The sequence below is a fragment of the Micromonospora sp. DT201 genome (genome assembly GCF_049841575.1).
Lineage (GTDB): Bacteria > Actinomycetota > Actinomycetes > Mycobacteriales > Micromonosporaceae > Micromonospora.
Genome location: NZ_JBNCKP010000001.1, coordinates 22,818 through 77,756 on the forward strand (window position 1 = coordinate 22,818; position 54,939 = coordinate 77,756).

57 protein-coding genes and 1 tRNA gene (1 of these 58 cut by a window edge) are annotated in these 54,939 nt (G+C 70.7%); 31 read left to right on the top strand and 27 right to left on the bottom strand.

All coding sequences use genetic code 11. The features are described 5' to 3' along the window. Positions 1-86 precede the first annotated feature (86 nt). The 6 genes from ACLQ28_RS00105 (at position 87) to ACLQ28_RS00130 (ending at position 7,130) form a co-directional block, all read left to right on the top strand. Positions 87-857, top strand: a complete 771-nt coding sequence (locus ACLQ28_RS00105) for an ABC transporter ATP-binding protein (RefSeq protein ID WP_425684171.1) — start codon at positions 87-89, stop codon at positions 855-857. Next, positions 857-1,747 carry a branched-chain amino acid ABC transporter permease gene (locus ACLQ28_RS00110; RefSeq protein WP_425684172.1) on the top strand — a complete coding sequence of 297 codons (891 nt, stop codon included), beginning with the start codon at positions 857-859 and terminating at the stop codon, positions 1,745-1,747. Before ACLQ28_RS00105 ends, ACLQ28_RS00110 begins: the two co-directional genes overlap by 1 nt. Then, a complete protein-coding gene (locus tag ACLQ28_RS00115) occupies positions 1,744-2,859 on the top strand; it encodes a branched-chain amino acid ABC transporter permease (protein WP_425684173.1) in 1,116 nt (371 codons plus the stop codon). The genes ACLQ28_RS00110 and ACLQ28_RS00115 overlap by 4 nt, the downstream gene beginning before the upstream one ends. Positions 2,860-2,967: 108 nt before the next feature. Beyond that, entirely contained in the window at positions 2,968-3,714 is a 747-nt protein-coding gene (locus ACLQ28_RS00120; RefSeq protein WP_425684174.1) for an SDR family NAD(P)-dependent oxidoreductase, read from the top strand. A gap of 106 nt (positions 3,715-3,820) precedes the next feature. After that, entirely contained in the window at positions 3,821-5,941 is a 2,121-nt protein-coding gene (locus ACLQ28_RS00125; RefSeq protein ID WP_425684175.1) for a RecQ family ATP-dependent DNA helicase, read from the top strand. 169 nt (positions 5,942-6,110) lie between these two features. Next, positions 6,111-7,130, top strand: a complete 1,020-nt coding sequence (locus tag ACLQ28_RS00130; RefSeq protein WP_425684176.1) for a hypothetical protein — start codon at positions 6,111-6,113, stop codon at positions 7,128-7,130. 10 nt (positions 7,131-7,140) lie between these two features. Here the strand turns inward: ACLQ28_RS00130 and ACLQ28_RS00135 are convergent, their stop codons facing one another. Further along, positions 7,141-7,557 carry a helix-turn-helix domain-containing protein gene (locus ACLQ28_RS00135; RefSeq protein ID WP_425684177.1) on the bottom strand — a complete coding sequence of 139 codons (417 nt, stop codon included), beginning with the start codon at positions 7,555-7,557 and terminating at the stop codon, positions 7,141-7,143. 248 nt (positions 7,558-7,805) lie between these two features. On the opposite strand from ACLQ28_RS00135, the gene ACLQ28_RS00140 reads away from it, so the two are divergent. Then, complete coding sequence (locus ACLQ28_RS00140) at positions 7,806-8,255, top strand: hypothetical protein (RefSeq protein WP_425684178.1); 450 nt, start codon at positions 7,806-7,808, stop codon at positions 8,253-8,255. Positions 8,256-8,272: 17 nt separating this feature from the next. Here ACLQ28_RS00140 and ACLQ28_RS00145 read toward each other — a convergent pair whose 3' ends face one another. From ACLQ28_RS00145 to ACLQ28_RS00165, 5 genes are all read right to left on the bottom strand, one after another. Beyond that, positions 8,273-9,451, bottom strand: a complete 1,179-nt coding sequence (locus tag ACLQ28_RS00145) for a class I SAM-dependent methyltransferase (RefSeq protein ID WP_425684179.1) — start codon at positions 9,449-9,451, stop codon at positions 8,273-8,275. An 86-nt stretch (positions 9,452-9,537) separates the two neighbouring features. Further along, positions 9,538-11,220, bottom strand: a complete 1,683-nt coding sequence (locus ACLQ28_RS00150) for a DEAD/DEAH box helicase (protein ID WP_425684180.1) — start codon at positions 11,218-11,220, stop codon at positions 9,538-9,540. 532 nt (positions 11,221-11,752) lie between these two features. Further along, positions 11,753-11,980: a DUF3107 domain-containing protein gene (locus ACLQ28_RS00155; RefSeq protein ID WP_110563159.1), complete on the bottom strand. Its 228-nt coding sequence runs from the start codon at positions 11,978-11,980 to the stop codon at positions 11,753-11,755. Positions 11,981-12,044: 64 nt separating this feature from the next. Next, complete coding sequence (locus ACLQ28_RS00160; RefSeq protein WP_110563158.1) at positions 12,045-12,683, bottom strand: TetR/AcrR family transcriptional regulator; 639 nt, start codon at positions 12,681-12,683, stop codon at positions 12,045-12,047. A 122-nt stretch (positions 12,684-12,805) separates the two neighbouring features. Further along, a complete protein-coding gene (locus ACLQ28_RS00165) occupies positions 12,806-13,159 on the bottom strand; it encodes a hypothetical protein (RefSeq protein WP_425684784.1) in 354 nt (117 codons plus the stop codon). A 768-nt stretch (positions 13,160-13,927) separates the two neighbouring features. Between ACLQ28_RS00165 and ACLQ28_RS00170 the strand changes: the two genes are divergently transcribed. From ACLQ28_RS00170 to ACLQ28_RS00195, 6 genes are all read left to right on the top strand, one after another. Then, the gene (locus ACLQ28_RS00170) at positions 13,928-16,117 is read left to right on the top strand and encodes a hypothetical protein (RefSeq protein ID WP_425684737.1); all 2,190 of its coding nucleotides are present in this window, start codon (positions 13,928-13,930) and stop codon (positions 16,115-16,117) included. A gap of 23 nt (positions 16,118-16,140) precedes the next feature. After that, positions 16,141-17,115, top strand: coding sequence for an alpha/beta fold hydrolase (locus ACLQ28_RS00175; RefSeq protein WP_425684181.1), 975 nt, complete (start codon positions 16,141-16,143; stop codon positions 17,113-17,115). A 5-nt stretch (positions 17,116-17,120) separates the two neighbouring features. Then, complete coding sequence (locus ACLQ28_RS00180; protein WP_425684182.1) at positions 17,121-17,975, top strand: DUF3152 domain-containing protein; 855 nt, start codon at positions 17,121-17,123, stop codon at positions 17,973-17,975. Between the two features lie 192 nt (positions 17,976-18,167). Beyond that, entirely contained in the window at positions 18,168-18,905 is a 738-nt protein-coding gene (locus ACLQ28_RS00185) for a DUF3152 domain-containing protein (RefSeq protein WP_425684183.1), read from the top strand. 122 nt (positions 18,906-19,027) lie between these two features. Continuing rightward, positions 19,028-20,209, top strand: a complete 1,182-nt coding sequence (moeZ, locus tag ACLQ28_RS00190; RefSeq protein ID WP_425684184.1) for an adenylyltransferase/sulfurtransferase MoeZ — start codon at positions 19,028-19,030, stop codon at positions 20,207-20,209. Positions 20,210-20,312: 103 nt separating this feature from the next. Further along, positions 20,313-21,143, top strand: a complete 831-nt coding sequence (locus ACLQ28_RS00195; protein WP_425684738.1) for a squalene--hopene cyclase — start codon at positions 20,313-20,315, stop codon at positions 21,141-21,143. Here the strand turns inward: ACLQ28_RS00195 and ACLQ28_RS00200 are convergent. The 8 genes from ACLQ28_RS00200 to proB all read right to left on the bottom strand — a co-directional run bounded on the left by ACLQ28_RS00200 (position 21,127) and on the right by proB (position 26,662). Then, positions 21,127-21,642 carry an SUKH-4 family immunity protein gene (locus ACLQ28_RS00200; RefSeq protein ID WP_425684185.1) on the bottom strand — a complete coding sequence of 172 codons (516 nt, stop codon included), beginning with the start codon at positions 21,640-21,642 and terminating at the stop codon, positions 21,127-21,129. The genes ACLQ28_RS00195 and ACLQ28_RS00200 overlap by 17 nt on opposite strands. A 33-nt stretch (positions 21,643-21,675) precedes the next feature. Next, the gene (locus ACLQ28_RS00205; protein ID WP_425684186.1) at positions 21,676-22,296 is read right to left on the bottom strand and encodes a hypothetical protein; all 621 of its coding nucleotides are present in this window, start codon (positions 22,294-22,296) and stop codon (positions 21,676-21,678) included. Beyond that, entirely contained in the window at positions 22,293-22,919 is a 627-nt protein-coding gene (locus tag ACLQ28_RS00210) for a hypothetical protein (protein WP_425684187.1), read from the bottom strand. Before ACLQ28_RS00210 ends, ACLQ28_RS00205 begins: the two co-directional genes overlap by 4 nt. After that, positions 22,909-23,406 carry a hypothetical protein gene (locus ACLQ28_RS00215; RefSeq protein ID WP_425684188.1) on the bottom strand — a complete coding sequence of 166 codons (498 nt, stop codon included), beginning with the start codon at positions 23,404-23,406 and terminating at the stop codon, positions 22,909-22,911. The genes ACLQ28_RS00210 and ACLQ28_RS00215 overlap by 11 nt, the downstream gene beginning before the upstream one ends. Positions 23,407-23,433: 27 nt before the next feature. Continuing rightward, positions 23,434-23,760, bottom strand: coding sequence for a hypothetical protein (locus ACLQ28_RS00220; protein WP_425684189.1), 327 nt, complete (start codon positions 23,758-23,760; stop codon positions 23,434-23,436). Positions 23,761-23,762: 2 nt separating this feature from the next. Continuing rightward, the gene (locus tag ACLQ28_RS00225; RefSeq protein ID WP_425684190.1) at positions 23,763-24,164 is read right to left on the bottom strand and encodes a YbaB/EbfC family nucleoid-associated protein; all 402 of its coding nucleotides are present in this window, start codon (positions 24,162-24,164) and stop codon (positions 23,763-23,765) included. A gap of 85 nt (positions 24,165-24,249) precedes the next feature. Beyond that, a complete protein-coding gene (locus tag ACLQ28_RS00230; protein ID WP_425684191.1) occupies positions 24,250-25,494 on the bottom strand; it encodes a glutamate-5-semialdehyde dehydrogenase in 1,245 nt (414 codons plus the stop codon). Positions 25,495-25,504: 10 nt separating this feature from the next. After that, a complete protein-coding gene (proB, locus tag ACLQ28_RS00235) occupies positions 25,505-26,662 on the bottom strand; it encodes a glutamate 5-kinase (protein ID WP_425684192.1) in 1,158 nt (385 codons plus the stop codon). Between the two features lie 13 nt (positions 26,663-26,675). On the opposite strand from proB, the gene ACLQ28_RS00240 reads away from it, so the two are divergent. Beyond that, on the top strand, positions 26,676-26,990 hold the full coding sequence (locus ACLQ28_RS00240; RefSeq protein WP_425684193.1) for an MGMT family protein: 315 nt from the start codon (positions 26,676-26,678) through the stop codon (positions 26,988-26,990). A 43-nt stretch (positions 26,991-27,033) separates the two neighbouring features. Here ACLQ28_RS00240 and ACLQ28_RS00245 read toward each other — a convergent pair whose 3' ends face one another. From ACLQ28_RS00245 to ACLQ28_RS00260, 4 genes are all read right to left on the bottom strand, one after another. Next, complete coding sequence (locus tag ACLQ28_RS00245; RefSeq protein ID WP_425684194.1) at positions 27,034-28,254, bottom strand: hypothetical protein; 1,221 nt, start codon at positions 28,252-28,254, stop codon at positions 27,034-27,036. Then, the gene (locus ACLQ28_RS00250; RefSeq protein WP_425684195.1) at positions 28,247-28,810 is read right to left on the bottom strand and encodes a SigE family RNA polymerase sigma factor; all 564 of its coding nucleotides are present in this window, start codon (positions 28,808-28,810) and stop codon (positions 28,247-28,249) included. The genes ACLQ28_RS00245 and ACLQ28_RS00250 overlap by 8 nt, the downstream gene beginning before the upstream one ends. 237 nt (positions 28,811-29,047) lie before the next feature. After that, on the bottom strand, positions 29,048-30,235 hold the full coding sequence (locus tag ACLQ28_RS00255) for a hypothetical protein (protein WP_425684196.1): 1,188 nt from the start codon (positions 30,233-30,235) through the stop codon (positions 29,048-29,050). Then, on the bottom strand, positions 30,228-30,794 hold the full coding sequence (locus tag ACLQ28_RS00260) for a SigE family RNA polymerase sigma factor (protein WP_425684197.1): 567 nt from the start codon (positions 30,792-30,794) through the stop codon (positions 30,228-30,230). Before ACLQ28_RS00260 ends, ACLQ28_RS00255 begins: the two co-directional genes overlap by 8 nt. A 187-nt stretch (positions 30,795-30,981) precedes the next feature. Here ACLQ28_RS00260 and ACLQ28_RS00265 point away from each other — a divergent pair, with 187 nt between their 5' ends. Next, on the top strand, positions 30,982-31,563 hold the full coding sequence (locus tag ACLQ28_RS00265; RefSeq protein ID WP_204942158.1) for an NADH-quinone oxidoreductase subunit B: 582 nt from the start codon (positions 30,982-30,984) through the stop codon (positions 31,561-31,563). Between the two features lie 52 nt (positions 31,564-31,615). On the opposite strand, the gene ACLQ28_RS00270 is transcribed toward ACLQ28_RS00265, so the two are convergent. Beyond that, a complete protein-coding gene (locus ACLQ28_RS00270; protein WP_425684198.1) occupies positions 31,616-32,557 on the bottom strand; it encodes a hypothetical protein in 942 nt (313 codons plus the stop codon). Between the two features lie 222 nt (positions 32,558-32,779). On the opposite strand from ACLQ28_RS00270, the gene ACLQ28_RS00275 reads away from it, so the two are divergent. Then, positions 32,780-34,096: a DUF2252 domain-containing protein gene (locus ACLQ28_RS00275; RefSeq protein ID WP_425684199.1), complete on the top strand. Its 1,317-nt coding sequence runs from the start codon at positions 32,780-32,782 to the stop codon at positions 34,094-34,096. 16 nt (positions 34,097-34,112) lie between these two features. Here ACLQ28_RS00275 and ACLQ28_RS00280 read toward each other — a convergent pair whose 3' ends face one another. Beyond that, positions 34,113-35,159 carry a glucose 1-dehydrogenase gene (locus ACLQ28_RS00280; protein ID WP_425684200.1) on the bottom strand — a complete coding sequence of 349 codons (1,047 nt, stop codon included), beginning with the start codon at positions 35,157-35,159 and terminating at the stop codon, positions 34,113-34,115. A gap of 118 nt (positions 35,160-35,277) precedes the next feature. Here ACLQ28_RS00280 and ACLQ28_RS00285 point away from each other — a divergent pair, with 118 nt between their 5' ends. Then, entirely contained in the window at positions 35,278-36,000 is a 723-nt protein-coding gene (locus ACLQ28_RS00285) for an NADH-quinone oxidoreductase subunit C (protein WP_425684201.1), read from the top strand. After that, the gene (locus ACLQ28_RS00290; RefSeq protein WP_425684202.1) at positions 36,000-36,962 is read left to right on the top strand and encodes a complex I subunit 1/NuoH family protein; all 963 of its coding nucleotides are present in this window, start codon (positions 36,000-36,002) and stop codon (positions 36,960-36,962) included. The genes ACLQ28_RS00285 and ACLQ28_RS00290 overlap by 1 nt, the downstream gene beginning before the upstream one ends. Before the next feature lie 250 nt (positions 36,963-37,212). Here ACLQ28_RS00290 and ACLQ28_RS00295 read toward each other — a convergent pair whose 3' ends face one another. Next, positions 37,213-38,232 (bottom strand): glutathione S-transferase family protein, encoded by a 1,020-nt coding sequence (locus ACLQ28_RS00295; protein ID WP_425684203.1) that lies wholly within the window; start codon positions 38,230-38,232, stop codon positions 37,213-37,215. Positions 38,233-38,349: 117 nt separating this feature from the next. Between ACLQ28_RS00295 and ACLQ28_RS00300 the strand changes: the two genes are divergently transcribed. After that, positions 38,350-38,778, top strand: coding sequence for an ester cyclase (locus ACLQ28_RS00300; RefSeq protein WP_425684204.1), 429 nt, complete (start codon positions 38,350-38,352; stop codon positions 38,776-38,778). Here ACLQ28_RS00300 and ACLQ28_RS00305 read toward each other — a convergent pair. Continuing rightward, a complete protein-coding gene (locus ACLQ28_RS00305; protein ID WP_425684205.1) occupies positions 38,759-39,334 on the bottom strand; it encodes a Uma2 family endonuclease in 576 nt (191 codons plus the stop codon). The genes ACLQ28_RS00300 and ACLQ28_RS00305 overlap by 20 nt on opposite strands. A 95-nt stretch (positions 39,335-39,429) precedes the next feature. Here ACLQ28_RS00305 and ACLQ28_RS00310 point away from each other — a divergent pair, with 95 nt between their 5' ends. The 8 genes from ACLQ28_RS00310 (at position 39,430) to ACLQ28_RS00345 (ending at position 48,393) form a co-directional block, all read left to right on the top strand. Continuing rightward, the gene (locus ACLQ28_RS00310; protein WP_425684206.1) at positions 39,430-40,053 is read left to right on the top strand and encodes a NuoI/complex I 23 kDa subunit family protein; all 624 of its coding nucleotides are present in this window, start codon (positions 39,430-39,432) and stop codon (positions 40,051-40,053) included. Between the two features lie 43 nt (positions 40,054-40,096). Continuing rightward, positions 40,097-40,660 (top strand): NADH-quinone oxidoreductase subunit J family protein, encoded by a 564-nt coding sequence (locus ACLQ28_RS00315; RefSeq protein ID WP_425684207.1) that lies wholly within the window; start codon positions 40,097-40,099, stop codon positions 40,658-40,660. Then, the gene (nuoK, locus tag ACLQ28_RS00320) at positions 40,657-41,019 is read left to right on the top strand and encodes an NADH-quinone oxidoreductase subunit NuoK (protein ID WP_425684208.1); all 363 of its coding nucleotides are present in this window, start codon (positions 40,657-40,659) and stop codon (positions 41,017-41,019) included. The genes ACLQ28_RS00315 and nuoK overlap by 4 nt, the downstream gene beginning before the upstream one ends. After that, complete coding sequence (locus ACLQ28_RS00325; RefSeq protein WP_425684209.1) at positions 41,016-42,953, top strand: NADH-quinone oxidoreductase subunit L; 1,938 nt, start codon at positions 41,016-41,018, stop codon at positions 42,951-42,953. The genes nuoK and ACLQ28_RS00325 overlap by 4 nt, the downstream gene beginning before the upstream one ends. A 55-nt stretch (positions 42,954-43,008) precedes the next feature. Continuing rightward, entirely contained in the window at positions 43,009-44,517 is a 1,509-nt protein-coding gene (locus tag ACLQ28_RS00330; protein ID WP_425684210.1) for a complex I subunit 4 family protein, read from the top strand. Further along, on the top strand, positions 44,514-46,004 hold the full coding sequence (locus tag ACLQ28_RS00335; protein WP_425684211.1) for an NADH-quinone oxidoreductase subunit N: 1,491 nt from the start codon (positions 44,514-44,516) through the stop codon (positions 46,002-46,004). Before ACLQ28_RS00330 ends, ACLQ28_RS00335 begins: the two co-directional genes overlap by 4 nt. Positions 46,005-46,120: 116 nt before the next feature. After that, positions 46,121-46,996, top strand: coding sequence for a zinc metalloprotease HtpX (gene htpX, locus ACLQ28_RS00340; protein ID WP_425684212.1), 876 nt, complete (start codon positions 46,121-46,123; stop codon positions 46,994-46,996). 137 nt (positions 46,997-47,133) lie between these two features. Then, complete coding sequence (locus ACLQ28_RS00345) at positions 47,134-48,393, top strand: MFS transporter (protein WP_425684213.1); 1,260 nt, start codon at positions 47,134-47,136, stop codon at positions 48,391-48,393. A gap of 485 nt (positions 48,394-48,878) precedes the next feature. On the opposite strand, the gene ACLQ28_RS00350 is transcribed toward ACLQ28_RS00345, so the two are convergent. Next, positions 48,879-49,373: a YajQ family cyclic di-GMP-binding protein gene (locus ACLQ28_RS00350; RefSeq protein ID WP_425684214.1), complete on the bottom strand. Its 495-nt coding sequence runs from the start codon at positions 49,371-49,373 to the stop codon at positions 48,879-48,881. A 147-nt stretch (positions 49,374-49,520) separates the two neighbouring features. On the opposite strand from ACLQ28_RS00350, the gene ACLQ28_RS00355 reads away from it, so the two are divergent. Next, positions 49,521-49,604, top strand: a tRNA-Tyr gene (locus tag ACLQ28_RS00355). A 181-nt stretch (positions 49,605-49,785) separates the two neighbouring features. Here the strand turns inward: ACLQ28_RS00355 and ACLQ28_RS00360 are convergent. Next, complete coding sequence (locus ACLQ28_RS00360; protein ID WP_425684215.1) at positions 49,786-50,352, bottom strand: histidine phosphatase family protein; 567 nt, start codon at positions 50,350-50,352, stop codon at positions 49,786-49,788. Between the two features lie 668 nt (positions 50,353-51,020). On the opposite strand from ACLQ28_RS00360, the gene ACLQ28_RS00365 reads away from it, so the two are divergent. From ACLQ28_RS00365 to ACLQ28_RS00375, 3 genes are all read left to right on the top strand, one after another. Then, positions 51,021-51,170: a hypothetical protein gene (locus tag ACLQ28_RS00365; RefSeq protein WP_425684216.1), complete on the top strand. Its 150-nt coding sequence runs from the start codon at positions 51,021-51,023 to the stop codon at positions 51,168-51,170. A gap of 148 nt (positions 51,171-51,318) precedes the next feature. Continuing rightward, the gene (locus ACLQ28_RS00370; RefSeq protein ID WP_425684217.1) at positions 51,319-52,140 is read left to right on the top strand and encodes a GntR family transcriptional regulator; all 822 of its coding nucleotides are present in this window, start codon (positions 51,319-51,321) and stop codon (positions 52,138-52,140) included. Further along, positions 52,128-52,904 (top strand): glycosyltransferase family 2 protein, encoded by a 777-nt coding sequence (locus ACLQ28_RS00375; RefSeq protein WP_425684218.1) that lies wholly within the window; start codon positions 52,128-52,130, stop codon positions 52,902-52,904. The genes ACLQ28_RS00370 and ACLQ28_RS00375 overlap by 13 nt, the downstream gene beginning before the upstream one ends. Here ACLQ28_RS00375 and ACLQ28_RS00380 read toward each other — a convergent pair. The 3 genes from ACLQ28_RS00380 to ACLQ28_RS00390 form a co-directional block, all read right to left on the bottom strand. Then, positions 52,894-53,337 (bottom strand): hypothetical protein, encoded by a 444-nt coding sequence (locus ACLQ28_RS00380; RefSeq protein ID WP_425684219.1) that lies wholly within the window; start codon positions 53,335-53,337, stop codon positions 52,894-52,896. The two genes, ACLQ28_RS00375 and ACLQ28_RS00380, sit on opposite strands and share 11 nt — an antisense overlap. Positions 53,338-53,430: 93 nt before the next feature. After that, positions 53,431-54,042, bottom strand: coding sequence for an RloB family protein (locus tag ACLQ28_RS00385; protein WP_425684220.1), 612 nt, complete (start codon positions 54,040-54,042; stop codon positions 53,431-53,433). A gap of 6 nt (positions 54,043-54,048) precedes the next feature. Beyond that, positions 54,049-54,939: the 3' portion of an AAA family ATPase gene (locus ACLQ28_RS00390; RefSeq protein ID WP_425684221.1), read on the bottom strand. It continues 417 nt past the right edge of the window; the window shows 891 of its 1,308 coding nt (coding positions 418-1,308); the start codon falls outside the window, past its right edge; the stop codon is at positions 54,049-54,051.

Sequence of the window (54,939 nt, forward strand, 5' to 3'; positions counted from 1 at the left end):
CCGCAGTCGCGAACGGAGGTGGCTCTGTGAGCGCGAGGAGTGAGCTGGGTTTGCGAGCCCCGCAGTCGCGAACGGAGGCGGTTCTGATGGAACCGATCCTCAGCGTGGAGGACTTGTCGGTCCGGATCTCCGGGCTGCACATCCTCCAAGGGGTGTCCTTCACGGTCGCCCCGACCGGTGTGACAGTCCTGCTCGGCCGCAACGGCGTCGGCAAGACCACTACGTTGCGCGCGATCGTCGGCCTCACCCCGGCTGCCGGGGAGGTCCGCGGCACGATCCGGATGGGCGCGCAGAGCCTGCTGGCTCGGCCCACGCACCGGCTGGTCCGCGGTGGGCTCGGCTACGTGCCCGAGGACCGGTGCGTGTTCGCCGGCCTCACCGTCGCGGAGAACTTGCGGCTCGCCGAGCGGCGCGGCACTAGCCCGGCGTACGACAAGGTTTTCGCGCTCTTTCCGGAGCTGGACCGGCGCGGACGGCAACGGGCCGGTTCGCTCTCCGGCGGGCAGCAGCAGATGCTCGCGATCGGGCGGGTGCTGCTCAACGACAACCGGCTGTTGCTTGTCGACGAGCCGACCAAGGGGTTGGCGCCGAAGGTGGTGACCGAGGTGGCCGAGGTGCTGGAACGGGTCGCGGAGTCGGTGCCGGTGCTGCTCGTGGAGCAGAACCTGGCAGTGGTGCGCAGGCTGGCCCGCGATGCGGTCGTGCTCGCGGCGGGCAAGGTGGCCTGGACCGGCGATGCCCGTGAGCTGCTACTGGAGACCGCGCTGACCAGGTCGCTGCTCGGCGTCGGCACCGGTGAGGCACACCACCAGGCCGGGTCGGACCGCGCTCCGGTGGCCGGAAAGGACGCGCACTGATGGGCACCGTGATCCTGTTGGCGTTGACCGGGCTGGGCCTGGCGGCGCTGTACTTCCTGGTCGCCTCCGGTCTGTCCCTGGTCTTCGGCCTGGCCGACGTGCTGAATTTCGCGCACGGGTTGTTCCTCGGCGTCGGCGCGTACGGCACCTGGTGGGCGGCGGGCAACCTGCCGGGTGCCGGCTCCGACGGGTTCGGCTTCGTGTTCGCGGTCGCCTTCGGGGTGGCTGCCGGCACGTTGGTGGCGATCCTGGTCGAGTTGGTGCTGATCCGCCCGCTCTACTCCCGCACGATCGAGCAGGTGCTGGTCACCGTCGGTCTGTCCCTGGCCGGGGTGGCGCTTCTGCAGGCCACCTGGGGTGCGGACGCCCGGCCGTTCCCGCGCCCCGACTGGACCCGGCAGGTGACCGGGATCCTCGGGGCGCAGGTGCCCAACGGGGGCCTGTTGCTGATCATCGCGGCGGTGCTGGTGCTCGGTGCGATCCTGTCGTTCCTGCGCTGGACCCGGTACGGCCTGGTGATCCGGGCCGGGGTGGAGAACCGGGAGATGGTTACCGCGCTCGGCATCGACGTCCGCAAGGCGTTCACTCTGGTCTTCGCGATCGGTGGGGCGGCCGCCGCGCTAGCCGGTGCGCTCGGAGGGGTCTACTTCGGCACTGTCTCACCGGGGCAGGGCAGCTCACTGCTGATCTTCGCGTTCATCGTGGTGGTGATCGGTGGGATGGGCTCGGTGGTCGGCTCCGCGTACGCGGCGGTCGTGGTCGGGCTGGTGCAGCAGTTCGTCAACTACTACGGCACGTCCGGGCTGGGCGACATCTGCGTGGTCGGCCTGCTGGCCGTGGTGCTGCTGCTGCGCCCGCAGGGCATCGCCGGAAAGGTGGCAACGGCATGACGGTGATCGACGCGCCTCGCGCGCAGGTGCCCGACGAACTCAGTCCGCAGCGGGGGAGGTGGCATCGGGTACGCCCGTTCCTGCCGCTGGTCGCGCTGGTCGTCCTCGTGATCCTGCCGTACTCGACGATCTCCCTGCCGGGGATCTTCGAGGGGCCGGTCAACTCGCCCGGCACCCTGCAACTGCTCGCCATCTGCCTGATCTTCGGCGGGTTGGCCGCCGGGTACGACCTGCTCTTCGGCCGGACCGGCATGCTCTCCTTCGGGCACGCGCTCTACTTCGCGGCCGGCGTGTACGGCACCGACATCCTCATCACCAGGGCCGGCCTCCCGCTGTGGCAGGCAGCGCTGCTGACGATCACCGGCGGCACGATCCTCGCCGCGCTGCTCGGCGCGGTGGCGCTGCGTACCGTGGGCATCGCCTTCGCCATGGTCACGCTGGCCTTCGCGCAGGTCGGGGCGATCCTCGTCGCACGCGACTTCGGTGGGCTCACCGGTGGCGAGGAGGGCCTGCCGCTGGACGTGTCCGGCCTGCCCGCCGGGCTGGTGGGGGTGACGAACACCGTCAACCTGTACTGGCTGGCGCTGGCGTACCTGACGCTTGTGGTTTTCGTGGTGCACCGGGTGAGCGGTTCCCCGACCGGTCGGGTGCTCGCCGGGCTGCGCGACGACGAGCGGCGGATCGGTGTCCTCGGGTTGGACCCGTACCGCTACAAGCTTGTGGCGTTCACCCTGGCCGGCGGGCTGGCGTCGGCGGGCGGGGTGGTCTACGTGCTGATCGTCGGCGGCGCGTCGCCGCACATCACCTCCTCGGAGTTGACCCTGTCGCTGCTGGTCATGGTGGTGCTCGGCGGGCCAGGCACCCGGTGGGGCCCGGTGCTCGGCGGTGTCCTCTACATGTACCTGGACCACCGGCTCACCGCATTCGGCACGAGCGACGCGGTGGACTCACTGCCGGCCGTCCTGAGTAAGCCGCTGAGCCAGCCGCTGTTCGTCCTGGGCACGGTCTTCATCCTGGCGGTCTACTTCTTCCCAGGAGGCCTGACCAGCCTCGCCCCCCGCCTGTCCCACCTGACCCGCGCCCTAAAACCCCGCAAAACCCCGGCCGGCTGATTCCATTGAATTGAGCCGCGTCGATCATGAGGTTATTGCCGCGACACGCCGTGTCGGCTGCCGATAACTTCATGATCGACGGGGTTTCTCTGCAGGAAGGTCGAGGAGATGGACTCGCGGGTTGCGGTTGTCAGTGGGGGCGGGACCGGGATAGGCGCGGCCGTGGCGGGGGTGCTCGCTTCGGACGGGTACGACGTTCTGATCGTCGGGCGGCGGGCGGACGTGTTGACGGATACCGCCGCACGCATCTCCTTCGACCGTGGTCGGGCCGACGCCGTCACCGCCGTTACCGCCGACCTGACCGACCCGAAGCAGCTTGACTCCGTCCTCATGGCGGTCGGTGATCGGACGGTCGACGTGGTGGTCAACAACGCCGGCGGTTACCTGGGCGGAGACACCGGCACACTGGCCGGGACGGCCGCACACTGGCGGGCCAACCTCGACGCCAACGTGCTCACCGCCGTGCTGCTCACCGAGGCGCTGCGGCCCACCCTGCGCAGCCCGGGCGGCCGGGTGATCCTGGTCAGCTCGATCGCCGCCCAGCGTGGCGGCGGTGGGGCGTACTCGGCGGCGAAGGCCGCCCTGCACGGCTGGGCGTACGACCTGGCCGCTCAGCTTGGACCGGCACAGATCACGGTCAACGTGGTGAGCCCCGGCTATGTCGCCGAAACCGAGTTCTTCGGCGACCGGATGACCACCGAGGGGCACGCGAAGCGGGTGGCGGCGACCCTGGTCGGGCGTGCCGGGCTGCCGGACGACATTGCCGAGGCCGTCCGCTATCTCGCCAGCCCGGCTGCCGGTTACGTCACCGGCCAGGTCCTCGGCGTCAACGGGGGCTCGGTCCTCGGCCGCTGAGCACCCAGCCCTTGTTGATCAAGAGATTTGCGTCATCCTCGGCCGAATCCTGACGCAAACCTCTTGATCAACAAGGGAAGTCCGTCGTTGCTGGTAGAAATGCCGGATGGGCGACGAGCGGGCGGCGGTACGGGAGCGGGCCGAGGCGGTGCTGCGCCGGCTGGCCGGCGACCACGCCCGGCTGCGGGAAGATCAGTGGCGGGCCATCGAGGCACTGGTCGTCGACCGACGGCGGGTGCTCTGCGTGCAGCGCACCGGTTGGGGCAAGTCGGCCGTGTATTTCGTCGCGACCGCGCTGCTGCGCGAGGGCGGCGAGCACGGCCCGACCGTGATCGTGTCGCCGCTGCTGGCGCTGATGCGCAACCAGGTCGAGGCAGCTGCCCGGGCCGGCATCCGGGCTCGCACGATCAACTCGGCGAACCTCGACGAGTGGGACGAGATCACCGCCGAGATCCAGACCGGTGCGGTGGACGTGCTGCTGATCAGCCCGGAGCGGCTCAACAACCCGGACTTCCGCGACGGTGTGCTGCCGAAGCTGGCCGCGACAACCGGCCTGCTGGTGGTCGACGAGGCACACTGCGTCTCCGACTGGGGGCACGACTTCCGGCCGGACTACCGGCGACTGCGGACGTTCCTCAGCGACCTTCCCGAGCGCACCCCAGTGCTGGCGACCACCGCCACGGCCAACGCCCGCGTCACCCAGGACGTGGCGGAGCAGTTGGGCGACGCTCTCATCCTGCGTGGCACCCTGGACCGCGAGTCGCTGCGCCTCGGCGTCCTCGACCTGCCCAGCCCTGCACACCGGCTGGCCTGGCTCGCCGACCACCTGGACCAGCTGCCCGGCTCGGGCATCGTCTACACGCTGACCGTGGCCGCAGCGGGGGAGACGGCCGAGTTCCTGCGCTCCCGGGGCTACCCGGTGGCGTCGTACACCGGCCAGGTCGAGGACGCCGACCGGCGCGCCGCCGAGCAGGACCTGCTCGACAACAAGATCAAGGCATTGGTCGCCACCAGCGCACTCGGCATGGGCTTCGACAAGCCTGACCTGGGCTTCGTCGTCCACCTCGGCGCGCCGCCGTCGCCGATCGCCTATTACCAGCAGGTCGGCCGCGCCGGCCGCGCCGTCGAGCACGCCGAGGTGCTGTTGCTGCCCGGCGCCGAGGACGCCGCGATCTGGCGTTACTTCGCGTCGTTGGCGTTCCCACCGGAGCAGCAGGTGCGTGCCGTGCTGGCCGCGCTGCACACCGACCGCCCGCTCAGCACCCAGGCCCTCGAACCACTTGTCGACCTGCGCCGGGCCCGGTTGGAGCTGATGCTCAAGGTGCTCGACGTGGACGGCGCGGTCCGCCGCGTGCGCGGTGGTTGGCTCGCCACAGGCGAGACCTGGACCTACGACGAGGCCCGGTTGCGGCGCGTCGCCGAGGCACGCACCGTCGAGCAACAGGCCATGCGGGAGTACGCGACCACGACCGACTGCCGGATGAGGTATCTGCGGGAATGCCTGGACGACACCGGGGCGGCCGACTGCGGCCGGTGCGACAGATGCGCCGACCCGCTCTTCTCCGCCGACGTGTCGACGGCCGCGCTCGCCGCCGCGCAGACCTTCCTGGGCCGACCCGGCGTCGAGATCGCCCCGAAGAAGCTCTGGCCGACCGGTCTGGACGCGGTGGGCGTACCCCTCAAGGGCCGGATCGCCCCCGCGGAGCAGGCGCTGCCGGGTCGGGCCGTCGGGCGCCTCTCCGATCTGGGTTGGGGTGGTCGGCTGCGTGATCTCGTCGGCCCGGAGGCGCCTGACGCACCGGTGCCCGACGATGTCGCCGGCGCGGCGGTGGAGGTGCTGAAGGCGTGGGCCCACGGCGATGACCCGTGGCCGCGCCGGCCGCTGGCGGTGGTTGCGGTCGGTTCCCGGCGACGGCCCCGGCTGGTCGGGTCGCTCGCCGAGCGGATCGCCACCGTGGGCCGGCTGCCGTTGCTCGGTGAGGTCACCCCGGCCGGTCCGGGCGGCCCAGCCGGGCCGCGCGGCAACAGCGCCCAACGGGTACGCGCGCTGCACGACACCTTCGTCGTGCCCGCTGACCTGGCCGACGCCGTGGCGGGACTGGACGGCCCGGTTCTGCTCGTCGACGACCTGATCGACTCGGGCTGGACGATGACGCTGGTGGCCCGGGCGCTGCGCCGGGCCGGCGCACCCGGCGTGCTCCCACTCGCCCTCGCCGTGGCCGGCTGACCCGCTGCCGCTCGCGGCGGTCGGCGCCGGATTGCCGTGCTGCTCGCACCTGTGGCCCCGGCCTCGCCCGGTCGGGCCGAATAGTTCCCGGGCACCGCCGAATGCGACAGGCGCCACGCCGTCCGGGCGTCGGCCTGGAGAGGCCCGCCACGACGGTACCGTGGGCGGCATGACCGACCAGCACCCCGCCGCCACGACGGTGGTGCCTGACCAGGTTCCTACCGAGCTGGTGGTGCCTGACCAGGTTTCCGCCGAGCCGGTGGTGCCTGACCAGGTCTCCGCCGCGCCGGACCAGAGCACACTCCGGCTGGCGCTGGTGGTCGGCGGGCTGGTGCTGGCGGTGCTGCTCGGCTTCGGCCTCGGCCGGTTGAACGTCGACGGTGCCACCATGGGCAGCCCGTCGTTGACGGCCGGGCACACGGACCCGCCGGGCATCGGGCCACACAGCCACGGCGCCGCCACCAGCACCGATCAGGGCGCGCCCACCGACTCGGGCGGTCTGGCGGTCAGCTCCGCCGGGTTCACCCTGGCACCCCTGGGCACCGAGTTCGCGGCCGGTCGCCCCGGTCAACTCCGCTTCCAGGTGCGCGACGTGCAACGTCGCCCCGTCACTCGCTTCGCGGTCGTGCACGACAAGCCGATGCACCTCATCGTCGTCCGCCGGGACCTGACCGGCTACCAGCATCTGCACCCGACCATGGCGACGGACGGCACCTGGTCGGTGCCGCTGACCCTCGCGCAGCCCGGCGTCTGGCGCGCGTACGCCGACTTCACCGTCGTCGCCGACGATGGCGCCCAGACCGCGGTGACCCTCGGCACTGACCTGGTCGCGCCCGGCGTCTACCAGCCCCGGCCGCTGCCAGGTCCGGCCACCTCGACGACCGTGGACGGGTTCACCGTCGGCTATCAGGGCACCCCGCAGGCCGGAGCGACCGTGCCGCTGACCTTCCGGGTCGACAGCGCTGGCAGTGCCGCCCCGCTGGAGCGTTACCTCGGGGCGTACGGGCATCTGGTGGCGTTACGCGAGGGCGACCTCGGCTACCTGCACGTGCACCCGGAGCCGGAGCTGGTGGACGGCCAGGTCAAGTTCTGGCTGACCACCCCCGGCCCAGGCCGCTACCGCCTCTACCTCGACTTCCAGGTGGGGGCCGACGTCCACACCGCCGAATTCACCCTCACCGTCCCCTGAGCTGGTCGGTTCAGCCGGCGCGGCTGATGGGGCGGCGGGCCAGGTAGCGGAGCAGGTCGCGGATGTGGTGCTTCTCCTCGGCGGGGACTGTCGGGTCGGCCAGCCGATCCAGGATGGCGCGGACGTCCGCCTCGACCGGGCCGTCGTCGTGGCGACGGCGGGGCGCCGGGCCGACGTCGGGCAGCCCGAGCGCGCGGAACGCGGCAGCGACCGGCAGGTCGAGTGCGCCGCAGAAGCCGCGCACCTTGGCCAACTCGGGATAGTCGTGCCAGTCACCGGCCAGCCAACGAAACACGGTGGAGCGGCCCACGCCGGTGTGTGCGGCGAGGTCGGTCACGGTCCAGCCACGTTCGTCGCGGGCGTCGTCGATGGCGCGCCGAACGAAGCGGGCGAAGGCCATCTGCGGTGTTGCGTCGGCGGATCCCATCCCTGTGTGTCTTCCCCTCCTGCCGGAGCACTGGGACGATGTGACTTCCGAGGGTAGTACCCCCAGGGGCGGAAACAACTGACTGATCGCACAAACTGTCCCATGGACGGGACTTCGCATCAGTCAGGATGCATACACCAAGGTGGGACTGAGCGATCACCATCGTTTTTCCAATAAGCTCGGTGCCCGCCCCGGCATCGCGTTTGTTCGCCTGCCGTGTTCGACCGGACCACCGCCCGAGGAGCACCATGGCCGAAACGAGCCGTCCCCAGCCGTACCAGCCCGGTGCGGTGAGCCTCTTCTTCGTCGCCAAGGCCGGCGTCTTCGCTGCCACGTTCTGGATCTGGTTGCTGATCCTGGTGCTCCGCACCGACTCGGCGACCGGTCTCCAGGTGCTGGCAGCCACCGGCGCCATCACCACCACGCTGGTAGGCGTGATGCTGGGCGCCCGGATGGCGTTGCAGCACAACGCCGCGATCCGGCACGCGGAGGTGAAGAAGCTGCTGGTCGACATCTCCTGGAACGCCTTCACCGCCGCCGGCAACGCCGAGAGCGCGGGCAAGGTGGTGCCGTTCCCCATCGCCCCGGGCGACACCGAGCGGGCGGGTCAGCGTAGCGGTGGCGACCGGGTGACGGTCCTCGACCGTGGTGCCAGCGAGCGCAACGGTGGCCGGGATCGCGGCGACAAGCGTCGCTAGGTGTTCTGCCCAGGAGCCTAGGCCGCCGGCTGCTGGCCGGTCGACTGCTCGCCGGCGGCCAGCAGCGTCTCCAACCGGGGCGTGACCCGCCACTGGTCCACCAACTCGCGGTATTCCGCGCGTTGCGGTTCAGTTGCCGCAGCGCCGGTACGGCGGGCCCGGATCAGCAGGTTGCGCGGCGTGTGCTGGGAGTCCACGAACTCCACCACCTCGGCGCGGTACCCGTGCACCCGCAGCAACCCGGCCCGCAACGCGTCGGTGAGCACGTCGGCGAAGCGCTCGCGCAGGATGCCCTGCCGGGTCAGCAGGTCGTACGGGCCCGGTGCGGGGTGGGCGCGGAGCTGCTTCGCCAGATCGTGGTGGCAGCACGGCGCGGCCAGCACCCAGCGGGCCTCCCAGCGCACCGCCCGGGCCAACGCCTCGTCGGTGGCGGTGTCGCAGGCGTGCAGCGCCAGCACCAGGTCGGGGGCGGGGTCGACGACAGCGTCGGCGATCGTGCCGGCCACGAAGCTGACCTGCTCGGCCCAGCCCAGCCGCTGCGCCAGCTCGGTGTTGCGCCGCCGCTGGTCCTCCCGGACGTCCACGCCGATCAGCTGGACGTCGAGCCCTCGGCTCGATAGGTAGCGGTACGCGGCGAACGTCAGGTAGGCGTTGCCGCAGCCAAGGTCGACCACCCGCAGCGGACCGGTCAGGTCGTCGGGCAGGGTCGCGGCCAGGGCACGGAGGAACGCGTCCACCTGGCGGCGTTTGGCTGCCGAGCCGCCAATCTCGGCGAAGATCGGGTCACCCGGGTCGAGCAGGTATTCCTTCGTCCGGTCATTCCCACCCGGCGTGGTCGCCGCGGGGCGGGACGTCGCGGCTCGGTGCACCTGCGCCTCGCCGGACTTGGTCACCCGCAGTTGCAGCGTCGCGTTGGTCGTCTCGACGTGCCAGTTGCCGAACGGTTCGGCCAGCAGTTCGTCGATGGCCTGGACTGTCTCCGGACCGAGGGCGACGTTGCGGGTGTACGGGCGCGTGCCGTCGGAGGTGGCGATCTGCAGCCGCGGGCCGGCCTTGAGCGTCACCGGCCGCAGTTCGGCCCGAATCACCACGGGATGGCGCCCACGGCGTCGTCCGGCGGCGACCGCCCGGGTCAGCGCAGGGTCGAGCAGCAACGCCCGAACTTCGGTCAGGGCGGCGTCCAGTGATTCCGGCATCGTTCCATCTTCGGCAGGCGGGGTGGGAAGGCGACATCCCCCGTACCGCGCGAGGCGGTGCGGGGGATGTCAGGTGTTGCTGCTGGTCAGTCTGCGGTCGCTTCGGCTGGCGTACCCGCGTCGGAACCGCCACTACGGCGGCGACGACGGCGGCGCGGCTTCGACGGCTCGCCGTCAGCGGCGGCGGCCGGCTCGGCGGGACCGGCGTCGGCGGCGATCACCGCGGTCGGCTCGCCCACGACCGCATCGCCGGCCCGGCGGCGACGCCGGCGGCGCGGGGTACGGGTGCCTTCTTCGGCGGCGTCGACGGGCGCTTCGGCGACGGCGGGCGTGCCGGCGTCGGAGCGGTCGCGACGGCTGTCGCCCCGACCACGGCGCTCTCCACGACCCTCGCTGCGGCTCTCACCACGTCGGGGGGCCCGACCACCGCTGTCGCCCCGGCGGCGCGTCGTCCCACCCAGATCCTCTTCGATCTCGGCGGACAGCCCGGCCCGGGTGCGCTCGGCCGTGGGCAGCGTGCCGCTGACCTCGGTGGAGATGTCTAGGTCGGTGTAGAGGTGCGGCGACGTGTGGTACGTCTCCGGCGGCTCGGGCATGTCCAGACCGAGGGTCTTGTCGATGATCCGCCAGCGCGGCATGTCGTCCCAGTCGACGAAGGTCACCGCGACGCCCGTCGCGCCCGCCCGGCCGGTACGACCGATCCGGTGGGTGTAGGTGTCCTGGTCTTCCGGGCAGTCGTAGTTGATGACGTGGGTGACGCCGGTGACGTCCAGCCCTCGGGCCGCCACGTCGGTGGCGACCAGGATGTCGATCTTGCCGGCCCGGAAGGCCCGCAGCGCCCGCTCGCGGGCACCCTGGCCGAGGTCACCGTGCACCGCGGCAACCGCGAACCCGCGGAAGTCGAGGTCCTCGGCGACCCGGTCGGCGGCCCGCTTGGTACGGGTGAAGATCATGGTCAATCCGCGCCCCTCCGCCTGGAGGATGCGCGCCACCACCTCGACCTTGTTCATCGAGTGGGTGCGGTAGACCAACTGCTGGGTCTGGGGCGACGGGCCGGTTTCGGCGGTGTGCCCGGCGTGGATCGTCATCGGCTGGCGCAGGAAGCGCCGAGACAGGGTGACGATCGGGTCCGGCATGGTGGCCGAGAAGAGCATCGTCTGCCGGTCTTCCGGAAGCATCGCCAGGATCTTCTCGACGTCGTCGAGGAAGCCCAGGTCGAGCATCCGGTCGGCCTCGTCGAGGACGAGTGCGTGCACCCGGTCCAGCCGGAGGTGCTTCTGCTTCTGCAGGTCCATCAGACGGCCCGGGGTGCCGACCAGGATCTCCACGCCCTTACGCAGCGCGTCGATCTGCGGCTCGTACGCCACGCCACCGTAGATCGGCAGCACCCGGACGCCTCGCGTCCGGCCGGCAGCGGCCAGATCCTTGGCGACCTGGATGCCCAGCTCCCGGGTGGGGACGACGACCAGTGCCTGGGGGACGCCGTCGCTGCCCTCGCCCGGCGCGAAGACCCGGTCGAGGAGGGGGACGCCGAAGCCGAGGGTCTTGCCGGTGCCGGTGGGCGCCTGACCGATCAGGTCGACGCCGCGCAGCGCGATCGGGATCGCGTACTCCTGGATGGCGAAGGCGCGGGTGATGCCGGCCGCGGCCAGTGCCTCGACGGTCTCGGCACGGGCGCCGAGTGCGGCGAACGTGGGGGCCTCCGGTCGAACCGGGGCGGTGGGGGCCAGTTCCTGGCCGTCCATCAAATCTTGAGTCAGCTCGCTCATGTGGATGTGGGGGTGCCCTCTCGTGGGTGCGCCCGTCCTGTCCTCAGGGCGCGATCGGTATGACGCGGGCCACACGGTCGGCGGCAGACTGCCGAGCCGGACCGGGCCGCACGCGCGCCGCGGGCAGAGCTTCGATCAGATCGGCGCCCACGGCAACTGCTCCATGCTACCTGAACAGGCCTGGCCTCGTCCCGATTCCCAGCCGGCCAGACGCCACGCGGGGGCAATGATTGTGATCTGCGTCACAGGAGCGGCGAGGGCGATGAGGTGCGTCGGCGACGCGATCGCCGGCTTTCGTCCGCGAGGTCGCCGATGCGCGGAGAGGGCAGAGGCCGGCCGAGCGGGCCGCAGCACCGCGCTGATCGCGCGGGCGACCGGGTCGACAGGCCGGGGTTGCACGGGAGGCTCGCCGCCGCACGCATCGCGCAGGCGGCCTCCGCTGGGACTGCAGAACTGACCACCCGGGCGAGTCGAGCCCGGTGCCGGCCTGCGGCAGGTGGCCAACGCCGACCTGCCGCGATGGCCGGACCAGTCAGCGGACGGTGAAACCGACCGACCGGGGCGACGCCTCGGCGATCTCGACGTAGGCGACCTTCTCGACCGGAACGATGACCCGCCGGCCCTTCTCGTCGGTCAGGGAGAGCGTGCCGCCGTTACCGGCGAAGGCGTCGGTCACGATCTGCTCGATCTCGGCCGGCGACTGAGCGCTGTCCAGTACCAGCTCACGCGGCGCGTACTGCACGCCGATCTTGACCTCCACTGTGCCTCCTCAACTGGGGCGAAAGAACCGCCCTGCGAAGGCTATCCGATCACGGGGTCAGCGGTCAGGCTGACTCACCTTGCAGCGGGAAGCTCGCGATGCCTCGCCAGGAGAGCGCGGCCACCAACGCCTCGGCCTCGGCCTTCGGCACCTGCCGGCCACCGGCCAGCCAGAACTGCGCGGCCGTCTCCGCAGCGCCGACCAGCCCGGAGGCGAGCAACTCGGCGTGCGCCCGGCTCACCCCGGTGTCCGAGATGATGGTGTCGGTGATCGCCGCGATGCAGCCCTGCTCGACCCGCTCCACCCGCTGCCGCACCGCCGGGTCGTTGCGCAGATCCGACTCGAAGACGAGGCGGAACGCCTCGCTCTCGTGGTCGACGAAGTCGAAGTACGCCCGAACCGACGCGCCGACCCGCTCCTTGTTGTCGCTGGTGCCGCGCATCGCATCTTGCACCTGAGCGACGATGGCGTCACAGTGCGTGTCGAGCAGCGCCAGGTAGAGATCCATCTTTCCGGGAAAGTGTTGGTAGAGCACCGGCTTCGAGACCCCGGCCCGCTCGGCGATGTCGTCCATCGCGGCGGCGTGGTAGCCCTGCGCGACGAACACCTCCTGCGCCGCAGCGAGAAGCTGCTTTCGGCGTGCGGAGCGGGGCAGGCGTGTGGGCCGGCCAGCGGTCTGTGCACCGTTCCCCGCAGCGGTCATGGGATCCTCCGAGTTCTCCGTACGAGCCGGCATTTTCCCCCCAGACCGGGCGAAGCCCGTGACCCCCGTCGTGGAAATGGCCCGCCGCTGTAACTTATCGCCACTCTCGGCACACGGTAGCCTCAGCGGGGGCGACCAAGGAGCGCGCGGTGAGTGAAACAGGGCAACCCGGAGCCGCCACCCCGGGAGAGCACGGTGACGGAGCGGGTCAGCACGACGACCCGGGTCGTCCCGTCAGCGGGTGGGCGCCCCCGGCGGGCGGGTGGCCCCGAGCCGCCGATCGTGAGGATGCCCGGGACGAGGCGCCACGCTGGCAGCCCGACCCCGCGTCCGGCTGGCGCACCTCTTCCACCCGACATGGCGACCTGCCATCGCCCCTGGTCGGGCTGCCGAGTGACCTCGATCCGCCGGCGCGCGCCAACGGCCACCAGGCCAACGGTGTGCACCACCCAGACGACACCAACGGCGTCCGCCATCCCAGTCTCGAACCACCTGCGGGGCGCCCCATTCCGGTGAGCGCACCACCCGGGTTGCCCGCGGAGGGTCGACCTGAGGCGATCAGCGACCGACTGGTGGTGCCCGCCCAGCGTCCCGTGCCTCCAATGGAGCAGGGGGTCGGCGAGCCCGACACCGGCCCCGCCCAACGCTCCACCGCCGATCCGGCCGCCGCGCATCGCGCTCGCTGGGCCGAGCCCGGGTTGCCCACGTCGGCTCCGCCGGCCGTCCAGGTGCCGCCCGTCGGCACCGCCGCGTCGGGTTTCGAGGTGCCGCCCGATTTCCACGCGCCAACCGGCGAGCGACTGGCCGCCGACGAACCGCCGGCCGCGCCACGCGACTGGCGGGACCCGCTCCCATCGGAGCATCCGGCAGCGCCGGGACGCAGCACGGGACCGACCGGGCACGCCGACGCGACCGAGCCGCATCGGGCCGCTGACAGCTCCCGGCCAGGAGATTCGCACCGTGCCGGGGACGCGGGCCGTGCCGGGGAATCGGGCCGTGCCGGGGAATCGGGCCGTGCCGGGGACGCGGGCCGTGCTGGGGAATCGCCGGCCATCGAGCCGGACTGGTCGGGGCCGAGCTGGAACCGCCCTAGTTGGGGTGGCGGATGGGCGCCGCCCTGGTCCCGTGAGGACGACGAGCCGGCTGACGGTGCAGCCCGCGACGACTCCGCGCTGGGCTGGGCCGCCGAGCCCAACCAGCCGCACGAGCCGGTGCGGGCCGAGTCGTCCCGCCCGTACGAACCGGTGCGCGCCGATCCGCCCCACCCATACGACCTCGTCCGGGGTGAGTCCGGGTCCGAGGCCGCTCCGGGGCGCCCCGCCGACCCGACCAGCGCGCCGCCGTCCGACCGACCCTCCTGGGCCGGGTCCGAGGCGACCAGTGCACCCCGCCCGTCCTGGGCTGGCGGAGCCGACTCCGAGCCCACCAGCGCCCCGCCGGTGCGGCCGTCCTGGGCTGGGGGTTCTGAGGCGTCGACGAGTGTTCCGCCGGTGCGGCCGTCCTGGGCTGGGGGTTCTGAGGCGTCGACGAGTGTTCCGCCGGTGCGGCCGTCCTGGGCCGGGGGTTCCGATCCGGCGCCGACCAGTTCCCCGCCGACGCGCCCCTCCTGGGCCGCCAGGCAGGGGTCGGTCGACGGGCCACCCGCCAAGCCAGCCGCGTCACCTGCGTCACCTGCCACGTCGGTCGGGCCACCTGCCACCTCAGCCGGACCACCCCCGGCGCCAGCGGGGCCACCTCCCACGTTGGCCGACGCGCCACCGGCTCCGGAGGGCCCGTCCCTGGTCGCGGAGCGCTCCTCCTGGGTGGTGGGTGCGCCCACCACACCGGCGAGCACCCCCCTTGCCGATCGGCCGGATTGGTCCGAGGGTCGCATCCCCGCGGCCCCTGCCGAGCGCCCGTCCTGGGCGGCAAGCCAGTCCGCCAACATGCCCCGCGGGGGCGACGCGAGCGAGACGCCCGCCATCCCACGGCCCGAGATCCGACCGGCCGCGCCGTTCCGGCTCCGGCCGGCGTCGCCCGAATCGCCAGGGCCGACTCCTGTCGAGTCACCGCGCGCATCCGTGCCGACGAACGCCCCGTCATCCGCCGACGACACGTCGCCCTCCCTCGGAGCGGTCCCGCCACCCCCTACGGACGGGTCCGGTCGCCGCGACCGGCCCGCACCCGCGTCCACCTCGCCCTACGCGGCTCGCCGATCAGCCCCCGACCCGACGTCGCCGACCGACCCGGTCGACGACGGCCGGCAACCGGACCCGAGGGCGGTGCTGTTGCCGCAGCGCGTCCCCGCGGAGCCGGACGTGCCCGTTGTGCCGGAGCTGCCAGCCGTGGAGCCACCCGCCGAAACCCCGGAACTCGCCCGCATCGCCACCCACCTCCGGCGTGACGACGAGCCAGCCCCACTGCGGGAACGCCCCGAGGGGTTCGACGTCAACGCCATCCTCGACGCCGTTCGGGAGGTCGCCGGTGTCCGCGACGCGGCGCTGCGTCGTACCCCGGCAGGGGCACACAGCCTGCGACTGGACCTGGCCGACGGCGCCGACCCGGCTGAGGTGAGCCGACAGGTGGCCCGGCTGCTTCAGGAGCGGATGGGGTTGGCCGCCGCCCCGCAGAACGTGCCCGGCCTGCCCACCACGCCACCCCCGCCGGTTCGCCGTCGCCTGGCCGCGCCCCGACCTGCCGAGCGGCGTACTGCGGAGCCCCAAGGGGCAGCCTCGCGCGATGCCGGTGTGGACCCGCGTACCGGTGAGGTCCGGGCGGCCGAGTCGACGGCGGTCGGTCGTCCGTCAGGTGGTCGGGTGGATGCCGCACCGGCAGACCCGGAGCAGTTGACCAGCACAGACACCTCGCGCCGCCGCCGGTCGAACGCGCCGCACCGGGGTCGCGCAACAGTCGAGGAGCCGGGATCGGTCTCGGCCGCGCCGGCCGGTGCCGCAACCGGCAGCCCGGCAACGCTCGGCACGTCGTACTCCGGTGGTCAGGTGACCACGACGGAGTCGGCGCCGTCCCGACCTCTGGACACCGGCGGCATGCCGGGGCCGCGGGTGGTCATCGACCATGTGCAGGTCAGCACGTTCGGCCTGGACGCGAACGTGGAGGTCCGGCTGCTGGCCGACGGCGACAGCGCCTCCGGGTACGCCACCGGACCGGCCGTGGACGGCTACGTGCTGCGGCTCTGCGCGGTGGCGGCGGCCGCCGCCGTCGACGAGCTGCTGCGTGGCGGCGAAAACGCCGAGCGGGGGCGCTGCTTCGTCGAGCACGCGGCGGTGGTGCCGTTCGGCAACTGCGAGGTGGCCACCGTGGTGGTGCTGCTCGTCTGTGAGGGTTGGGTCGAGCAGCTCGCCGGCTCGGCTCTGGTCGCTGGCGATCCGCGGCAGGCGGTGGTCCGGGCGACGCTCGCGGCGGTGAATCGTCGGCTGGAGGCGCTGCTGTCCTGAGCGGTCCGGGGCAGACTGTATCGATGAAACCTGCCACCCTCTGGCCGGACCATCTGCTCCCCGATGACCAGGTCCCGCCGCCGTGGCCAGGCAGGGAGGTCCGCCTCGACGGCCTGGTCACGTACGTGCGGGACACCCCGGCCACCGCCACCGGTGCGGAGCCGGCGCTGTATGTGCACGGGCTGGGTGGGTCGTCGCAGAACTGGACCGACCTGGCCGGGCTGCTCGCCGACCGGCTGGACGGTCAGGCCATCGACCTGCCCGGCTTCGGCCGCAGCGAGCCGGGCCCCCGCTACACCATTGGGGCCTTCGCGGATCTGGTCGTCCGTTGGATCGAGCACTCCGGTCGGGGCCCCGTGCACCTGTTCGGCAACTCGCTGGGCGGTGCGGTCGCGGTCCAGGTCGCCGGGCTCCGGCCTGACCTGGTCCGCACTCTCACCCTGATCTCCCCGGCACTGCCGTTCCTGGATTTCCGTCGCTCTCTGCAGGGGCGGATGCTGCCGGTGCTCGTCGTTCCCCGGGCTGAACGGCTGGTCGCGCGGCGGCTCACCCAGCTTGCCCCGGAGGCGATGGCCCAGCAGGTGTTGGAGGCCTGCGTCGCCGACCTCAGCCGGATCTGCGAGCAGCGCCGGGCTGAGGCACTGGAGGAGATCCGGGTGCGCTACGAGGCGGAGCACTATGCCGCCGCGTACGTCCGGACGTTTCGCGGGTTGGTCTCCAGCTTTCTGCGGGCGTATCTGCCGGGGCCGGGCTCGCTGTGGCGCCTTGCCGCGGCGGTGCGCGCGCCGACCCTGGTGGTGGGTGGCCGACAGGATCGTCTGGTCGACGTACGGGTCGCGCCGCAGACCGCCCGCGTCATCCGGGACAGCCGGTTGATGATGCTCGACGGCGTCGGTCATGTGGCACAGCTGGAAGTTCCCCGCCTGGTTGCCCGGGCGGTGGTCGGTCTGCTCGCCGAAACGGCGGACGCCGTCAGGCGGTCTGATCTGGCAGGCTGAGCCGGATGCCCAGCTCCGCCCGCCGCCGCGTTCACCGTCAGCGACGCTTCGCACTGCTCGCCCAACTGGCGGCGGTGGTGTTGGCCGTCGGCGCGGCGGTCACCGTGATCGCCGAAGGTCCGGGTGGCCCCCTCGGTGCCGACCAGTTGGCTGCGGAGGAAATCGCCACGCTGTCGCCGTTGGTGGCCGTGCCGCTGCCGCCGTCGGCCAGCCCGTCGCCCACCGGCTCGGTCCCGTCCAGCCCGCCCCCGGTGCTGCGGGAGCCCGGTGCCGTCCCGAGCGCCGGCACGGGGGCGTTCGGTTACGACGCCCGCTCCGGCCCGGTGCTGGGTCGCGCGGGTGAGCTGCGGCGTTACCGGGTTGCGGTGGAGTCGGGCAGCGGCGAGGACGCCGCGGATTTCGCGCAGGCGGTCCAGACGGCGCTCGCCGGGCCGGGCAGTTGGGTCGACAGCGGCAGACTGCGGCTGCAACAGGTGCCGGGGGACGCGCCTCGCGACTTCACCGTCTACCTGGCCACCGCTCGCACGGCGGGTCGGATGTGCGCCGACGGTGGGGTGGACATCCGAATCGGGGGTCGGCCGTACACGTCCTGCCGCGCGCCCGGCAAGGTGATCATCAATTTGGATCGGTGGCGGCTGTCCGTGCCGCATCTCGTCTCGGCCCGTGTGCCGCTGGCGGTCTATCGGACGTACGTGGTCAATCACGAGGTGGGTCACCAGCTCGGGCACCGGCACGAGCGCTGCCCGGGTGCGGGCCGGCCGGCGCCGGTGATGATGCAGCAGACACTCTTTCTCAACGGGTGTCGGGTCAACCCGTGGCCGTACCTTGAGGGGCGCCGCTACTCCGGTCCTGCCCTCTGAAACGGTGGGCCGACCCGCCGGCCATCCACCTCCATCAGGCGTCTTGCGGCAATAGCGGCAAAAAACCGAGAAATGCCCGAATAATCTGGCAGGCTCGACGGCATGACGCCGTCGTCCCCTTACGGCCCGCCCTCGCGGCCCGACCCGTCAGGTCGGTCGGCGTACGGGAGTGCGCGTCCCGCGTTCGTCCGGATGCATCGGCGACGTCGCCGCAGTCTGTTGCTCGGCCTGCTCGTGCTCGCCGCAGCCATCGTGGTGACACTGAACCGGGGCGGCGAGCCGTCAGCCGAGACTCCAGCCACCACACAGGGCGAAATGGGCCATGGAGGTGGGGCGCTGGCGCACCCGGCACCCACCAGTTACCCGTCGGTCGGAGCGGGACGGTTCACCGCAGCCGGCGGCGAGACACCCGTGCACGGTACGGACGGGCCGCTACGCCGTTACCGGGTCACCGTCGAACGTGGCACCGGCCAGGACTCCGCCGCGTTCGCCGCCAAGGTGGACGAGGTGCTGGCCGACCCGCGCAGTTGGATCGCCTCCGACGAGTTGCGGGTGCAACGGGTGGCCGACGCCGGGGCCGCCGACTTCACCATCTACCTCGCCACCCCGGTCACGTCCGAGCGGATGTGCGCCGAGGGTGGGCTGACCACCGAGCGCTACACCTCCTGCCGTCTGCCCGGCCAGGTCATCATCAACCTGGCCCGTTGGATGGAAGCGGTCCCCGACTACGGCGCTCCGCTGGACACGTATCGCACCTATGTGATCAACCACGAGGTGGGCCACGAGTTCGGCGAGGAGCACGAGGCCTGCCCCGGCTCAGGGGAGCCCGCCCCGGTGATGCAGCAGCAGACGTACGGCCTGAACGGCTGCCTCGCCAACGCCTGGCCCTACCTCGACGGCCGTCGCTACGCGGGTGACATCGTCCCCTGATCGACCAGGTCGTCGGTTATTCCCGCTCCCGCATCGCGGACCAGTGTCGTCCCTCATGGCCGAGCAGGGCTCCCGCGAGCAACAATGGCGCGGTTCACACCGCCGATCCCGGGGAGTCCACCGTGTCGTTGCCCCCGCTCGTCGAGCCCGCCGCCGAGCTGACCGTTGACGAGATCCGCCGCTACTCACGCCACCTGATCATCCCGGATGTCGGAGTGACCGGGCAGAAGCGGCTGAAGAACGCCCGAGTGCTCTGTGTCGGCGCTGGCGGCCTCGGGTCACCCGCCCTGATGTACCTCGCCGCAGCCGGGGTCGGCACGCTCGGCATCATCGATTTCGACACCGTCGACGAGTCCAACCTTCAGCGCCAGATCATCCACGGCGTGTCCGACATCGGCCGGTCCAAGGCCGAGTCCGCCGCCGCGTCGATCCGCGAGATCAACCCCCTGGTCAACGTGGAGATCCACAACACCGCGCTGGACCGGGAGAACGTCCGGGAGATCTTCGCCCAGTACGACCTGATCGTCGACGGCACCGACAACTTCGCCACCCGATACATGGTCAACGACGCGGCGGTGCTGCTCGGTAAGCCGTACGTCTGGGGCTCGATCTACCGCTTCGACGGCCAGGCATCGGTGTTCTGGGCCGAGCACGGTCCCTGCTACCGCTGCCTCTACCCGGAGCCGCCGCCGCCCGGCATGGTCCCCTCCTGCGCCGAGGGTGGCGTGCTCGGTGTGCTCTGTGCGTCGATCGGCTCCATCCAGGTGAACGAGGCGATCAAGCTGCTGACCGGCATCGGCGAGCCGCTGGTCGGCCGCCTGATGGTCTACGACGCCCTCGAAATGGAATACCGCAAGATCAAGGTCCGCAAGGACCCGAACTGCGCGCTCTGCGGCGAGAACCCGACGGTCACCGACCTGCTGGAAGACTACGAGGACTTCTGCGGTGCGGTCTCCGAGGAGGCCCAGGAGGCGACTGTCGACTCGACCATCACCGCGTCCGAACTGAAGGACTGGCAGGACTCCGGCAAGGACATCTTCCTGATCGACGTACGGGAGCCCGCCGAGTACGAGATCGTCCGGATTCCCGGCGCCACCCTGATCCCCAAGGGCGACATCATCTCCGGGGACGCCTTTGCGCAGTTGCCGCAGGACCGGCAGATCGTGCTGCACTGCAAGTCCGGCGTCCGCTCGGCGGAGGCGCTCGCCGCCCTCAAGGCTGCCGGTTTCCGGGACGCTGTGCACGTGCAGGGCGGCGTGCTCTCCTGGATCAAGCAGATCGACCCCTCGCTGCCCACGTACTGAGCGACGACCGGGGCCGGCGGCGGGCCACTCACCCGCCCCGGCCTCGGCCGATTCTCCGAGGCGCGACGACCTTTTCGCAGGTAGCGTGACCGCCGTGGTGGACATGGACGCCGCTATCGGCTTCGTCGTAGCGCACGGGGACGCGGTCGACCGCGCTCGTCTCTCCCGGCTGCGCACCGACGCACCGGTGCCAGACGAGGTGCTCGACGCAGCCGAGGCCGGGCAGACGCCCGACGGCGGCTGGCCGGCCGTCCTGGACGGTGCCGTCGGCTCCGTCGATGCGACCTGCTTCCGCCTTGCCGAGCTGGACGACCTCGGTGCTCTCGGCCGCCCGGCGGCCCGGCACGCGCTGGACTGGCTCGCCGCCCGCCAGTTGCCCGACGGCGGCTGGGACGAGGACCCGTCGCTGGCCGACCTCGCCCCGGAGTGGGCGCGCCCGGGTGACCCGGAGGCCCGTCTCTACCTCACCGCCAACGCCGGCTTCTGGCTCACCGTGGGCGGGCTGGACGCCCGGGCCGCCGGGCCGCTGGACCACCGGGTCGGCGGGTCGTACGCCGGGGTGGTGCAGGCCGCCGCGCAGGCGCTCGCCGTGCAACTCGCCCCGGATGGCAGGTGGCCATCCTTCCTGCCCGCCGGTTGGCTGAGTGCGGCCGTGCTGCACCGGCAGGAGATGTACTACGAGTCGGCGCTGATCCAGGCGGTGCTCGCCGAGCGGATCCCGCAGATGTCCCCGGCGGACGTGGCCTGGCTGGCCGGGACGCTGCGCCGGGTCGACGTGGGCGAGGAGCACTGGTTGCTGGTCGCGGCCCGCGAGCGGCTCACCAAGACCCAGCGCAGCGACGGCGGCTGGGACAGCGACGACGGTCACCAGTTTGATGTGCACACCACGCTGCGGGCCATCCGGGCCTGCCGGGTGGTCACTTCAACTGGCTGATCACCAGCGGCCACCAGCCGTCCGGGGCGAACGCGGCCGGATCGATGCTCTCCAGCACCGTCCGCAGCGTCTCGGCCCGCTCCGCCCGACCCGCCTTGCCCTCGTCCGCTTCGACGAAGAGCGCGAACTGGTAGAGGAACTCGACGAACGTGCGGAAGCTGCTGTTGACGCCCTGGATGTCCTTCTGGTTCAGATCGAACTGGAGGATTTCGCCGTTGCCCGGGTCCAGCACGTAGAGCAGGTCGGGGTTGTCGGCGACCGCGCCCACCACGATCAGCCGGATGTCCAGCGAACCGTCCTCGGTGCTCAGCTGCATGGTGTCGTACAGCTCGATGTCGTCTTCGAGGAACGCGGTGTAGACGACCGCCACGTCGAGCGGAATCTCGTCGCCGGCGGGGAGCAGGTCGGGGCTGAAGCCCCCCTCCAGCCACGCCTCACGCGGGTACGGGATGAGCTCGTCCTCGTGCCACAGGGCACGGAACCGGGGGTCAGCGGCCATGACGATCCTTCGCGGTCACAGGAGTCGGGTCGGTCAGGACGACAGGCCGGCGGTGATCAGCAGACGCCGCCAGTTGTCGGCGTACTCTCCGGCATGCCGGCCCTTGCGGAGCCGCTCATCGCGGACTCCGGGGCCGAGGACGGTCGCGACCAGGTCGGGGTAGCCCGGACCGAGCACCCGCTCGTTGAAGAACGTGGCGATGTCGGGGGCGAGGACCGTGTATTCGACGTCGTCGTCCGGGTGCTCGTACTGGAACATGTAGGCGTCCGGCTCCATCCAGTAGACCTCGAGGTCCTCGATGTCCAGGAAGATCGCGGCGCCGCCCGGGATCTCGCTGCGCAGGCCTCGCGGAACGCTCCACATCTCGTGGCCGATGCCCAACGGGCTGCCCATCGGGTCGTCCGGGTCGACGGTGTAGGCGCTCCAGGCCGCCGGGCTGGTGATCTCCGCAGGGGGTCTGAACCGGAAGTTGTCGCCCTCCACCCGGCCGAAGAGACTGTAGAGCTCCGCGACGCCGGGCAGGTCGGGGAGGGACTCCAGCGGAGTCGGCCCCTCGATGACGACGCCGAAGCCGTGCTCGGCCTCCAGGCGCGTGAGCAGCGCCAGCTTGTCCCGGATCTCAGCCAGTGCAGGGGTGGCGTCGGGGCTGCTCACTCGGCAATCCACTTCACGATGATCTTGGTGCCCTCGGGGACGTCCCGCAGCGCGACGGAGATGTCGCTGCCGATCTGGCGGTTGGTCCAGGAGTCCATCAGCCTGAGATTATCGTACGCATCCTCCCCGTCCATCTGCAGCTCCTGGATGTGATCCGGGTCGACGCCCTGGCCGCGGGCGGTGATCCCCCCTCGCTGGCCCGCGTAGAGGCGATCCACCAGGGACTTGTTGGCCAGGTACTTGTTGGTCTCCCGGGTGCCGTGCTGCTGGGTCAGCTTCTTGTTCTTTGTCAGCTGCCGGAGCACCCGCTCGCGGAACACGTTCGTCCGGGTGCGGGTTTTGCCGGTCCTGCGGTCGTAGACCGTGTTGCTCGTCCGGTCCGACTTCGCCTTGGACAGCTTGCCCTCCTGACCGAGCCGGACCAGATCCTTCGCCTTGCGGTCGAAGTCCCTCTTGTCGAAGTCCGGCCGGTATTTCAGAACCAGCACCGCGGGCCCGTCGACCTTGGCGTTGGTGGTCTTCGCGGTCCGGAAGACCTCCGCGTTTTCCAGGAACGCCGAGACGATTCTCGCGCCCTTCGGTGTGGTCTGCCGCGTTGGGGCGTCGCGCTTCTTACCCCCCATTGAGCACCGTGTCCACCGCCATGCCGATCAGCTGGTCGATGATCATCCCGGTAATCATCTTGAAGATCGGGATCTCCAGCAGCGACGCCCCGAAGGTGACCACCGCGGTCGCGATCGCCTGCGCGATCTGGATCGCCAGCAGGATGAGCTGCACGATCACCTGGATTTTCAACGCCAGCACGATGCCCGCCCCGGCCATCAGCCCGATGGCGATGATGTTCGTCGGGTCGGTGGCGTCGGCGATGTTGCGGGCGGCCGACTCCCCGTCGTTCCATTCTTCGGCGAAGGCGGTGAAGCTCTCGCCCCGGTTGGTGTCCAGCACCGTTCGGGCGGCCGACTCCAGCTGGGCGACCGAACCGTTGATCCGGTCGGCCATGCCGGTCCACTCGCCGGCAAGCTGGAACAGGGCGGTCTCGTCCGACTCCGGCCAGTCATAACCGATCATCGAGAGCAATGACACGAGTTCACCCGGAAGCGTCAAGCCCACGGCGACTCCTTTCCCCGTGCGGCGGGCTCAGCTGCCGAGCTTGCCGAGAATTGACTGGAAGATGTCGGTGACGCCCTCTTCGACGGCCCGGTACCCGTCCGCCATCGAATGCAGGCCGGCGGCGTAGTTTTCCAGCTCGATGAGGTTGGTGCTGAGGCACTCGGTCAGCCCGTCCACGCAGGCCTGGTGGGCAACGCCGAGCAGCATCCCGATATCGTCGCCGCCGAAGGCCTGCGCGTAGCTGCCCACCGCCGCCTGGAACGCCTCGAATGCCTGCCCGACCTGCTCCTTGGCCTGGACCAGCTCCTCAGCTCCGCGGCGCACCGAGTCGACGTCGACGTCCAGCGGGTCCATCGTCAACTCTTCCCGTGCAGTTTCCGCATGGTCTCGCTGACCGCGAGGCTGATCTCCCGCATCTGCCGCAGGCCCTGGTCCTGGAGCCGCTCCACGGTGGCGGTCATCGCGGCCAGGTCGGGCATCGGCTCCGTCGGAGCCTCCGCCGCGGCCTGGCCGTCGAGGGCGGCGTTCACCGCCCGACGGAACTCCTCGGCGAGCTGTTCCGAGCCCTCGCGGAGCAGTCGGGGATCAAGGTCGACGGCGCTGACCCGCCCGTCGCTGCCGACGGTGACCCGGAGCCGCCCGTCGGCTGCCTCGCCCACCGACTCGATGAGTTCCGGGGGCGCGACGGTGCGGCTGACATCCCGCAATGCGGCCCGTGCCTGCGCTAGTTGGTCTTCCAGCGCCTTCTCGCCCAGCATGTCGCCTCCCCGGACTAACCGTGCCGAACCAACCTCAGACTAGTGACCCGGCACCTCCCGGCGAGACCCCGTCCACCGAGGACGATCAACCGCGCAGGTGCCCGTCCCCGGTGACCACGTACTTCGTCGAGGTCAGCTCGGGCAGGCCCATCGGGCCGCGGGCGTGCAGCTTCTGCGTGGAGATGCCGATCTCCGCGCCAAACCCGAACTCGCCGCCGTCGGTGAAGCGGGTCGAGGCGTTCACCATCACCGCAGCCGCGTCCACCCGCGCGACGAATTCGCGGGCCGCGCCCGCGGAGTCGGTGAGGATCGCCTCGGTGTGCCCGGTGCCAAAGCGGCGGATGTGTGCGACCGCCGCGTCCAACGAGTCGACCACCGCGACCGAGATGTCGGCCGACAGGTATTCGGTGGCGAAGTCCTCCTCGGTGGCCGGGACCACGGCGGTGGAGTATGCGGCCACCTCGGGCGAGCCGTGCACGGTCACCCCGGCCTCGGCGAAAGCGGCAAGCATCGGCGGCAGGAACGTGTCGGCGACGCCCGCGTGCACCAGCAACGACTCCGCGGTGTTGCAGGTGGACAGGCGTTGCGTCTTGGCGTTCAGCGTCACCGCGACGGCCTTCGCCACGTCCGCGGCGGCATCCACGTAGACGTGGCAGTTGCCCACCCCGGTCTCGATCACCGGCACGGTCGACTCCTCGACCACGGTGCGGATCAGCGACGCGCCACCGCGCGGGATGAGAACGTCGACCAGCCCTCGGGCACGCATCAGCTCCTTGACCGAGTCGCGGGAGCTGGCGTCGAGCAACTGCACCGCGTCGGCCGGCAGCCCGGCCTCGGCGACCGCGTCACGCAGCACGGCGACCAGCGCGGCGTTGGAGTGCGCGGCCGAGGACGACCCGCGCAGCAGCGCCGCGTTGCCGGACTTCAGGCAGATCCCAGCGGCGTCCACTGTCACGTTCGGCCGCGCCTCGTAGATGATGCCGACCACCCCGAACGGCACCCGGATCTGGCGCAGCTCCAACCCGTTGGGCAGAGTCGAGCCGCGAACCACCTCGCCGACCGGGTCGGGCAGCGCGGCCATCTCACGCAGCGCGTCGGCGATGCCGGCCACCCGGCCCGCGTCGAGGGCGAGCCGGTCCAGCACGGCCGCGCTCAGCCCGGCCTCCCGGCCGGCCGCCAGGTCCGTCTCGTTCGCGGTCAGGATCTCCGGGGTACGCGCCACCAGCGCATCGGCCATCGCTACCAGCGCGGCGTCCTTGACCGTACGCGTGGCCACGGCCAACTCCGCAGCCGCGTCCCGCGCCCGTCGCGCCTGCTCGGTCACGCTCATCATCGGCTCCTTAGAGCAGTACGAGGTCGTCGCGGTGGACGACCTCTCGTTCGTACGCCGGGCCCAGCGCTGCGGCGAGTTCGGACGTGGAACGGCCGAGTAGCCCCGGCAGCTCCACCGCGTCGTAGTTGACCAGCCCTCGGGCGACCGATGCGCCGGCGGTGTCCACCAGGTCCACCGGGTCACCAGCGGTGAACGTGCCGTCCACGGCGGTGATGCCGGCGGGCAGCAGCGACTTGCGCCGCCCGACGACGGCGGCCACCGCGCCCGGGTCGAGGTGCAGCCGCCCCCGGGGCGAGGTGGCGTGGGCCAGCCAGAACAGCCGGGCCGTCGGGCGTTGCCGCTGCGGGTGGAACAGCGTGCCGACCGGTTCGCCGGCCAGGGCCGGCGCGGCCAGGTCGGCGGCGGTGAGCACCACCGGGATGCCGAAGCCGGTGGCGATCCGGGCGGCCTCGACCTTGGTCACCATGCCGCCGGTGCCGACGCCGGACCGGCCGGCTCCGCCGATGGTGATCCCGGCGAGGTCCGCGTCGTCGCGAACCTCCGAGATCCGGGTCGAGTGCGGTTTGGTGGGGTCGCCGGTCCAGAGGGCGTCCACGTCGGAGAGGAGGACCAGCAGGTCGGCGTGCACCAGCGCGGCCACCAGGGCGGCCAGCCGATCGTTGTCACCGAACCGGATCTCCTGGGTGGCAACTGTGTCGTTCTCGTTGACGATCGGCACCGCCCGCAGGTCGAGCAGCTTGCGCAGCGTCCGGTACGCGTTGCGGTAGTGCGCCCGCCGGGTCACGTCGTCGACGGTGAGCAGCACCTGCCCGACGGTGCGGCCGTGCCGGGCGAAGCTGGCCGCGTACCGGCCGATCAGTAGCCCCTGCCCGACGCTGGCGGCGGCCTGCTGGGTGGCCAGGTCGCGCGGGCGTCGGAGCAGCCCGAGCGGGGTGAGACCGGCGGCGATCGCGCCGGAGGACACCAGCACCACCTCGCGCCCTTCGGCGGTGAGCCGGCCGAGGGTGTCGACCAACGCGTCGACGCGCTCGTCGGCCAGCCCGCCACTGGCGGTGGTCAACGAGGAGGATCCGATCTTGACGACGACCCGCCGGGCCGTCGTGACTGCGTCGCGCACCCGACCATTCTGCGTGGTCGCGGCCGCACCGCCCGGCGGCGTTCCCATATGGTGGCGGATTGTGACTCCTGACGAGTACGTCGAGGCGGTGCTCGACCTGGTCGAGCGGATCCCGGAAGGCCGGGTGATGTCGTACGGGGCGGTCGCCGACGCCCTCGCCGAGCGCTCGGGTCGCGCCTCGGCTCGGCTGGTGGGCACCATCATGGCCCGGCACGGCGGCTCGGTGCCCTGGCACCGGGTGGTGACCTCCGCCGGCCGGCTGCCGCCGGGGCACGAGCGGGAGGCGCGGGCCCGTCTGCGCGCCGAGGGGGCGCCGCTGCGTGGCGAGGGCGTGAACATCGCGGCGGCGGGTTGGTCTCCGGACGAGGGAATGTAGGGCGATGCCCCGCCCCAGCAGGGGCGGAGCACCGCAACGTTGTTCAGAGTGCGATGGGCAACCGCACCGCTGTGTCGTCCCCCTTCAGATCGGGCCAGGAGCGGTCCTGGGCGTCGCAGTGGAAGACGCGGAAACTTGGCTGCGTGGCGTAGGGTCCTGGCTTGGCAGGCACCAGCTGGACGAACGTGTAGCGGCGCGATTCACCAGCTGGCACCCCAGGTAGCAGGCACGACGGTTCATCGGCCTGCGGCGGCGGATCCGGATCGCACCGGGACCAGTCCCCACCCGCCCGCTCACCGCCGGCGATGACGATGGAGTGGAATGCGACCTGGGCGGCGTCGAGTGGTCCGGCGTTGGTGACCGTGAAGACGGTGGTGAGCTTGCGTCGAGTGTCCGCACCGGGGACGTCGACCAGCTCGTAGGTCATCTTCAGCTTCAAGTCGGTGAGCCGGGGGTCCGTGCCGAATTTCGTAGGGCCGTCGGTCTGGCTGAACCGCTCCCCGTTCCACTCATACGTCCGCACCTGCTCCCGGCGCCAGTGCACCGGTGTGCCGCAGCAGGGCACGATGTCGGCCACCCGCACCTCGACCGACCCGGTCGAGGTGATCTTCACGGCGCGGATGTCCTGGAAACCGTCACCGGTCTGGACCACTCTGCCCAGCGTCACGATCCGGCCGTCCCGGTCTCGGTCGAAGGCCACCAGCTGCTTCGCCGACGCCTCGCCGTACCGGCAGGAGACGATGGCGACGGTCTCGACGGCGCCGTCGCCATCGAGGTCGCCGTACCTGAACGGGTCCTCCGCCAACTCCGACACGTAGACCGTCGTCGTGTTGGTCCGGAGCCGAACCTTGGCGGTGGCGCAGCCGCCCTCCATCTCGCCCGGCTGCCAATTCGGCAGGTCGACCCGTGCGGAGAGCAGTTGCGCCCGACTGATCCGCCCGTCCGGGGCGGTGGGGGTGGTGCTCGGCGACGGTGACCCGGTCGACGGCGACGGCGTCGGCGGTGCCCACGTGGACGAGGGCGTCGGTGTGACGGACTCCGCCGGCACTGGCGGAGTCCGGTCGTCGTCGTTCAGCGCGGCGTTGGCGACGACGGGGGCCACCACCAGGACAACCGCCGCGACGGCCACGGCCACTGCGGTCATTCGCCGGCGCCGACGAAGGAGTTGCCGGGCCTGGTCGGGGCCAGGGCCGGTGACCCGGGTGACCACATCATTGCGGTACGCGGCGAGTCGCTCGCGCAGCAGCGGGTCGAGGTCAGACATCGCGCACCCCCTCGGTGTTCTCGTCGAGCAGCCCGGCCAGGGCCGTCCGGCCGCGGTGCAACCAGGACTTCACGGTGCCCTCGGCCACCCCTTCCTGGGCGGCGATCTGACTGACCGACAGGTCGGCCAGGTAGTGCAGGATGACCGCCCGGCGATGGTTGGCGGGCAGTTGCGCCAGCGCCGCGTCGATCGCCACCCGGTCGGGGGTCGGGCCGGCCACCTCCGCGTCGGTGGGCCGCTGCCGCAGCAGGTGGTTGCGAGCCGTACGCAGGCGTCGCCAGCGGCTGCGGGCCAGGTTCCAGGCGACCCGGCGGACCCAGGCCACCGGGTCGTCGTAGCGGACCAGGCGGTCCCAGCGGGCCAGCGCTCGGTAGAACGCCTCCTGGGCCAGATCCTGCGCATGGCCCAGATCCCCGGTGTACGCGCACAGTTGGGCGGTCACGCTGCCGAAGTGCGCGTGGTAGAAGTCGTCGAAGGTGATCGTCGCCTCGACCACCGCACCGGCTGTTCGTGCCGCCGGTGGCTCATTGGCGCGGGCCCCCATCGTTGCTGTCACTGCCCCTCCCCGTCGCCGCCAGGCTCGTCTGCCCTTGGCGCTGGTAACACTCCGAGACTGGGTTGACGGTTGCGGGCTCCGCTGCCGCCTACCTGACTGTTCGGGATGTCCGCAACAGACGGGCGGGTTGATCGCCGGATGAAGGGATGTGACCTCCGACATGACGTGAGTAACGTTCGGCCCCATGGAAACGCCGCCGGTCCGGTCCGCCGCCCTGCGACAGCGGACCGGACCGGCTCAGCGGTAGTAGTGGGTGAAGGTGGCCTGGTTGTCGTCCCGATCACGCTCCAGCAGGCCGCTCCCATCCGCACCGGTGCCGAAAATTTCAACGGTCGCCTTTCCGGATGACAACGGCACTCCCTGCGCCCGCTGCAGCCGGAGGGTGAGCCGAATATCCGCGTGCGGAGCCAGCCGGCCCAACGTGCACTGGTACGGCGCCCGCGCCTCACGCATGTTCTCGCGACACCGATCCCAGCCATCCCCGACAGGTCGCAGCTGCCACGGCAGTCCGAACGACAGCACCGCCTCGGGCACCTCGCCCGCGCTGGCGTTGCGTACCCTGACCTCGATCGTGCCGGAGAAGCTGTCGCCGGGTTCTCTGACGAGGGCCAGGTTCGAGGAACTGACTGACAGGTCGGCGGCGTACGGATTGGGGCCGAAGGCCCTCGGTCCTTCGACCTGGCGGAACCGCTGCCCGTCCCAGGTGTACCCGCGCCACTGGCGCTGCGACTGCTCCAGCGGCCAACCCACCCCCGGCGCCCGGTCGGCCATCGCCACCCGGGTCACCCCGTCGGCACGTACCTCCGCCCCGATCAGCCACTCAGGGGCCGGGTCGGCGGTGGCGGCCACCCGACCGAGTGTGATGATCCGCCCAGCGGCGTCCCGATCGAAGGCGACAACCTGCGCAGGCCCCCGCGTGCCGAACAGACAGCGCACCAGGATGACGGTCTCCGTCGCACCGTCGCGGTCCACATCCCCGTAGTCGAGCTCGACGAGCAGATTGGTGTCGGTACCTACCGGGTCACCGCTGAGCCGGACCCCACGGGAAGCGCACACCTTGTTGTTCGGACGGTCAGGTAGATCGTCCCAGGCGGGCAGGTCGACGGTGGCGGCGAGTAATTCGGCCCGGTCGATTCGGCCGTCCGGCACGGCAGGTGGGGACGAGACAACGGGCGACGGCGAGTCGGACGGTGTCGGTGGAGCCGTCGCCGGCGCCGGTCCTGAGTCTCGGCGCAACCCGACCTGCCCGGCCACCGGCACGGTCACCGCCACCACCAGCGCCACGGCCACCGCCACCGCCGCGCGCCGCCGTCGGCGACGGACGATGTGCCGGACCGCGGCCGGGCCGTCCGGCGCGATGGCCGGGAGCATGGTCTCCCGGTATTTGGAGAACTCCGCGTCGAGCTGAGCGTCGAAGTCAGGCATGGTCGGTCACCTCGTTCTGGGGAGCCAACTGCGCCGCCAACCCAGCACGACCCCGGTGCAACCAGGTCTTGACCGTGCCCTCCGGCACGTTCTCCAACTGGGCGATCTCGGTTACAGGGAGGTCCGCGAGGTGGTGCAACACCACGACGCGGCGATGGTTCGGCGGCAGTGCGGCGAGCGCGCGCGTCAACGCCACCCGGTCCGGGCCGGGGCCGGGCACGTGCTCCTCGCGCTGACGCCGCAGGTACGACTGCGCGGTCCGCAACCGACGCCAGCGGCTGGTAGCCAGGTTCCAGGCGACCCGCCGCACCCAGGCGACCGGGTCGTCGTAGCGGGAGACTTTCGCCCACCGCGCGAAGGCCCGGCAGAATGCCTCCTGGACCAGGTCCTGCGCCTGATTCACGTCCCCGAAGTAGGCAGCGAGCTGAATGGTCAGCGACCTGAAGTGGGCGTGGTACAGCTGGTCGAACTCGATGTCGTCGACCGAGGTCCGCCCGGCCGGCCGGGTCATGTTCGCTGGCGGAGGCTTGCCGAGCCTCGATTCGGCGCTCACCGTCACCTGAGTCCTCCCCGCTCGCGTCACCCTTTCGTCGGGGACGACGCTGCTCACACGTGGTGGAGCCGGATCAGGTTTCACCGATCGGGAGACTTCTCGGTGAAGTTTCGATGACGCGCTTCTCCACCGCTCACCCGGGCCGCGCAGGTGTTGACTGTGATTCACTGTCGGTCGAGGAGAGGGGACGTCTGTGCAGCTGCCGGGAGTGCTCGGTGAGCCGATCCGGTTCGTGCTGAACTGGGGCCGCCGCTACTCGCTCTGGGTCTTCAACTTCGGCCTGGCCTGCTGCGCGATCGAGTTCATCGCCACCAGCATGGGTCGGCACGACTTCATCCGGCTCGGCGTGATCCCGTTCGCCCACGGTCCGCGGCAGGCCGACCTGATGGTGGTGTCCGGCACGGTGACCGACAAGATGGCTCCGGCGATCAAGCGGCTCTACGACCAGATGCCCGAGCCGAAGTACGTCATCTCGTTCGGTGCCTGCTCCAACTGCGGCGGCCCCTACTGGGATTCGTACTCGGTGACCAAGGGAGTCGACCAGCTCATCCCGGTCGACGTCTACGTGCCCGGCTGCCCACCTCGGCCGGAGGCGCTGCTGCACGGCATCCTGCGCCTACAGGAAAAGATCGCCGCCGAGCAGTCCGGCATCGGCGGCGTGCCGCAGCGGGATGTGTTGGCCGCGCCGCTGGACGCACCGCCCCGCGAAGCCGCCGCCCCCCGCTCCGTCGACTCGCTCACCGCCCCACCGGTGCGCCCACCCGCCGCCAACTGACGACGGCCAAGCCGCCGCCCGGACGAATCCGAGCGGCGGCCCGAGTGGCCGGTCAGCCGTTCGCCGCGACCGCCAGGGTGGTCCGCACGACGTTGTCGCTCGGGTCGGCGTCGGGAGTGGCCGGGTACCAGTTGGTCGCCACCTCGATGTCGATCAGTTCGCTGGCGTCGGCCGGATCGGTCGGCGGGCTGACGACCAGCGCGAAGCTGTACTCCTCGCCGGGCATCAACCGCAGCTCCGGCACCGGCACCAGCGCACCGCCGCCGTTTACCGGACCGCTCGTCGGGTCGGTGTGCCAGAACACGGATCCGGCGGGCAGGGAGCTGACCCGCACGGAGAAGCTGTCGTGCGGAGCGTCGCCGTCGTAGCGGATCGTCACCGGCACCCGCAGGTTGCCCTCTCCGTCCGGGAGCACCGTGACCGGGCCGTCCAGCCTGATCGAGGCGTTCGGCTGCGCGTCCTGAACGTACGGCCGAGGACGGATCAACGAACCCTTCGTGGACCGGAACAGCGCGCTGAGCGGGGTACGCGCCACCAGACCGTCAATGCTGGAGTAGACCTCGACCCAGCCGCCGTTCATGACCATTGGGTACGTCCGGGGGTTCGTCAGCACGTGGAAGTCGAGCACGTTCCGGACGCTCTCGCCCGGGGCCAGGTCGGCCCAGTTGTCCGTCAGGGAGCAGTTGGCCACCCGGCGGTTGTTCTCCACCCGCATGTCGAACATGTCGCATTCGGTGCCGTCGAACCGGAAGGCGCCCGGCACCGGCTCACGCAGCTTGTAGTAGAAGTAGTCGGTCTCGCTGCCGGTGTTGGTGACGGTCAGCGGGACGCTGCCCCGGTAGCCCCGTTCGGTCGGGTTCAGGATCAGCTTGCCCACCGACAGCGTGCGACCGTCGCGGTCCGGCGGCGCGGCCACCGCCGCGCCGGCGGTGGCGACAGTCGCGGTCAGGCCGAGCAGTACGGCGGTGAGCAGGGTTCCCGTTTTTCTGAACATGGATTTCTGGTCCTCCCGTGTTGGTGGCCGGTGCGGATCGCATCGACTGCCTAGCTAGACGTCAGCCAACCCATGGAATGGTTGCCGTCGCACGACAATCAATTCGTGCCGTCCAATATCGGTGTCGGGATTCCCCGCCGCCACTCGAGCCGACGCGTCGGCCGCGGGGAAGAAGACGGTTGTCCGACGTGCGGGTGGCTGGGCAGGGCTAGCCTGCGCATCATGACCAGCTCCACGGACCAGCGGTCCGCTCACATCATCGACGTGCTCACCGAGGAGTTCGGCACGTCGATGGCGACCGACCCGGCCGCCTTCCGCCGCAAGTTCCGCAAGATGGCGGCGTCCCCGTTCGCCTTCTACCGGGGCAGCGCCGCGCTGTTCTACGCCGACCAGCTCGGCGACTTCGCCGACGACCGGTTCAGCAACGAGCAGACCAGCCGGGTGTGGATGCACGGTGACCTGCACGCGGAGAACTTCGGCACCTACATGAACGCCTCCGGGCAACTGGTGTTCAACGTCAACGACTTCGACGAGGCGTACGTCGGGCCGTTCACCTGGGACCTGCGCCGGCTCGCGGCCAGCGTGGCGCTGCTCGGCTACAGCAAGGCGCTCTCCGACACCTCGATCGGGGACCTGGTGGCTGGCTTCGCCCGGTCGTACCTGACCGAGCTGCGGGCGATCGCCGCCGGCGGTGACGACGCGATCGGCTCGATCACCCTGGAGAACGCCGACGGGGTGCTGCGCCGGGTCCTTCAGCAGGCCCGACTCAACACCCGCGTCGACCTGCTCGCCGCGCAGACCACAATTGACAACTACGAGCGACGCTTCTCCGTCGGTGACGGGGTCTTCGAGATCGACGACGCCACGCGGGACAAGGTTCGTGCCGCCTTCCAGGACTACCTGGGCACTCTGCCAGCCGCCTCGACGCAGCTCCGGCCGGTCGAGGCGCGGATCAAGGACGTGGTGTTGCGCAAGGGGGTGGGCATCGGCTCGGCCGGGCTGCCGTCGTACAACCTGCTGCTGGAGGGGCACACCCAGGCCCTGGAGAACGACGTCGTCATCTACATGAAGCAGGCGCAGGTGCCGGCTGTGGCGCGGTACGTCACCGACGAGTCGGTCCGCGGCTACTTCCAGCACCAGGGTCACCGGACCGCCGAGTCGCAGCGGGCGTTGCAGGCGTACGCCGACCCGTGGCTGGGCTTCACCGAGTTGGACGGGGTCGGTCAGCTCGTCGCAGAGGTCTCCCCGTACGCCGCCGACCTGGACTGGTCGGACGTGAACGAGCCGGAGGAGTTGAGCGGGGTCCTCGTCGACCTCGGTCGGGCGGTGGCCCGGATGCACTCGGTCGCCGACGACGAATCCAGCCACGACCTGGTGGACTACTCCACCGAGGAGGCGATCGTCGCCGCGGTGGACACCGACGAATCGGGCTTCGTCACTCACCTGGTGGACTTCGCGCACGCGTACGGGGTGCGCGCCCGGCAGGATCACCAGCTCTTCGTCGACCTGTTCCGCAACGGTCGGCTGCCGGGCATCTGATCGGGCGGGGCGTCGCTCAGGACGCGAACTCCAGCACCACCTTGATGTCGTCCGGCCCGGAGGTGTACGCCTCGGCGTACGCCTCCACCGGCACCCGGCGGGTGATCAGCGAGTTGAGCCAGCCCTGGTCGGCGCGGGTGAGCGCATCGACGGCGAGATCCCAGTGTCGGCGGTTGGCGTTGACCGAGCCGAACACCACGTTGTTTTCCAGGACCAGGGCCCGGTTGAGCGCCCCGGCGTCGAAGTCGATGAGCCGGCCGCCGCTGGACACGCCGGCCAGGCAGACGATCCCGGTTGGCCCCGCCTTGCACATGACATCGAGGACCACTGTGGGTGCTCCGGTGCACTCGACCACCACGTCCGGTTCGAAGGGCAGGTCGTTGACCGGCACCGCGTGGTAGGTGGCACCGAGCGCGGCGACCAGCTCCGGCTTCGGGCCCTCGGTCGCCCGGTCCAACACGTGCACGGCGAGCCCGCGCTGGGTGGCGAGCAGTGCGGCCAGCAGCCCGATCGGCCCGGCCCCGGTCACGAGGACCGTCTGGGGTTGCCACTCGGCTCGGTGCCCGATCCGCTCGATGTGGTCCCATGCTTTGGCGACGACGCTTGTCGGCTCGAGCAGCACGCCGACCTGTGCGAGCGACGGGTCGAGCCCGACCGCGAAGCGCGGTTGGAGTCGCCAGCGGTCGCGGGCGAAGCCCGGCAGGGCCTTGATGCCGTGCTCGGTGAACTGCCCGTTGCGGCACATGTCCCATTCGCCGACCGCGCAGTTGGAGCAGGGCACCGGGTCCGGATGCCGGACCACCCCGGCCACCAGGTCACCGGGTTGCAGGGTGCCGCTCGGGTCCTCCAGGACGCGGCCCAACGACTCGTGCCCGATGACCAGGCGGTCCGCTCCCGGTGGCGCCTCGCCGTACGCCCCGGCGATGATTTCGTGGTCGGTGCCGCAGATCCCCACCGCCAGAGCCTCGACCAGGATCGAGCCCTCCTCGGCAGCCGGCTCCGGCTGATCCTCGACGAGGCGCAGCGTATTGGCGACCCCGGGTGTCACAGTCACAGCGCGCACTCCCTCATCTTTCCCCGCCGAGGGCTACGCCGCGCCCAAAGCCGGCAGATCGCCGGCTAGCGGCGGCGGACGGGCGCGGGCCGGGCTCGCACCGGCGGGACGTCCTAGGATCAGCGGCATGACTCCCGAAGAGGTCGGCGCTCGGCTGGTCGCGCTGCTTGCGCCGGTTGAGGCGACCCCGTCGGTCTCCGGCGGGCAACGGTTCGCCCGCGCCACCGTCGATGTGCCGCTGGAAAGCTGGCTGACCGCTGTTCGTGTCGCCCGCGACGATGCCGTGCTGGCCTGCGACTTCTTCGACTGGCTCTCCGCGGTCGACGAGTTGGCCGAGGGCTTCGACGTGGTGGCGCACCTCTGGTCGACGCGGCTACGGCACGGGGTGCTGCTGCGTACCCGGTTGCCGCGTGGCACGCCCACGGTCGCCTCGGTGGTCGACGTCTATCCGGGTGCCGCCTGGCACGAGCGGGAGACACACGAGATGTTCGGTATCGACTTCGCCGGCCACGGGGAGTTGCTGCCGCTGTTGCTGCCGCCCGAGTTCGAGGGTCACCCGCTACGGAAGGAGTTCGTGCTCGCTTCCCGGGTGGCCAAGCCCTGGCCGGGTGCGAAGGAGCCAGGCGAGTCCGAGGCCGGTGGTGGGCGCCGACCGATCCGCCCGCCGGGCGTTCCCGCTCCGGGTGAGTGGGGGACCACGCCCACTCCGGCCGGCGCTGGTGGCGTGGGGGAGGGTCCGCGTGGCGGCACCCCGGCCAGGCCGGCCGGTGAGCGTCCGGCGCGGCCCGGTCCGGTCGCGGACCCGCCGGCCCGCGACGGCCGCACCGATGACGACGGGGGTACGACCTGATGCCGCTCTGGGTGGAGCTGGTGTTGCGGGTGGGCGGCGTGTTGGTCGCGTTCCTCACCCTGCCGTTGCTGGTCGGCCAGGCCGAGCACAAGGTGATGGCGCACATGCAGGGCCGGCTCGGTCCGATGTACGCGGGTGGCTTCCACGGTTGGGCCCAGTTGGTCGCGGACGGGGTCAAGTTCGTGCAGAAGGAGGACGTGACCCCGCGCGAGGCGGACCGGGCGGTGTTCCGGCTGGCCCCGGCGGTGGCGCTGGTGCCCTATCTGCTGGTGCTGTTGGTCATCCCGCTCGGCCCGAACGACCTGGTCGGGCAACCGTTGGACATCGGCTTGTTCTTCGTGCTGGCCGTGGTCGGTGTCGGGGTCGTGGCGGTGCTGATGTCGGCGTGGGCGTCGGCCAACAAGTACAGCCTGCTCGGTGGCCTGCGTGGGGCCGCCCAGTTGCTCGGTTACGAGTTGCCGCTGGTGCTGGCTGCCGCGTCGGTGGCGATGGCGGCGGGCACGCTCAGCCTCTCTGGCATCGTCGAGGCGTGGCAGCCGTGGTGGCTGCTCTGGCAGGCACCCGCGATGATCGTCTTCTTTGTCGCCGGGTTGGCCGAGATTCGCCGGCCGCCGTTCGACATGCCGGTGGCCGACTCGGAGCTGGTCTTCGGCTACATGACCGAATACACGGGTCTGCGCTTCGCGTTCTTCCTGCTCGCGGAGTACGTCGGCATCGTGGTGATCGCCGCGCTGACCACTGTGCTGTTCCTCGGTGGGTGGCAGGGCCCGTTCGCTGATGATCAGTTGGGCTGGCTCTGGACGCTGCTCAAGATCTTCGCCGTGGCCTTCGTGATCATCTGGCTCCGGGTGTCCTACCCCCGGCTGCGCGAGGACCAGTTGCAACGGCTCTGCTGGCTGGTGCTGGTGCCAGCGTCCCTAGGGCAACTGGTCCTCACCGCCGCGGTCCGCATCGCTCTCTGAGGCCGCAGCATCACCCTCACGGACCCCGACGCGGCGTCGATTGCGGCGCGAGGTCCGGCCTGACGCCCGACGGGGTGACCACCCTGTCTCGACGTCCTTTGCTCTGCTTCAACCCAGGCAACACTTGCGCGGCAGAAGTGTTGCCTGGGTTGAAGCAGAGCAAAGGCGACGCGAGCACCCCCACCACCCGGCCACCCCCGTCTGAGCGGCGAGGGTCGCGTGGGTCGCGTGGGTCGCGTGGGTCGCTGGCTCAGCGCAGCGGAGTGTGCGCGGGGTCGACGGGCTCAGTCGGCGGAGGAGGCGGCGTGCCGTCGCCGAAGGGGCGGCCGCCGAGGGTTTCCCGACCGTGCGGGGTGACCCAGTTGGACAGGTCCGGGCCGAGCGGCACGACCCCGGTCGGGTTGATGTCGCGGTGCACCTCGTAGTAGTGCCGCTTGATGTGGTCGAAGTCGACGGTGTCGCCGAAACCAGGGGTCTGGAACAGGTCCCGGGCGTACGCCCACAGCACCGGCATCTCGCTCAACTTCTGCCGGTTGCACTTGAAGTGGCCGTGGTAGACCGGGTCGAAGCGGACAAGCGTGGTGAACAGCCGCACGTCGGCCTCGGTGATGGTGTCGCCGACCAGGTACCGCTGGTCGGTCAGCCGCTCGGTCAACCAGTCCAGCCGGTCGAAGAGCCGGTGGTACGCCTTCTCGTACGCCTCCTGGCTGCCGGCGAACCCGCAGCGGTAGACGCCGTTGTTGACGTCCCGGAAGACGACGTCGTTGACCTCGTCGATCTGCGCCCGCAGGTGCTCGGGGTAGAGCTGTGGGGCACCGTCGCGGTGGTACGCGCCCCACTGTGTGGACAGGTCGAGGCTCATCTGCGCGTAGTCGTTGGTCACCACCTGCCCGGTCGGCACGTCGACGATCGCCGGCACCGTGATGCCGCGCTCGTAGCCGGGGAAGCGCTTGAAGAACGCCTCCTGGATGCGCTCGATGCCGAGCACCGGGTCCCGCCCACCCGGGTCGAGATCGAAGGTCCAGCTCCGGGCGTCGTGGGTCGGGCCGGCCACCGCCATCGACATGGCGTCCTCCAGGCCGAGCAGCCGCCGCACGATGATCAGGCGGTTGGCCCACGGGCAGGCCCGACTCACCGCCAGCCGGTACCGGCCCGGCTCCACCGGGTACCCGTCGCGCCCGTCCTCGGTGATCCGAGTGGCGATGTACCGCTGGTCGCGGGTGAACTCGCCGCCTGGCTCGACGTACTTCCCGCCTGTTTCCTCGCCCACGTCATCCTCCGGTCTGTTGCCGTCTTCGTCACATTCTCGCGGATCTTCGGCCCGCCGGTGTGGCCTGAGTCAACCTGACCGCGTCGCCGGGACCGCCGGCCCGGATACCCTGCCGGCATGACGGATGTGGAGGCCGCGGCCCGGCGTTTCATCGCGGACGTGTGGAACGCCCGCCGGGAGGAGTCGGCGTACGAGTTGATCGCCGAGGAGTGCCCAGGGCTGGGCGGCACCGGGCCGGAGGCGACGCTGGCCTGGCACCGGGAGCGGCGGGCGGCCTTCCCGGACCTGCGCTACAAGATCGTGGACGTGGTCGCGGCCGGCGAGCGGGTGGCCGTGCACTGGCGGGCGGCCGGCACGCACGTCGGGCAGTTCGGGCCGGTGCTCCCGACCGGGCAGGTGGTGAGCTATTCCGGTGCGACGTTCCTGCGCTTCGACACGGCGGGCCGGATCGTCGAGGTGTGGAGCTGCAACGAGCTGTTCCAATTATTGCAACAGCTCGGCGTCGAGATGCTCCCCCCGACAGTCGTCAGCGGACCCGGGGCGTGATCCGGCTGATCGGCAGGTTGATCGGAAAGGGCTCGCCGGTGTCGACGAACTTCGTCCACCGCCCGGTCTCGTTGTAGACCTCGTTCACCGCGTCGATCCGGTAGGTCACGACCTCCAACGCGCCACCCTGCGTCTCGATCCGCCAGTAGAAGGGGATGCCGGCCTGGGCGTACAGCGCCGGCTTCAACACCCGATCGATCGAGCGGGTGCTCGGTGAGACGATCTCGATGGCGACGACCACCTCGTGCGGCTCGTACTTCGACGGCTCGCGAGCCGCCGCTGCCGCCGTGGTGATCAGCACGTCGGGGATGAAGGACCGGGTGCGGTTGATCCGCACCTCGACCCCTTGGGTCACGTCGTAGCCGTCGGGGCAGTCTTCGTCGAGCGCGGCCATCAGGTGGCCAGCGATTGTCTGGTGGGTACGGGTGGGGGAGGGGGACATCAGCAGCACTCCATCGAGCAGTTCCCGGCGGCGACCATCCTCGGGCAGCGCATCCAGGTCGTCAGTCGTCCACACGCTCTCGGGCGGGTAGTCGCTCTGCAGCGCGGCGGTCATGGCAGGTCCTTCCAGGTGCGTTCGTTCTCCCCGCGACCACGGTACCGCCTTGGACCCACGGGTGGTGGTCGCGCGCGCCGAGGCCACAGGGCAGGATGGTCGACATGAGCGACCCCAGCGAGCACGGCGACCCGGCCGGCGCCACCAGTGCACGCGGCCTGCCCGGCGCGGGTCTGGTGAAGGGGCTGGCGGTCACCCTCAAGACGATGACCAGCCGGTCGACCACCCAGCAGTACCCGGACGTGGCCCCCGACCTGCCGCCCCGCTCGCGTGGTGTGATCGCGTTGTCGGAGGAGAACTGCACGGTCTGCATGCTCTGCGCCCGTGAATGTCCGGACTGGTGCATCTACATCGACTCGCACAAGGAGGAGGTGGCGGTGCCCGGCGCCGCCCGCCCCCGCCAGCGCAACGTGCTCGACAAGTTCGACATCGACTTCTCGCTCTGCATGTACTGCGGCATCTGCATCGAGGTCTGCCCATTCGACGCGCTCTATTGGTCACCGGAATTCGAGTACGCCGAGTACGACATCAAGGACCTGCTGCACGACAAGGACCACCTCGGTCAGTGGATGGCCACCGTCCCGCCGCCGCAGGCACACGACCCGAACGGGGAGCCCGCCAAGGAGGAGACCGCCGCCGCGCGCAAGGCTGCCGCCGCGCGTCCGGCCCCTTCGTCGGTACGCCCCGAGCCCGGCACCGACCCGGGTCCGGCGTCGTGACGCCCGCCCGACGGATGCCGACCCCAACCGTGGGGGCGGCTCGGTGACCGGCGCGGACGTGCTGCTGCTCGCCCTCGGCGCGGTGGCGGTCGGTGCCGGCGTGCTGGTGGTGACGACGAAACACCTGGTCCGGGCAGGGCTCTACCTGGTGGTGTGCCTGGGCGCGCTGGCCGGTGACTTCCTCGTGCTCAGCGCCGAGCTGGTGGCCTGGGTGCAGGTGCTGATCTATGTGGGCGCGGTGGTGGTCCTGCTGCTGTTCGCGGTGATGCTGACCCGGGCTCCGATCGGCGCCTCCGACGACCTGGACCGGCCTGGCTGGCCGGCCGCCCTGATCGGTGGTGGCGCCGGGCTGGGGCTGACCGTCCTGCTCGTCGACGCGTACCGCTGGAGCACCGTCGCGCTGCCGGACGCGGGCACCGCCGAGCGGCTGGGAGAGCAGATCTTCCAGTCCTGGGTGCTGCCGTTCGAGGTGCTCTCCGTGCTGCTGCTGTCCGCCCTGGTGGGCGCGATCGTGCTGTCCCGGCCGGACATCGGCCGACCCGGCCCGGGCGCGGATGCCGCCGCCGAGCGGCGCGGGGTCGACGTCAAGACCGGGGGGCGTCGGTGAGGCCGGTCATCCCGTACGTCACCGCTGCGCTGCTGTTCGGCCTCGGCGTGTACGGCGTGCTGCGCCGACGCAACGCGGTGCTGGTGCTGATGTCAGTCGAGTTGATGCTCAACGCGGTCAACCTGATCCTGGTCACCGCGGACACCACCGCCCGCGCCGTGTTACCGCACTCCGGGCAGGTCTTCGCGCTGTTCGTCATCGTCCTCGCCGCCGCCGAGATCGGGGTGGGGCTGGCGATCGTCCTGCAGCTCTACCGGCTGCGGGCCACCGTGGCGGTGGATGACGTGCCGCTGACCGAGCCGGCTCATCCCGTCGGCGGGCGCGAGCCGGCCGTCCTGGACGCGGAGGCGGGCCGGTGACCGGGCTGCTCGGGGTGCTGCTGCCCGCCGTACCGCTGGTCGCCGGCCTGGTCGGTCTGCTGTTGCCGCCGGCCCCGCGACACCCGGGCGCGGGTGCGGCCGGCGGTGACCGGGCCCGACGGTTGGCCGTCGCGCTCGGCGTCACCGGCGCGGCCGGTGCGCTGGCGCTGGCCATCGCGCTGTTGCTGACTGTCGACGGGCCGACCGAGACGTCGACCACCTGGGTCGACGTGGGCGGGCTGATGGTGACGCTCGGCGTCCGGCTGGACGGCGCCGCCGCGCTGGTCGCGGTGGCGGTCACCGCGGTCGCCCTGGCCGTGCAGGTCTACTCGGTCGGTTATCTGCGGCGCGGTCCACACGACGACGTCGACGTCGACCACCGCTACCCGCCGTACGCCGCGCAGATCAGCATCTTCACCGGTGCCATGCTGCTGGTGGTGGTCGCCGGCGACCTGATCATGCTGCTGGTCGGCTGGGAGGTGATGGGCCTCTGCTCGTACCTGCTCATCGCCCACGACCGTCGACTGCCCGCCGCGCCGGCCGCCGCGGTGAAGGCGTTCCTGGTGACCCGGGTCGGTGACGTCGGGTTCCTGCTCGGCATCGCGTTGCTGGGCGTGTCGACGGGCAGCTTCCGGATCGCGGACGTGCTCGCCCACGACCACTCCGGTGCGACGTTGACCGCCGCTGGCCTGCTGTTGCTGGCCGGGGTGGCCGGCAAGAGCGCCCAGTTCCCGCTGCACACCTGGCTGCCGGACGCGATGGCCGGCCCGACGCCGATCTCGGCGCTGATCCATGCCGCGACGATGGTCGCCGCCGGGGTGTACGCCGTGGCCCGCCTCTACCCCCTGTTCACGGCCGCGCCGGTGACGCTGACCGTGCTGGGGGTGCTCGGCGCGATAACGCTGCTGCTCGGCGCGCTCGCCGCCACCGCACAGGACGACATCAAACGGGTGCTGGCCTGGTCGACCGTGTCCCAGTTGGGCTACATGACGGGCGCACTGGCGGTCGGCTCACCGTCGGCGGCGCTGTTCCACCTGCTCACCCACGCCGCGTTCAAGGCGCTGCTGTTCCTCGCCGCCGGCGCGGTGATCCACGCGGTCGGCACCACCCTGATGTCGGAGATGGGCGGGCTGCGGCGGAGCATGCCTGTGACGTTCTGGTGCACGGTGGTGGGCCTGGGCGCGCTGGTGGGGGTGCCGCCGTTGGCCGGTTTCTGGAGCAAGGACGGCGTGCTCACGGTGGCCGAGTCGGCCGCGCTGGAGGGCACCGGCCCGGCGCCGTCCTGGGTGGGCTGGCTGGTGTGGCTGGCCGGGTTGGTCGGCGTGGCGATCACCGCCTGGTACGCCGGTCGGCTGCTGCTGCGCGCCTTCTTCGGTGCCCCACGCCTGCCGCTGGTCCGGCCGCACGATCCGCCCGCGTTGCTGCGCTGGCCGGTGCTGCTGCTGGCCGTACCGGCCGCGCTTCTCGGTCTGGCCGGCTTCGTCGGGGCGTTCGCCGACCGCCTGCGATTCGCCACCGTCCCGGTGGCGGGCTCCGAGGACGGCCTGGTCCACCTCGGGCCCGGGGTGCTGCTGCCGTTGGTGTTGCTGCTGGTCGGCGCGGGGCTGGTAACGCTGGGCTGGCGTCGGAACCGGGCCGCCGACCCGGCGGCCGCGCTGGGTCCGCTGCGGCCGGTCTTCGCCCGCGCGTTCCGGCTCGACGACGTCCAACACACCCTGGTCGTACGCCCCGTCCGCGCGCTGGCCCGCGCCGCGCGCGCCGGCGACGAGGTGGTGGTGGACGGTGCGGTCGAGGGCACCGGGCGGGTCGCGTCCGGTCTGGGCGCGGGGCTGGCGGTGCTGCACCGAGCGGCGCTGCCCCGGGCCGCCGCCGGCGTGCTGGCCGGCGCGCTGCTGATCGGGTTGGCAGCCACCCTGATCGGAGTGATCCGGTGAGCGCGAGGAGTGAGCCGGGGTTGCGAGCCCCGCAGTCGCGAACAGAGGCGGTCCAGTGACGTTTGGGCAGGGTTTGTTGGTTGCCGTTCTGGCGGTGCCGGCGCTCGGTGCGGTTGCGGTGGCGGCGACGCCCCGGGACCGGGCGGCCCGCCTGGTCGGCACGGTAGCGGCGGCGCTGACCCTGTTGGCCGCGGTGCCGCTGGTGTTCGGGGGTCGGGGCTGGTTCGCCTGGTCGGCCGACGCGCCGGCGGTGCGTCCGTGGCATCAACTGGATCTGCCCTGGGTGCCCGGCCTGGAGTTGCGTTTCCATCTCGGCGTCGATGGCATCTCCTGGCCGCTTGTGGTGTTGACCGCGCTGCTCACCCTGCTCTGTTGCGCGTACACGATGTGGCGTGTTCCGGGCGGCGGCAGTGGCCGGGCGTTGGTCGCGCTGCTGTTGGTGGTCGAGGTGGGCATCCTGGGCACCTTCCTCGCCCTGGACCTGGTGCTGTTCTTCCTGTTCTTCGAGATCGTCCTGCTGCCGATGTACGCGATCATCGCCGGCTGGGGTGGCGCGGACCGGCGTCGGGCAGCCCGCAAGTTCGCGCTCTACACGCTGTTCGGCTCGGTGTTGCTGCTGGTCGGCGTGTACGTCGTGGTGTCCGCCGCCGGCACTGCCGACGTGGTGGCGTTGACCGGCGGTGCGGGGATGTCCCGGGGCACCCAACTGGCCGCGTTCACCCTGCTCGCGCTGGCGTTCGCGGTGAAGAGCCCGCTGTGGCCGCTGCACTCCTGGCTTCCTGACGCACACACCCAGGCCCCCACGGTGGGCAGTGTCGTGCTGGCCGGGGTGCTGCTGAAGATGGGCACCTACGGTCTGATCCGGGTGGCGGTGGGGGTGGCGCCGGAGGGTGCGCGCTGGGCGGCGCCGGTGCTCGGCGTGCTGGCCGTCGCCGCGATCCTGATCGGTTCGCTGATCTGCCTGGCCCAGGCCGACGTGAAACGGCTGATCGCGTACTCGAGCGTGGGGCACATGGGCTTCGTGCTGCTGGGTGTCGCCACGCTGACCACCATCGGCATCCAGGCGGCGCTGATCGGCAACGTCGCACACGGGGTGATCACCGGCTTGCTCTTCTTCCTGGCCGGCGCGGTGAAGGACCGTACCGGCACGGGCACTCTCGCCGAGCTGTCCGGGCTGCGGGAGACCGCGCCTCGGTTGGCTGGGCTGCTCGCGTTCGCGGCGATCGCTTCGCTGGGCCTGCCGGGTCTGGCCGGTTTCTGGGGCGAGGCGTTCGCGGTGATCGCCGCCATTCAGGTGGGCGGCCCGCTGTGGACCACCCTCGGGGTGCTGGCCGCGGTCGGCGGCGCGCTCACCGCCGCGTACTTCCTGCGGCTGTTGCGCCAGGTCACCCACAACCGGCCAAGCCCTGCCGTCGGGCAGGTCGGCCCTGGCCTGGCCGGTGCGGAGCTGACCGCGTGGGTGCCGCTGGTGCTGCTCGCGTTGGCCATCGGGCTGGCCCCGGCGCTGGTCCTCGGCGTCGCCGAGGCCCCCGTCGACGCCCTGATCGGGGTGGTCTTCCCATGACTGGCGTGCAAAGCGTCGACAGCGTTGCGCTGTTGCCGGCCTACCTGGCCGCCGGCACCGCCGTGCTCGTCCTCCTCACCGACCTGCTTCTGGCCCGGCCCCGGGCAACGATCGTGGCGGCGGCGGTCGGTGCTCTCGGCACGGCCGTCGGAGCCGCCCTGGTCGGGGCGGGCGGGGAGCGGCGGACGTTCTGCGTCGGCGCCGACTGCTCCTGGATCTTCGGCGGTCGGGCCGCGCTGGTTGCCGTGGTGGTGGCGCTGCTCACCCTCGGCGTGCTCGGGCTCTCCGTGCCCGCGTTGCTGGCTGGGCGGTCGCCGGTGGGGGAGTACGCCTTCCTGCTGGCCTGCTCGATGACCGGCGGCGTGGTGCTCGGCGCGGCCGGCGATCTGATCACTCTGATCGTCGCCCTGGAGACGCTGACCCTGCCGCTGTACGTGCTGGTCGGCCTGCGCCGGGGCAGCCTCGCCAGCGCCGAGGCCGCGTTGACCTTCTTCGTGGTCAGCGTGGTGGCGACCACGCTGACCCTGCTCGGCGCTGCGCTGCTGTACGCAGTGACCGGTGGGCTGCACCTGGACCGGCTCAGCGCCTTGCTTGCCGAACGGCCGGAGGTGCGGGACCTGCCGCTGACCACCGCCGCGGTGGCGCTGCTGCTGGTCGGGCTGGCCTTCAAGGTGGCGGCGGTGCCGTTCCACGCCTGGGCGCCGGCCACCTACGACGGCGCTCCGCTGCCGGTGGCCGCGTACCTGTCCACGGCGTCGAAGCTGGGCGGCCTTGTCGCTCTGCTCGCTGTGGTGCAGCGGGCGCTGCCGGCGGATCAGACCGGTCCGGTTCTCGCCGTGCTCGCGGTGCTCACCATGACCGTCGGCAACCTCGTCGCCCTGCGCCAGCGGCGTACCGTCCGGCTGCTCGCGTGGTCGTCAGTCGCGCAGGCCGGCTACATCCTCGCCCCGCTGGGCGCGTTGGCGCTGGCCGCCGGCCGCACCGACGAGGCAAGGGCCGCCGCGTACGCCGCTGCGGTGGCGTACGCCGTCTTCTTCGTGGTGTTGGAGCTGGCCGCGTTCGCCGGGGTGACCGCGCTGCGCCCAGCGGGCGCGGATGGCGGCACGTTGGACGATTTGCGCGGGGCGGCCCGTCGGCACCCGTGGCGAGCGGCGGCGCTCGGTCTCGCGCTGGTGGGTCTGGCGGGCCTGCCACCGGGGTTGGCCGGCCTGTTCGCGAAGGTGACAGTGGTGCGGGCGTTGCTGGACGGTGGGGCGGCCTGGCTGGCGCTGGTGGTGGCGCTGAACGCGGTGATCGGGCTGGCCTACTACCTGCGGGTGACCGCCGCGCTCTGGACCCCGCCGACGCCCCTCGCTGCCCCGAATGGCGGCGGCGCGGCAGCCGTACCCCTGGTGGGTGTGGTGGCTGTGGTGCTGGCGGTGGCGACGGTGGCCGCCGTGGTGCTGGGCGTCGCCCCGCAGTTGGTGCTCGACCTGGCCGGTCGCTGACCTGACCTGTCACTCCAGTCTCAGTGAACTCTCAGCGTTGAGACGGATGGTTGGCGGGTACCGGGTTGTTGCACCGGTCAGCGGATCCCGGCGATCCGTGCACCGAAGGAGAGATCGTGCACCACAACCGTCTGAAGACCGCCGCGCTGCTCGGCCTGCTCTCCGCACTGATTCTCGCGGTGGGCTACGGGTTCGGTGGCAGTGGCGGCCTGGTCATCGCCGTCCTCATCTCGCTGGTGATGAACGGCGTTTCCTACTTCTACTCCGACAAGCTCGCCTTGCGGTCAATGGGGGCGCAACCGGTCACCGAGGCGCAGTTCCCCGAGCTGTACCGGATGGTGCGCGAGTTGGCGACCGACGCCCGCCAGCCCATGCCACGGCTCTACGTCAGCCCGACCGCGCAGCCCAACGCGTTCGCCACGGGTCGTAACCCGCAGCACGCGGCGGTCTGCGTGACCCAGGGCATCACCGAGATCCTCGACTACCGCGAGCTGCGCGGTGTGATCGGGCACGAGCTGTCCCACGTCTACAACCGGGACATCCTGATCTCCAGCGTGGCGGCTGGTCTGGCCAGCATCATCACCCTGCTGGCGAACCTCGCCTTCTTCATCCCGCTGGGCGGCGGGGACGACGAGGACCGGCCCAACCCGGCCGTGCTGCTGCTGACCCTGATCCTCGGCCCGATCGCGGCCACCGTGATCCAGTTGGCGATCAGCCGGAGCCGCGAGTTCCAGGCGGACGCCTCGGGTGCCGAGTTGAGCCGTGACCCGCTGGCCCTGGCCAGCGCACTTCGCAAGATCGATGCGGTGGCCCGACGTCGGCCGTTGCCGGCCCAAGGCCAGCTCACCAGCACCGCACACCTCATGATCGCCAACCCGTTCCGGGGCGGCGGCATGGCGGCGCTCTTCTCCACTCACCCGAAGATGGAGGACCGCGTGGCCCGGCTGGAGCAGATGGCCCGCAATCAGGGGCCGGTGCAGTTCCAGCGCTGACCCGCTGATCCACCGCCTCCGCCCGTACCCGCGCACAGCGGGTACGGGCGGAGCGCTGTATTTCCGTTGTCCATCGGCTGGGCGTCGGCGTTAGGGTCGTAACGGCTCACGCTCATTACACCCTCAGGAGGTTCACGGTGGCCGCGCTGCGTCAGTACCTGGGGGTCTGGCGGATTCCCGGCGCCCCGATGTTGCTGGTCTTCGGCATCATCGGGCGGCTCGGGATCGGCATGACCCCGCTGGCGCTGCTCCTGGTGGTTGAGCAGGTGACCGGGCGATACTCGCTGGCCGCAATCGCAGGCGGGATCTACGCCGTCGCCGGCGCCGCGCTCAGCCCAGTTGCCGGGCGGATCGCCGACCGGGTCGGCCCGAGCCCCGTCCTGCTGGTCACCGCCGTGGCCCACCCGCTGGCCCTCATCGGCCTGCTGCTGGCCAGCCGCTCGGGCGACGACGCCCTCCCTGCCATCTACGTCGCCGCAGCCGTGGCCGGCGCCACGTACCCGCCGCTCACCGCCGCCATCCGTGGCGCCTGGAACGACCTGACCGGCCCCAACTCCGGCCAGTACCCCCTGCGCAACACCGCGCTGGCAGCCGAGACCTCGCTGTTCGAAATCGTCTTCGTGCTCGGCCCGCTGCTCGTGGCCGGCTTCGTACTGGTCGCCGACGCGGCGGCCGCGCTGATCGGCGCGGCCGTGGTCACCCTGGTCGGCACGACCATCGTGGCCCTCGGCCGGGTCATGCGCGGCTGGCGTCCGCACCCGCAGGAGCACCACGCCCGAGGGCTCGGCCCGCTGCGGGTCGCCGGCTTCCCGGCCCTGCTGCTCTGCGTGGCCGGCCTGGGCATCGCGTTCGGCGCCGCCGGCGTGATCGTGCCGGCCTACGCGAGCGGCCACACCACCGACGACCCGGAGAGCCTGGCCGGCCTTCTCCTCGCGGTCTGGGGGATCGGCAGCGCCATCGGCGGGTTCTGGTTCGGTGTCCGCAAGCCGGCACCGAACATGACCCGGCAGTTCGCCCTGCTGCTCGCCGCGCTGGCCGGCACCTTCGTGGTGTTCGCAGTGATGCCCACCCCGCTGGCGCTGGGTGTCGCGCTGGTCGTCGGCGGGGCCACCATCGCACCCGCGCTGACCCTGGAGAACACCCTCGTCGGCCGGATCGCACCCGCCGCCATGCTGAACGAGGCGTACACCTGGGTGGTCACCGTGGCGGTGGCGGCGAGCGCCGCCGGAGGCTCGGTGGCCGGCCTGATCGTGGATCACGCCGGCGGCGTCCGGTGGGCCTTCCTGTTCGCCGGGGCGGCAGTCGCCATCGGGGCCGCGGTCGCCGCACCGCCCGCCGGGCCCATCGCCCGAGCAGAAACCCATGCGGTACGCGCCGAAGAACTCCTCGCCGTCTGACCAGTCAAGCTCGATCCACTCGGGTCCCTCGACGGGCAATCTGCAGCCTCGGCTGCGGCCGTGGCCCAGTCCTCGGCCCCGGCTGCGGCCCAGTCCTCGGCCCCGGCTGCGGCCCAGTCCTCGGCCCCGGCTGCGGCCCCGGCCTTGGCTGCGGCCCCGGTCCAGTCCGCAGCCCAGTGCTTGATCGACTCCACATCGCCGAGGTTGCGGTATCAGATCGCTCAGATACCGCCACGTCGGCGATATGGAGTCGATCACGCCCTCTGGTCTGCGGTGTGCTCACGGTGCTTCCCGGAGGCGCGTCGACAAGCGGGCATAAGCCGCGAAACCTCGGTCGAGCTTGCACTCGACGAGGGCCCCGACTTTGACCTACTCGATCTGTGTGATGCCGGCCTGTCACGGCAGCCCGGGTGCCACCATCCCGGGAAACACGAGTTGATCAGCCGACGCGAACAGGCGCGCCGGTCAGAGAGCGACGCGTCTTGTTACCGGTAGTTGTCGAACTGAAGGGCGACCCCGAAATCCTCGCCCTTGAGCAGCGAGATGACCGCCTGGAGATCGTCCCTCTTCTTGCCGGTGACCCGCAGCTGGTCGCCCTGGATCTGCGCCTGCACGCCCTTGGGACCCTCGTCGCGGATCTTCTTGCTGATCGCCTTGGCCTTGTCCGTCTCGATGCCCTGGACGACCTTGCAGTCGATCTTGAAAATCTTGCCGGACGGGCGCGGCTCGCCAGCGTCCAACGACTTCAGCGAGATGTTCCGCTTGACCAACTTCTCCTTGAACACGTCCAGGGCGGCAAGAACCCGCTCCTCAGTCTCCGCCTGAAGGCCGATCGCCTCATCACCAGACCAGGAGATCTCCGCGCCCGTGCCGCGGAAGTCGAACCGCGTCCCGAGCTCCTTCTCCGCCTGCCGGAGGGCGTTGTCGACCTCCTGGCGGTCAACCTTGCTCACGATGTCGAACGACGGGTTCGTTGCCATGTTTCTGCTCCTGCTGTCCGGCGGTCTGGGCCTGCCGTCGGCCACCGACCAGCGGCACGACCCCCTGACCGTACCCGGTTGCGCCGGTGCAGGGGGGAGCCGCTATTCTTGCTTCCGCCGCCGCGTTACGACGCGGTGGGGTGCCCTGGCGGGTTGCCCGAGCGGCCAATGGGAGCGGACTGTAAATCCGTCGCGAAAGCTTCAGAGGTTCGAATCCTCTACCCGCCACCAGGTGCAGACGCGGCCCCTGACCAGTAGAGATGCTGATCAGGGGCCGTTGTCGTTGATCTAGCCGAGTCCGGCTGAGTCCAGCCGTTGACGACTGGTTGTGGGCAGATGGTGGGCAGGTCGATCTTGCCTCTAAGGGCTCCGCTGAGGTCGCGGATGCTGGTGCTGGTGTCGCCTCTGGGACCTAGGGGCCGCTGCCTCGCGGATCTTGGTGGTCGGCCATCCGGTACTCCCAGCCCTCACGCCAGGCGAAGTCGGCGTCAACCAGGTTCTCCAGCCGGACTCCGTTTATCCAATGGTCGAGTCCCCATCGAGTGGCGACGTGCCCGATAACCAGGACTCGCCGGCCCGTCCATCGCAGCGACAGGTCATCGAGAAAGCGCCCAACCCGGTGCACGGCCTGTCGCCAGCTCTCACCGCCTGGGTAGGGATGGTCCAGGTACCGGCCGCGCCGCTCGTGCAGCTCGGCGGCTGGCATGCCGTTACGCTCCCCGTAGTCACACTCCCGCAGGCGCCAGTCGTGCAGCACGGGGATTACGGTTCCCGAGAAGGCTATGTCGGCCGTCTGCACAGCCCGGCGCAGGTCCGAGGCGAATACCGTCTCGATGCCGTCGTTTCGTCTGCGCTGGCCGACCTCGGCTGCCAATGCTCGTCCCCTGGAGGAAAGTTGGCCCGGTAGCCACCCGGTGGCAAGACCCCTGTCGTTGTCTTCACTCCAGGAGTGCGTCTCGAAGACAATCTCAGTCGGCATGGGGCGATGCTACTGACGGAATGAGACGGGCGGCCGGAGAAACGGGAGCGACCGGGCTCAGTCCGATCGATCGTCGCCCCGGGCCGCCAAGATCCGCGATACAGGACCTAGCGCGGGCCTAGCGACTAGCTGAAGGCTCTGCTCTGGGGCGTAGCTGGCTGTTGTAGGTAGGCCGTGGGCAAGCCAGTCCCGGGGTTGGCCTGGCGCGGCAGCCGGGAGCCCCGCCCCCGACCAGGTCGACCCGTCGGCTTCCGTACCGCCTAGCCGTGCTCGTGCCGCTTCGTGGATGAGCGAATTCGGGGGCGGCGGTCCGGCGGCCGTCGGTGGCTCTCCGCCCCGGCGCCGCAGGCGACCGGGGCGGCTTGCCGCCGGCCGGCTCACCGCCCTCGCGCCGCGCGGAGCGTGGCGCCTTGATCCAGAACAGAAGGATCCGTCAAGCATCAGGTGGGACTAGACACGTGAGGGCGGCAGGTGCAATCGGGACATCTTGTTGACAAACTCTGTGCACATCGTCCGGTCTCGTCTGTCCGGGTTCGCGAACCCGGCGACTGTTCGTGTCCGGCTATCGGTGGGCATCCTTGCTCATAGCGGCTGCCCTGGCCGGTGCTGTCGGGGCACGACCCCCCAGTCGCCAGCCGAAGAACGCCGCCAGGCCCAGGAACGACACCGTGAAGCTCGATGCGACCCGATGCGGCGCGACGCAGACCGTACTCCTGTCGTCCGCGCAGGTGGACCGGCTCATTGACGAGCTGGTATACGCCCAGCTGGAGATGCTGGCACCGGCAGATGGCGGCGAGCGGGCCGGAGAGACGGAGTGAACGCCAACACCCGCCGGGGTCAGCTGCTCCTCGTACTCCTGGCCTGCGCCCTGCGCGGCCACCGCGAGGTGCGTTAGCGGTGCCGCCGGTCCCCGAGCGGCCCGTTGGCGGGACCACCTGGCAGACGTTGGAACGTCTAGGGGATACGGTGACCGGTGTGCAAGGCCGGGACTGGCGCCCTCGCTACCTGCAACTCGCCGAAGAGTTGCGGGCAAAGATTGTGAGCGGTGAACTGGCCCCCGGCACTCTGATGCCCAGCGAGACCGAGCTGGCCGACACCTCGGGCCTGTCACGCACGAGCGTTCGCAATGCCATTCGGCAGCTTCGGGAATGGGGCCTGGTCCGGGCGGAGCAGGGGCGCGGCACCTACGTGCGGGCACCTCGCCAGCGGGTACGCCGTCGCAACACCGAGCGGTACCAGTGGGAGAAGGATCGCGTCCTGCTCGACGAGGGCGAGCGGCTGAAGACTGGCGCCACCGAGCACGACACCGGCCTGACCGTCGACGACCTGAAGTTCCACGCCGAATACTCCCGGGTAGAGGCTGACGCGGAGATAGCGGCGGCCTTCCAGGTCGAGCTGGCTACGCCGCTGCTTCGCCGGGTCTACTGGACGTCGTCACGGCATGAGCACGCGCCGCTGACCGTGTCGTACTCCTACCTGCCGTACGACCTGGTGGCCGCGAACCCGGACCTGCTCGACGCGGGCAAGGAGCCGTGGCCGGGCGGCACGCAGCATCAGCTCTCCACGCTGGGCATCGAGCTGGACCGGATCGACGACGAGATCCGCGCCCGTCCGCCGTCGCCGGACGAGGCCGAGTTGCTGGACATCGACCCGGGCGTTTCCGTGCTCACCGTGCGGAAGACCTCGACCGACACCACCGGCCGAATCGTCGAGGTCGCCGACGTGGTGATGCCGGGCGACCGCACCGAGCTTGTCTACTCCCACAAACTCCAGCGGTGGAAAAATTGACGCAGCTCGTCTCGGTCATCACCCCGGTCCACGCGCCCAGCATCGAGCACCTGGCTGGCGCCTACGAGTCGTTGGCCAAGCAAGAGATGCCGGCCGGCTGGGACTGGGAATGGCTCGTCCAGGAGGACGGGCAGACCGGTGCCCTGGTCGACGCGCTGCCTGACGATCCTCGGATCAGTCTGGGCACCGGCCGTCCCGGTGGGCCTGGCGTTGCCCGTACCCTCGCGCTCGCCCGAGTCTCCGGGGAACTCATCAAGGTGCTGGACGCCGACGACCAGCTGACCGACGGCGCACTCGCCCGGGATATCGCCGCGTTCGACGCGCATCCGCAGATCGGCTGGACCACCTCGCGGGTACTCGACCTGCTGCCCGACGGGTCGACCGCCGGATGGGACAAGGACCCGGCCGGCGGAATCATCGACCGCGGGTCGGTCCTGTCGTTCTGGCAGGCCAACGACTACCGGGCATCGGTGCACCCGGCGACCCTGTGCCTGCGGCGAGATCTCGTCTTCGCCCTGGGCGGCTGGATGGCCCTGCCCGCCTCCGAGGACACCGGCCTGCTGCTCGCGGCCAACGCGGTCAGCGCGGGCTACTTCACCCGGGAGTACGGCCTGCTTTACCGCAAGTGGCCCGGCCAGGTCACCAGCCAGGCCGCGCACCGGGAACCGGCCGAGTACCAGGCACGGATGAGGATCATCGAGGCCCGAGCCAACGCCCTGACCTCGATGATCCCGAACGGCTTTGCTGGCAGCGCTACGGCGTAGCCTCGTGCCCCGGCATCCCGTGGGTACGCCGCCGCTCCTTCATCTCCGCCTCGAAGATGTGCCGTCGTCCGCCGGCCAGCTTCTGCCGCGCGTCCCGCTCGATCTCCTGGAACGCGGCGTAGTAGCCGTCATCGAACTCCTCCACGATCTGGAACGTCCACCGGCCGGGTAGCACGTTGCGCCCCAACAGCTCGTGCTCGACCCGGTCAGCCATCTCGTCGTGCCCGGCCTCGCGAAGCAGCCGCACGACCCGATCAAGGGTGAAATCCGCACCGCCGACGAGCTGGTGTGCCGCGTACAGGTGACCCCGTACGCGGTGGACCGTCTCAAGAGCCTTGCTCAGCTCGCCCAACGCCTCGACGGTCGCATCGTTTACACCCGCCGGTCGCGAGTGTTCCTCATCCAGAGAATTAGTCTCACCCCGCAGGCCCATCTGGAAGACCCTCTCGTTCCGTTAAGTCGACTTGGCGTGCCGTGATTGCTTATCTTCCTGTTTCCGTTCTTCCCATGGATGCACGGCAGGCCCCTATCGCTGTCCGAGTGCCCGCAGTAAATGGTGCATCCCCGATGACGGATTGTCATCAGGGAAGGCGGTGCTGTTACGTGTGTGGCGCTGTTCCAACTGTTCGGCTCGGCGAGCTGCCTGCTTTCGCAGCGGCATGTAGATGGCGCTGTCGATGCTCTTTCCGGCTCGGCCGTCGAGCTTGCGACTCATGCTTTCCGCCTCAGCAGTGCTGAGAAACTTGGTTAAGTCGCGATGGTGCAGGATTAGCCAAACTTCGAAGCACGGGTTCGAAATGACTAACCCGACACCCTTGGCCTGAGCAAGCTGCCTAGCGTCGAAGAGGTTTGGATGGTTTTTCGGCCATTCGACATCGAAGATGCACCAGCATTCATCTACCTCCGGGTCGGCCAGCCGGTCGACGGCCATCTTCACAAGGGTCAGCGGTACGCCTTGCTCGGGATGGATTTCAAGATTGAGGGCCGTGTTGGCAGCGATCTCGGGCAGCTTCTTTAACCCGTTGATGTAGTCGGGCTCGGAGTTTTTGCCCTCGCAGAAGACCACGACCGTGTGTAGCTCTGGACGCTGGGCGATCGTGCGTTTGAGGGGCTTCGGCCCGCGGCGGCGTGGTGGCATCGTCGGTCAGCCGATCAGCCCGAGCGCTCGCAGGAACTCTGTCTGATCGACTTGGGGGAGTGCGCCGAACCGGCCATGCAGATAGGCATTCTCCAAGTTCTGTGACTTGCGCACCCGCTCGCCCGCGAATTCGGCTAGCCCGCCGAGTCGAGTGGAGCCGTCGAGTCGCTTCTCGGTGAGCCATACCTCATCTCGGTTCAGATGGTTGAGCAGGCTGGTGTCGTGTGAGGTGAAGATGAGTTGTGCCCCGTACGGATTCGTAACTGGGCTTTGAAAGACTCGTAGCAACTCCGCAGACAGCGTCGGATGGAGGCTGGCGTCCAACTCGTCAAAGATGACAATCGACCCCGACTGCAGTGCTATCAGCACTGCTCCAATTAGACCGAACCATGTTCTCGTCCCTTCTGACTCGGCCGAGAAATCGAGTGGGGTCGAGTTTTCGCCGGACCGGTGAACAAGTCTTAGTCGGCGCTGGGTGCGGGTCTCGCCGCCCGAGCTGGAGTAAGCGACTGCCTGCTCATCGATAACAACATCTTCGATGCCTAGGTCGGCAAGCCGTAGCATTGCTAGTGCCTGTTCACGCCTGCTCAAATTGGACCATTTTCCCTCGTCTTCTACGAGGGAGAAGAGCGAGGGTTGATCGCTGTCCGGACTATCGAACCAGCGGATCGTATCCGCCCTCGGAGAATAGCGCCGTGGCCTGCTGAAGAAACCTCCCGGGCGTCCTCGGCGGGGCACGTGGCCGAGGACCTGAATGCGCAGGAGGTCTCTGGCAAAATTCGAAACTAGAGGCTCATCGAATCGCCGTGCGGCGGACAGTGCTAACGTTCGTTCAGTCATTAGTTCGCGGGTGCCGGACAATGCTCCTAGGCCGCGCTGAAGCTTCAGCTCGGAGCC

Bases quoted from the DNA above. Each gene is read 5' to 3' on its own strand.
- ACLQ28_RS00105 (WP_425684171.1), top strand. From the start codon at position 87: ATGGAACCGATCCTCAGCGTGGAGGACTTGTCGGTCCGGATCTCCGGG.
- ACLQ28_RS00110 (WP_425684172.1), top strand. From the start codon at position 857: ATGGGCACCGTGATCCTGTTGGCGTTGACCGGGCTGGGCCTGGCGGCG.
- ACLQ28_RS00115 (WP_425684173.1), top strand. From the start codon at position 1,744: ATGACGGTGATCGACGCGCCTCGCGCGCAGGTGCCCGACGAACTCAGT.
- ACLQ28_RS00120 (WP_425684174.1), top strand. From the start codon at position 2,968: ATGGACTCGCGGGTTGCGGTTGTCAGTGGGGGCGGGACCGGGATAGGC.
- ACLQ28_RS00125 (WP_425684175.1), top strand. From the start codon at position 3,821: ATGGGCGACGAGCGGGCGGCGGTACGGGAGCGGGCCGAGGCGGTGCTG.
- ACLQ28_RS00130 (WP_425684176.1), top strand. From the start codon at position 6,111: ATGACCGACCAGCACCCCGCCGCCACGACGGTGGTGCCTGACCAGGTT.
- ACLQ28_RS00135 (WP_425684177.1), bottom strand. From the start codon at position 7,557: ATGGGATCCGCCGACGCAACACCGCAGATGGCCTTCGCCCGCTTCGTT.
- ACLQ28_RS00140 (WP_425684178.1), top strand. From the start codon at position 7,806: ATGGCCGAAACGAGCCGTCCCCAGCCGTACCAGCCCGGTGCGGTGAGC.
- ACLQ28_RS00145 (WP_425684179.1), bottom strand. From the start codon at position 9,451: ATGCCGGAATCACTGGACGCCGCCCTGACCGAAGTTCGGGCGTTGCTG.
- ACLQ28_RS00150 (WP_425684180.1), bottom strand. From the start codon at position 11,220: ATGAGCGAGCTGACTCAAGATTTGATGGACGGCCAGGAACTGGCCCCC.
- ACLQ28_RS00160 (WP_110563158.1), bottom strand. From the start codon at position 12,683: ATGACCGCTGCGGGGAACGGTGCACAGACCGCTGGCCGGCCCACACGC.
- ACLQ28_RS00165 (WP_425684784.1), bottom strand. From the start codon at position 13,159: ATGGCGGACGCCGTTGGTGTCGTCTGGGTGGTGCACACCGTTGGCCTG.
- ACLQ28_RS00175 (WP_425684181.1), top strand. From the start codon at position 16,141: ATGAAACCTGCCACCCTCTGGCCGGACCATCTGCTCCCCGATGACCAG.
- ACLQ28_RS00180 (WP_425684182.1), top strand. From the start codon at position 17,121: ATGCCCAGCTCCGCCCGCCGCCGCGTTCACCGTCAGCGACGCTTCGCA.
- ACLQ28_RS00185 (WP_425684183.1), top strand. From the start codon at position 18,168: ATGCATCGGCGACGTCGCCGCAGTCTGTTGCTCGGCCTGCTCGTGCTC.
- ACLQ28_RS00195 (WP_425684738.1), top strand. From the start codon at position 20,313: ATGGACGCCGCTATCGGCTTCGTCGTAGCGCACGGGGACGCGGTCGAC.
- ACLQ28_RS00200 (WP_425684185.1), bottom strand. From the start codon at position 21,642: ATGGCCGCTGACCCCCGGTTCCGTGCCCTGTGGCACGAGGACGAGCTC.
- ACLQ28_RS00210 (WP_425684187.1), bottom strand. From the start codon at position 22,919: ATGGGGGGTAAGAAGCGCGACGCCCCAACGCGGCAGACCACACCGAAG.
- ACLQ28_RS00220 (WP_425684189.1), bottom strand. From the start codon at position 23,760: ATGGACCCGCTGGACGTCGACGTCGACTCGGTGCGCCGCGGAGCTGAG.
- ACLQ28_RS00225 (WP_425684190.1), bottom strand. From the start codon at position 24,164: ATGCTGGGCGAGAAGGCGCTGGAAGACCAACTAGCGCAGGCACGGGCC.
- ACLQ28_RS00230 (WP_425684191.1), bottom strand. From the start codon at position 25,494: ATGAGCGTGACCGAGCAGGCGCGACGGGCGCGGGACGCGGCTGCGGAG.
- proB (WP_425684192.1), bottom strand. From the start codon at position 26,662: ATGGGAACGCCGCCGGGCGGTGCGGCCGCGACCACGCAGAATGGTCGG.
- ACLQ28_RS00245 (WP_425684194.1), bottom strand. From the start codon at position 28,254: ATGTCTGACCTCGACCCGCTGCTGCGCGAGCGACTCGCCGCGTACCGC.
- ACLQ28_RS00255 (WP_425684196.1), bottom strand. From the start codon at position 30,235: ATGCCTGACTTCGACGCTCAGCTCGACGCGGAGTTCTCCAAATACCGG.
- ACLQ28_RS00270 (WP_425684198.1), bottom strand. From the start codon at position 32,557: ATGTTCAGAAAAACGGGAACCCTGCTCACCGCCGTACTGCTCGGCCTG.
- ACLQ28_RS00275 (WP_425684199.1), top strand. From the start codon at position 32,780: ATGACCAGCTCCACGGACCAGCGGTCCGCTCACATCATCGACGTGCTC.
- ACLQ28_RS00285 (WP_425684201.1), top strand. From the start codon at position 35,278: ATGACTCCCGAAGAGGTCGGCGCTCGGCTGGTCGCGCTGCTTGCGCCG.
- ACLQ28_RS00290 (WP_425684202.1), top strand. From the start codon at position 36,000: ATGCCGCTCTGGGTGGAGCTGGTGTTGCGGGTGGGCGGCGTGTTGGTC.
- ACLQ28_RS00300 (WP_425684204.1), top strand. From the start codon at position 38,350: ATGACGGATGTGGAGGCCGCGGCCCGGCGTTTCATCGCGGACGTGTGG.
- ACLQ28_RS00305 (WP_425684205.1), bottom strand. From the start codon at position 39,334: ATGACCGCCGCGCTGCAGAGCGACTACCCGCCCGAGAGCGTGTGGACG.
- ACLQ28_RS00310 (WP_425684206.1), top strand. From the start codon at position 39,430: ATGGTCGACATGAGCGACCCCAGCGAGCACGGCGACCCGGCCGGCGCC.
- ACLQ28_RS00335 (WP_425684211.1), top strand. From the start codon at position 44,514: ATGACTGGCGTGCAAAGCGTCGACAGCGTTGCGCTGTTGCCGGCCTAC.
- ACLQ28_RS00350 (WP_425684214.1), bottom strand. From the start codon at position 49,373: ATGGCAACGAACCCGTCGTTCGACATCGTGAGCAAGGTTGACCGCCAG.
- ACLQ28_RS00360 (WP_425684215.1), bottom strand. From the start codon at position 50,352: ATGCCGACTGAGATTGTCTTCGAGACGCACTCCTGGAGTGAAGACAAC.
- ACLQ28_RS00380 (WP_425684219.1), bottom strand. From the start codon at position 53,337: ATGGGCCTGCGGGGTGAGACTAATTCTCTGGATGAGGAACACTCGCGA.
- ACLQ28_RS00385 (WP_425684220.1), bottom strand. From the start codon at position 54,042: ATGCCACCACGCCGCCGCGGGCCGAAGCCCCTCAAACGCACGATCGCC.